This window comes from Sodaliphilus sp. (assembly GCF_045598405.1).
In the GTDB taxonomy this organism is placed as follows: Bacteria; Bacteroidota; Bacteroidia; order Bacteroidales; family Muribaculaceae; genus Sodaliphilus; species Sodaliphilus limicaballi.
This window is the reverse complement of the sequence record NZ_JAZLLZ010000061.1, coordinates 57672-115342: the sequence shown is the minus strand read 5'-3', so window position 1 is coordinate 115342 and position 57671 is coordinate 57672. Positions and strand designations below refer to the sequence as shown.

The window sequence follows — 57671 nt, the reverse complement described above, 5'->3', positions numbered from 1 at the left end:
TGGGCGACACCCTGTATCGTGCACGAGTCATGGGCGAGCTTAACGGCTTGCGCGATTTCATCAAGATCGCCGAGTTACCACGCCTCAAGATGCTTGTTGACGAGAACCCGCAGTATTTCTATGATGTCCTGCCTTATGCAATGGTATTCGGCCTTACCGACAAGTGGGTAAAGCTGTTTGAATCAATAGAGATGGAGAATCCTGAATGGTATGTGGGTTCTGGGCCTATTAATGTCGGCTATATGCCATTGTTGATGAATAATATATCCACTCGCGTTAGCGATAGCATCAATGCGTCAATCAGGAAGTCCATTGCCAGTTCAAGTTCGGGCTATTCTCATAGTTCATCGGGTGGTGGTTACTCGGGCGGCGGCCGTTCGTTCTCGGGTGGCGGCGGTGGCGGCGGCGGTGGCGGCAGCTGGTAAGGCGTTGCACCACAGCCGGCAATACAAGGGACAATGGGGCAACCTCTCGCAGATGACGCAGATTAAAATTTTTTCAGAAATTAAAATAATTAGAATAATTTTATTTTGCAGGCCAATCAGAGCAATCAGCTTTCTGTTTTCCCCTGAGTTCCCGGCGAGAGCACCCCATTGGCTTATAGTTACATACAAGAGACTATCATGTTAAAAAAATGTCAAATACTTAAATAAGAAGAATTATGAAGAAATCATTAGTTATTGCAATGTTTGCCTTGCTGTTTACATCGTTGCCGATGTCGGCGGGCAAGACTATTACAGTTAAGAATGCAAAGGATTTTATCAAGGCATTAGGTTCAGACCGCACCATTGTCATTTCTTCCTCAAAGCCGCTGAACATCACCGATGCCCTTGAAGAGATGATAGCCAAGGGAGAAATTGCGGAAGGTGAGACTTATTATGGTATGAGTGAGGGATTTGCCAGTGGTGAAAATAATGTCACCTTTGCTTCAAATACCGATGGCAATGGCTTGCAAGTGCGCAACTGTCACAACTTGACAATCAAGGGTAAGGGCAAAGCCGCAACATTGCTTGCCTCGCCCCGTTATGTGAACGTGATAGAGTTCTTTGACTGCAGTGACATCACAATGGAAAACGTGATCATGGGTCACACCAATGGCGGTTATTGCGACAAGGGAGTGATAGAATTTTCGGGATGTAACAACGTGCTTATGAACGACTGCGATATGTTTGGCTGTGGCACCGAAGGCATCGTACTCAATCAAAGTACTCGCGTGACCGTTAATCGCTCGGTAATTCACGATTGCACTTATCACACCATGCATGTGAGGGGCTGCCAGCAGGTGCGCTTCAACGACTGCATCTTCCGCAACAACATGGAATTTGATCAAATCAACATCGGTAACACAAAGGATATAGTGTTCACTGGATGTGTATTTGACTCGTTGGACGGCCCGTTGTTTAACATGGATGACTACCACTATTTCTATAGCTGCGCATTCCGCAACTGTGCTCTCGAACCTGTGCGCTACGACTGGTACACCCAGGGTAACGCAATACTTGTGTTCTGCACTTACCAAACAGGTGGTGAGCCTCTTACCACAGCTCACGCAATGAAGCCCACACTTCAGGAGGGTATCTGGACCGATGGGGCAAAGACCTATACTGTGACCAAGGCCGACGATTACCGCTATGTGTTTGCCTCGACCGACGAGGAGGATGTCTTTGCCATCAATGCAGTTTCAGTGCCCAAGAATGAATATATGACAAATGACGAGTGGCCTTACGAAAACCACCTGGGCCATCTCTCGGTAAGTGTTAAACGTATTGAAGGACAGGATTTTGTGCAGATACTTGATGACGGTCATCAACTGATCAAGTCGTTCTACTTCCTGCGCAAGAAGTGATATCTTATTTAAGGACATAGCCCGGCACTTCCCAGCATTTCCGGAATTCCCGGAATATCTGGGGGGGGCGGGCTGTTATTTTAATTTAGATTTTAAGTTTTCAAGTTCTTGTTTTAGTGAAGCTATTTGGGCATGTAGCGCAGCAATTTCACCTTGTTGGTGTTCTATAATCTGTTTTTGTGTGCCGCGTTGGTCAAGTCGGGCAGCGGTCATTCGCTCGCGTATTCCTCCTTGTTCTACAAATTCCCTGTCACGTTTCTCTAAAAAAGAAGTCATGGCTCTATCTACCATGTGACACAAGCAAATAGCAACATTTGCCATCTCTTCGTTGGTCCATCGTCCGTAATATGGACGGTAGTCGCTTTCGTCGCTGTGCTCTTTGCAGAAAGTGCGCAGGCTGTCAAAGCGCGCTTTGTTTCCTGTTGCCCATTCAACGAGGGAGTGCTGTTTGAGATAGTCCATGTAATCTTCAAGCAGTTCCTGGTTGCTACCGCGGGCGATGCCCAGGAGTTTGATTTCAACTTCGAGTGAAGTTTGCCCGTCTGTCAGACCCTCAACGATGTTCTGTTTTATGGAACGTGCTGCTTGCACCATCTGGTCGACAGTGCGGTCGCCGTACCGTGGCAAAAAACGCTCGCAGAAGCTTTTGGTCAATTGCACCAAGACATCGCTCTTGCGGTAGAAATGCAAGTCGGTGTACACGGTAGCCTTTCTCAAAACACTGGGAACGCCGTCATTATATCTGTTGAGTGGTATATCTTTAGGACTCATATCTATATGCTGTATAATCAACAAATTTACTAATTTATACTCAACAATACAAAATAAATGGGTGTTTTTTAGAGAAAAAAGATAACACCGGCTATTCCGGCAGTTCCGGCAGTTCCGGAGTTGCCGGAATTACCGGATATGCCGGTAGTGCCATTTATTAAAATAACACCACTAAACTATTGTGATTTTAATAACGTAAAAAAGAGCAGAAAAGTGAACGGCAATGCTCCGTTTTCTGAACGCGCACTGACATTTCACGGAAAAAGTGAACGGCAATGCTCCGTTTTCCGGTCGCAAGTCTTTGGACATCAGCGACTCATGTTTTTCCTATTGAACGGCAATGCTCCGTTTTCGGTGCGATTCTGGCATCAAGAATACCACTCTCGCAACAGGTGAACGGCAATGCTCCGTTTTTTTCGGGCGATTTTCGGCGTTTTCGGCGATATTGAACGGATATGCTCCGTTTTTCAAGCCGTTTTTAAGCCGATTTTCGACTCAAAAGTGGGTGGATTAAACCGTTCCGAGTGGGTGGACATGCTCCGTTTTCGGCAGTTTTTATAAGAATAACCGTTACAAATTAATTCAAAACTCACACTTAAGATGCCTGGAATGGCGCATTACTGGACTACCATGCAGGAGACGCATCAGCATGACTCGCTCTCACTGAAAGATGGCCTGCAGCTGCTTATACAGGCCGAGTTGGACAACCGCACTACAAGCCGTAACACGCGTCTTGTGAAGAAAGCCCGCTTCCGCTACCAGGCCTCAATCAGCGAGGTTATCTACGACAGCAAGCGCGGAGTGGACAAGCAGAAGGTGCTCAATCTCGCCACATGCGACTATGTACGCAAGGGAGTGTCAGTACTCATAACAGGAGCGGCCGGGACAGGCAAGAGCTGGCTCGGAACCGCCCTGGGGGCATCAGACCTGCATGAACGGTCTCAAGGTGGCATACTACAATGTCTACCGCCTCTTCGAGGAGATCGCCCTTGCACGAATCTCCAGCACCCTGCACCGGTTCTTTGCCAAGCTCGCGCAGACCGACCTGCTCATACTGGATGACTTTGGCATGAAGGTGCTCGATGGCCAGCAGCTGCTTGACTTTATGGAAATCATAGAGGACTGGCATGGTCAGAAAGCCACCATCATGATCTCCCAGTTACCGGTATCCGACTGGTATGACGTGATGAAGGGAAACACCACCGCTGCTGATGCCATCCTCGACCGTTTGGTGCACACAAGTGTACGCTTCGAACTGAAAGGTGCCTCACTGCGTCAAAAAAGCACCCCAAAAGGTACAGAATCCCCCAAAAATGATTAATTTTGCATCGCCATTAGGCTAAAGAGTTAGAAAAGTGAACGGATATCCCCGTTTTGGGTGGGTGGATATCCTCCGTTTTCGACAAAAGATTACAGCGGCTATCAACTCCAACATGAAGTGATAGTCGCTGTAAAAAGGTATGAATAGATTCAAAAAAATTCCAAGATTGCTCTTTATTTTTTCATTTGCCAAAGAACGGGTGTATCCTGACCGTCAACGGTTGTGTCCCATTCTTCATCCTTCTCGTTGAAAGTCAATTTAGAACGTTGTTTCAACCATTCGTTCACAACATTGAGAACCTGGGAATGACTGTCAGCAGAACGTTGTGCAATAACACTTCCATATTTCAACATAAACTCAGATGCTGATGCTTCGTCCAGGTTGATGCATTTGCCTAAATCACCTGTTACCTCAGTAGAGTCGGTATTCCATTCTAAGATTATATTGTCTTCTTCGACTGTCCATGTACCTGAGGCCTTGAAACTGCTGAATGATTCAATGACAGCTGGAACCTTCCTGCCATCTGCTGCCACAAGTCCAAACTCATCGTCATTAATAAGATAGAAAACATTGCCCTTACCCATAAGTTGAACAGTTCCGTCAGGTTTAAATATGTTATCCTTGTTAAAAGAAACAAGCGTCACCCCTGCTTCCACATAAATGCTATCTCCATTATTAATGCCGTTAGCGTAAATCTGTGTCAGCCATGTTGTATCGGCCATTTCAAATGCTTTCTTGTTGCATGAGGAGAGAATAAGTGATAAAAGAAAAAGTGTGATAATGTTTTTTTTCATAAAAATACAAGATTAATGGATTGTGATATAATTATTTAACTCTATTCCAACAGTGAATTCAGTTTGCTTGTAATCGTATTTATCTCTTTTTTTGCGGCCTTCGTTGATGAACCATCCTTCTGGGTTGCAATAATGATATCTCCAGAAAGCCGAGCTGATAGATCATCGTATTTTTTGCGATTCCTGTTAATATTATCAAAGTCTTTCATTAGGTTCTTAAAATCCTTTATAATCTGCTGTTGTTTGATTCTCTTCTTATTCAGAATCTGTGTAGCATCTCCACCTTTAGGTGTATCAAGTGATTTCACATTTCTTGTTATCTGGTTAAGAAGCCTGATATGTGATTGCGAGACTTTTCCATTTTTGTCCAGATCCTTTTCAATGATTTTACTTTGCATATCAGCTAAGCTGTCTTTGTAGTCTTGCTCTCTGCGTTTGGCAAATTGAGTCTCCAGTTGAGCTTCATCATCAATAGAAGATGATTTTTCTTCAGCATTTGTTTCCTTCTTGATTTCAGATTTTTCCGTTGTGATTGGTGATAAATCCTTGTCCTTATCTCTTGTTATGAAGAAATAAACGTTGACACAAATACTTAAGAGCAGTAAAAGAATTAATACAGGACTAAACAAGGATAAACCACCTTGCTTTTTCTTTTGTTTCTCTTGCTTATTAATTTGAATGATGCCCAAAGACAGATTGTCGTATTTTCCTTCGGGTTTATTTTTGCCTATGAGTTCTATTCTGTTTAATAAACCTGGTAGGAGAGTGGCAATTTGTTCTGTCTTACAAAGAGAATCCGTTAATTCCTTTTCAGATATCATGCCCCATACACCGTCAGTACACAAGACGATAAGATCGTCGGGTTTAATGTTCAGGATGTCCATCTCAACATCTACAACATCGGATATACCAAGAGAACGTGTTATGACATTTGAGTTTTCAGCTCTTCTTGCCTCCTCTTCTGTTATTTCGCCTCTCCTTACCATTTCGCCAACAACGGAATGATCAGCAGTCTTAAATAATTGCTTGCCATTACGGAATTGATACAGTCTGCTATCTCCAACATGTGCTACGGTTACTTTATTAGTTGAAAATAATGCAGCCACACACGTTGTTCCCATTCCCATCAATTCTCTGTGCTCTTTGATAGTGCGTCTGAGAAGTTCGTTGGTTGCAATAATTGCATTTTTCAATACCACACTTGGAGTTTGTGCTTGGGCAGCTTTATCAACTTCTTGGATAATTGATTGGACGGCAAGAATTGAGGCATTTGCTCCTGCAGGACCTCCACCCATACCATCACAAACCACAACAAGGAATCCAAAAGGTGTTTCCTTGTAGCCACAGCTATCTTGATTTTCATCACGTCCACCTTGTCTAGAATCTATACAAAGCGAGCAGTGCCATTTGCTGTTATAAGTTATATGACTCATAATTATATTATGTCGTAATCATCTTGTTCATAATTATCACCTATATCTGAGGTTTCATGACAACTCAATTCGTCGTCATTTACATCAGAATCTTCGCAATCATCGTCATTTACATCATAAGGTTCAACTTCGTCATACTCGTATTCCTCTATGTCTGCGGACTCGTCGTAAATTTCAGGCAGTTCGAAATCAGTGTTAAATTCCTCTGGCAGTTCATATCCATTTTCAATCATGCCTTCGAAGCCCTCGCCTACCTGATCATTTGCATCAAGCAACTCCTGAATTTCTGTACTATTGGCGCTCATTTTAAGAAAACGCCTTTCGTCTTCGGCTGATAGCGTACCATCCAACCATGCTGCGAACGTTTCTTCCGAAACTGAAGGATAGAAATATTTATCCATGCTATTGTTCCTCCTTTTTTAGGGTTTTCATGTATTGTTCCTTTGCCAACTTGTGCTTATTATAGAATGTATTCATGTTCATTCCCATAATCTCCGCTGTTTCCTCGTTTGTATGATTTTCGAGGTAGCGCAGACGTATCAGTTGACTATATCTCCTATTAGGCATCAAACGTAAGATTGTTTCAACGTCATTTCTGCTTAGAGAATCTTCATCTATGGATATAGACTCTGGAAGAATATCTATTCTTACACCATCCTCGTCATATTTTTCAGAAATATGCTCTGTCGGCATTTTTCCTTTACGCTCATATCTTTTATAGCAGTAGAACAAACACACAGTTTTAAGCCATGTAAATAGAGTGCTTTGATATTTAAATTGCTCTAATTTACATAGCCCAGTTTCCTTAGATGGAGACATAACATGAACGTATATCTCACTGATAAATTCCATACATGAGGAACAATCAGTATGGTAGTTGTCATACACGGATTTAAACAATGGGTAGCACTTTCGATAAAAAAAATCGCGTGTTACCATGTTGTCACGCCTAAGCAAGGCGTCAACAATTTCATGATCGGTTGTTTTCACCACATCTTTTGCTATTTTTTCTTTTTTATCAAAGATTTCAAATTGAATTTATTCTTCTGATACAGCAATAGTTCTGCTTTTGTACCATCACATTCTACCACTAACACAGCAGAACGTTCTTCACCAGTCTTATTTGCAGATGCTGTGAGCGTTAATATATTTCCATTCTTTGTAACACTTATCCAATCAGGATAGGAATAAGTCCAAGTATCATAATTACAATTTACTGTCACTTCATGATTGTCACCTTTTTTTCCACTTGACTTAAACTCAACTGATGATACTGATAACGAAAGTGTCACAGGTTCCTTCTTTTGCGGTTTTACATCTTCTTCTTTCTTAACCACGACCGTATCTGGTGTTGGTGGTGGTGTTGGTGTGATTCCACGTAATATATTTTTACAGATTATAATTTGTTGGTCACACATGGCTTTTTTCTCACGAGAATCATATGCTTTCTTCGCAGCTTCAAATTTTTTAATTGCTTTTTTTTGCGAATCGGGCTTTATTATCATTTGTAATTTTTGTCCTTGACTAAACAATTTGTCGCCTGCAGTCTGAGCTTGCACCGTCACTGTAACTGCTAAGACTGAAAGGAAAAGAAATAATTTCAGAATTTTATTCATATTGGATAGTTTTTTATTTTATTACATTAGAAATTTTATTTGAACGATTACGAAACTCTTCCGCAATATCTTCCATTCCACTATCGGCAAAATCACTTGCTTTCCCTTCAAGTTCTTCTTTTGCTACAATTAATGCTTTCTTAACGGAATCTCGCTTATTTGTTAAGCCGGTAATGTTAATATCCGATTTCGTCATCTTTTTAGCTGACAAAATAGCATTTGACAAGCAGAGGTAAGCGTCAATGTATTCTTGTTCATATCCTTCGTCATGTTTATTACCATTTTGGTATTTAACATCTGCTTCAGTTTGAAGTTTGGATATATCCTTGGAAAGAGAGTCATTCATGGCTATTTCTGCCTTTATCAATGCTTCTTTTGCCATTTGCTTTTTATGATGAGAATACCCCCAAAAGCCAATAACCGTTATCACTGCGATAATAGACGCTGCAACGATAGTCAGTTTCTTTGACTTTTTCATTTGCATTTTTTGACCATCAAGTTTTTCCATTGCAACACGCATTTGTGATGCGGATTGATAACGGACTCCCTGATTCTTGTCTGTTGCACATTCTATTACATTTCGTATCCCTTTGTCTTTTATCACAGACAGTTTTATCTTTTTCTTTATCTGTTTGTCTAAGACTTCGAGTGAAGGACCTTCAAATGGAACGTGACCAACTATACATTGGTATAGTAGAATGCCTATGGCGTAAATGTCTGTGGTTTGATTTTGGTGTTTGAGATCTCCCAATGCTAATTCAGGCGCAGCATATTCTGCCTTACCCATAAATACGCCAGCCGTTGTTAATCCCCTATCATTCGTGGTCAGTTTGTTAACTTGTTTTGCAATGCCAAAGTCTATCAACTTGATATGTCCCTCTTCAGTAATCATAATGTTTGAAGGATCTATATCTCGATGAACATAGCCAGCATCATGCAAAGCAACAAGGCCAGACAGTACATTTTTTACGATTACTTTTGCAAAGTGAAGAGAGTCTGTTTGATAATCTTTAAGCATTTTGCAAGCAAATGGGATCTCTTTTCCACTATTGTCAGTGCATTTACCTTCCAAAATATCTTGCAATGAAATACCATGAAGAAGTTCACTAACTACATGATAATGTTTTTGAGTACGCTCACCACTACCAGTTTCGGTCTCTACAAATCCCAACATTTCAATGAGATTGTCGTTTCTTAACTGAATGGAAGCTTCTCTGCGCGCTCGTTCTATTGCATGAGGTGGAAGATCATCATATAGGAACTTGATAGCGACAGGACGCGAGACACCAGTAGCAATATCCACACATTTGCCCTTCATTACCTTGCCCATACCACCTTCACCTATTGCGGGATCAGCGGTATCAACTTCAAAGTATATATTTTTCTTTTTTTCTTCTTCTCCCTGTAATTTTATCTTTGCCATATTTTATAGTTTATTAGGATGCTAGTATTTAATAAATAGGAAGTCCATATTCATTCTCATCGTCACTACTTTGGAGTAAAAGGAAAAGCAGCCAAAGACCTCCAATAAGAGGGACGAAAGAAATAAAACACCAAAAGCCGCTGTGCCCTGTGTCATGTAACCTTCTAACAAGAACACATACATTAGGGCATATTAATGCAAGGCACACTATTAAACAGCCAATCATGCCTGCAATCATAGCCCCAATCATAGCCCCCTCTTCTCCACCAGCAAACATACCAATGAGCGAGAATACAATGGTTGTAAATACAAATGTAATCCAGTTAAAGACTATAAACCACCAATATTCGGAGCGAGGAGCTCTGCCCTCCATTGTGGTGTATTTATCCAAACATTTTTTAATTGAATCAGTAAACGTCATATTTAGAATATTATATGCTTTGACTCAGGACATAAAAATGTCCAGAGTCAAATACAGTTTAATTACTTTGTGACAATTCTTCAGGTGAAAAAACTATCTCAATTTCCTTAGTTGATGTATCATAGATGTATCTTAACCCAATGTGATTCTTGCACAATACATTTGAAATCTTTTTCATTTCCGTGGACTTTAGCTCTTTGCCAATAGAAGATTTTATACTATCTACATCTACATTCTCATATCGGTTATCATCAACCTTTATGTAATATGTAAAGAGACTATCGCCTTCCGCATATTCACACTTGCTGAGAATAGTGCCATTGGGCAGAGAAGTATCAGCCTTTTGGTTTATTTGCTCAACTAAATTCTGAAGTAAGGCTGTGTCTTTGTTTTGCTTTTTGCATCCACAAAGGACAAGTAATACAGAACAAATAAGGAATGCAATTACGGACTTATTCATATTTTCTTTTATTAAAGGATATTGAATGTAGTTGTATATATCACATCACCGCCTTCCAGAAGTTCAACCTTATACTCTCCAGCCTTCCAGAACCCTTCTTTGTTCGTGCCAAATTGATTGATCTCAATCATTTGATTCTTCTTGGACTTCTGAATAGTCACATCGCCTTCTGCGGTTACCTTTGTTCCTGGGAGGTAGATAGGATTGCCATCCGGTCTTGTAACCTTTAGTTGCAATTTAAAATCAGCATCCTTTTCTTTCCATGGGTTAAACTCAATACGTGCCTGAATATATCTTGCATTGAAACTGCGAAGAGGTTGGTCATACGCGGACTTTTCTTTTCCATCAGCGTCAAGTAAACGGAAAGAAATGCCAGCTACATGGTCTCTAAGAACCGAAGGAGGTAAATTCTTACGTGCTTCTTGCTCTGCTCTGTCTGCAGCATCTTTCTCTGCTTTTAATGCTGTACTATATGCTTTCTTGAAATCCTCGTCCACTTTGTCAAAGCTTTTTAGGTATTTGTTAAATACGGCAGTAAAGTCTTCGGTTTTTGCTGCGTAAACCTGCATTATTACTTCGACTTTTTTTTCTTCGACAGTCAGTTTGATAGTATTGTGTTTACAGTTCACCTCATTAGCAGCCATAATTGCTGGTCTACGTTTGAATGAAGATTCTTCTGTACCCACCTTAAAACCTTTACGATGGAAGGTGTACAACAAAGGAGATTCCTCATCAATATTTATCCAGTACAGAATACCGCCAACACGGAAACAAACACTATTATCGGTATCTACTTCAGGATTGTACTTGTTCTTGTCAAGATAAGCATAAAGTGCACGCTGTGCCTTTTCCTGAGCAGGAGTTAAATCACCTGCAAAAACCTGGGTTGCAAACGCCAAAAGTAAGCAACAAAGAAGATTTAATTTTTTCATTTTGTTTTATTTTTATATTGTTACTAATTTTTCGTTGTACTTGTTTGAGATAATTGAGTTAAATTCTATATACGAGGGAATTCCGAGGAATTTTCTAAATTGAGTTTTCAGTTCAGATACCAGCTCGTTTAGTACATCACCAGAAATTTCATCTGTCTCCAGATTCTCGAACTTTAGGTGAATATAGACTACATTGTTTGCCAATTGGATGCTTTCTAAAACCATACCATTTATTTCGGCAGGGCATTCTTTTGACATTGCATCTATTTTATTTCGCCAATCAGAGTTTGAAGGTCCGATTCACTGGATGTTCCAATTATTATTGACTCTTAAAGCCGTCGCAATCTTACGCCCAGACACATCAAAAAGTTCACATTTATATTCTGCACCGCCCTTGAAGTAATAATATTCACGATGCCAACCACTATTGTTATTGGTTGCTTTTCCATTTGTAGCATAGTATGCTATTTGAATGCGTTGGTTCTGATTATTGTACTTGTATTTTATTGTACTATACCCTTCTGCAGAACTGATAGAATTATTATTTGCCCCATAATATGTTTCGCTTTCTCTTAGTCTCATACTATTGTAGGTGTATACTACCTTATGGAACTTTGAGTCTTTATCGACATGAGGTTTGTTGTCAATTGTGAAATACGACATAGAGGTCATAAGACCAGATTCGTCATATGTATATTTCATTTCACACCAACCATGCTCGCCATTGCATTTTTTCCCATATCCATCATAGCAGACTAATTTCAGCATATTACCACGAGCATCATACTCAATACGTCCTTCTTTTGCTATGCCATTCGCAACAATAGGCTTGCCGTCTGTTCCAAATGAAATCTGGTGACAAACTTTGTTCACAACATTATCATATTGATTGTAGTATTTGTGAACTTTGTTATTGTCACTTCCACGTGTTCCTGTTTGTGTAAAATGCGTTACGGATGTAACATTTGACTTCTGATCAAATTCTCTTTTAACAACAGCAAAGTTTTGTCCTTTAACGTTTGTGAGAAGTCCATTCGTGTTATAGTATTCTTCTTGTATGTTTTGATTACTTGAATTATACTTACGAATCACTTTGTGATAGCCATTCTCGCAGTTCACTGCATTGCCTTTGTCTCCAAAATATGATTCCTCGACGATATTATCTCGGTCATCATATTTATATCTCGTCTCTTGCATATTTGCAGCAAGATTTCCATTGAGACCTATAGGACGATTAACCACGACATTACCACGTGTATCAAACGAACGATTGATGCCGGCCTTACCTCCAACCGTCATAAGTTTACCATCAGAATTTTTGTACCTTTCTGCCGTTATATTACCTTGTTCGTCATATGTATATTCACACCTTGAATAATAATAATTAAGAACACAAGGTTTTTCTTCTTTGTCCAGAAAGTATCTTGCGATTTCATTACCATTGTCATCATATTCATAACATGCAGCAGCGATACCTTCATCTGTCATGACCAATTTGTCGTTATTGTCATAGTATGATCTTCGAGTATAATTACCTCTTGCATCATATTCGTTTTTTACATAACACAAGTGTTTATCTGCCAAATTAATTCTTTTTTTATTGGCATCCATGTAAGTAAATGTTTCTACTCGTCCTTGTGGATTATAGGTTACGGTAATACCTGCATATCCTAACGATGCTGGAGCATATAATTTATCATCTCTATCATAGTAATACTCGGAAAGTTGGTTTCCGACCGAATCATATGTACACGTTTTATGAACCCATGAAGCATCGTCCATAAGTTCATCATTAGCATTTAAGAATTTAATATCTAGCCAATTACCGTACTCGTCATTTTTAATAAGACATTTAGAGTATATTCGTCCATCTTCATTGTCATTATAAAAAGCCGCCTTTCCTGATGCGTCAATCATGGTTCTTTTGGAAATATAACCATTTTCGTCATATTCATTTACACAGCCGCTAACACCTGAAACATAGGTTAATTTTCCATCAAGCCCCAGATACATTTGCTTTACAAGGAATCCATCATCGTTGTATTCATACAAGACTCCAGCAAATGGATTGTCCTTACGAATCATCATGCGCCCATTTATATCGTTATATTTTTCAGCCAGGCGATTTCCCCATTTATCATACGTAAGTAACACTATTGGACAATTATTTCCATCGCTGCTAGGTTTTCCCTCTGTTGTCTGATATTCAATTTTGACAAGATTATCATCCTCGTCATATGTAAACAACTTGATTCCCAGTCCGAACTGCGTTGCCTTTGGTTTTCCATCTTTTCCTAGATAGTGCTCCTGTACAATGCGTCCGTCTTTGTCATAAATGTACTTGCGTCCGAATATTCCTTGTCCATCAGGTACGCGAATATTTCCAAAGCCTGCATATTCTACTCTGGTGAGTCTTCCTTTGTTATCGTAGTCAAGAATATATTTTGATATTTTACTCTTTCCATCTATTTGCGAATCAAAAGCACTTTGGAAAAGTGTAACTTGTGAATTGAGTGTCATTTCTGTACCCAATTCATCATCTAACTTAAAGGTGCACGTTTTAAAATTTGAATCATAATCTTTAACGTACAAAACCTTTCCGCTACGGTTCATATATTTCGCAGCATCAATTTTCCCACTACCTTCAGTATAGGTGAGGGTCATATCTACAATTTTGTCTTTATCCTCAGAATCATGATGATCTACAAGTTTTCCCTTACTGTTGACATATGATACCCTACGTAGCTTATAGCGACTGTATTCGAATTTGTACGAAGCCTCACGGTGTGAAACCTCTCGGCTACTTAAACTGCCGATACCTTCTGGTATTCCAAAAACTTCAACGTAGTCTTTATAATATTCAACTTTTGTTCTAAAGTAATCCCATGTAAAGAATCCTCCAATTAACAGGAGCATAGTAACCGCTATTCCAGAGTAGATCAAAGGACGAGAAATAGGATCTGGTGCAATTGCTTTCTTGACAGCATTCTTCATTTCCTTGCAATTCTGGTACCTGGCTTCTGGTACTTTTTGCGTGGCTTTGTCTACAACCTGCTGTATTTTATCTGACACGTAAGGATAATAGTCTGCCATACGAGACATTGTGTCTTTGACAATATGACGCTTTATTTCTTGTGCAGTCATCGTTGTGGAGTCGTATGGTGCGCGTCCTGTAAGCATATTGTGAATGAGTACTCCTAATGAGTAAATGTCAGAACGGACATCAATGTCTTTTCCATACACTTGTTCAGGACTCATATAGGTAGGAGTACCCATAACCATATTGTTTTGAGATGCATTAGCTTCAGATACAATTTGGGCAATACCAAAGTCCATGACCTTGACATGTCCATCCTCTTGTATTATGATGTTTGAAGGCTTAATATCTCTATGTACTATTCCCTTTGAATGGGCATACGAAAATGCGTCAAGAATTTCACATATAAGAGGATATGCTTTGTCTTCAACAATTAGGCCATTTTTTTTCTTGATAAAATCCTCCAGAGTCACACCTTTGACATATTCCATAATAAGGAATACACCTTCTGACATTTCAACGTAATTCAAGAACTTAACAATGCCAGGATGGTCGAGTGAGCATAGCAGCTCTGCTTCTTGCTTAAAGCGAGCACGAAGCATTGCATTACGAGCGACCTCAGGTCGCAATGCTTTTATTGCGACCTGTTGATCAATATTGGTATTGGCGGCAAGGTAAACACTACCCATACCACCTGAGCCTAACAATCTTAAGACTCTATAGTTGAGAATATCTGTAGGAATCATATATTTTATTTAACTAAAGGTAGGTTCTATTAATTCATAAATTCGAGTGGAAGCCGTTCCGCAAGAGTAAATCTTTCGGAATCAAGTCTCTCATCTGAGGACTTCAGCTGTCGATTGCGTTCGTTTATCCACTCTTTGACATGTTGTTTTTGACGATTTGATACATATGGGCACAGTTACCCCTTGCAGGTGATAAACTGTGGATGAAAGTTGACGATCTGTACATATCTGAATATGTTATAGACGAGGTTGGTCAGAGCATTGGCTGCTTTAGCTCGCACCATTCCGATGCTGCGTACAAGCGAGCCGTTCATTGCTCCCTCTACGAATCCGAAGATGTGCTCAATGCGGCATCTGTCCTTAGACTTGATTCGGTTGTTCTGCTTCTGCTCGTCTGTCAGAGGATTGTTGCGATGACCTTTCTCACAAATGATAGGATTCATCCCACATTCTCTTACTACATCATTCTTCGATTCGTAACCGGCATCCAGATACAGGTCCTGTCCCTTGTCCTTCTCCTCTATGAGAGGTTTGATGACATTGGAGTCGTGAACACTCGCATCAGTAGTGTGATACTTTTCTATGAGCTTGGTCTTCTTGTCTGCCTTGACGTGATTCTTGTAACCGTAGTGATTTTCACCACGTTTCTTTGTCCATCGGGCATCAATATCCTTGTGAGACTTCTTGGCCAGCTTGCTTTTTTTCTCTTTTGGAGAGTCACCATTCTCAGGATTCCACAAATCTTTGCCATTGCCGGCCTTGATCTGCTTGTTCTCCTCCTTGGTGTTTCTCTGCTTTGGAGCTTCAACCAAAGTGGCATCAATGATTTTCCCCTCATTGAATGAGAGTCCCTTGCTGTCAAGGAAAGTGCGAAACTTATCAAACAGACGGTCGAATGTGCCATCCTCTGCGAGTTTGTTCTTGCATGCCCACACGGTCTTTTCGTCAGGAACCTCTGCCACTGTATGAATGCCAAGGAACTGGCGGAAGCTGGTACGGTCTATAATCTGGTATTGTATCTGGTGATCGCCAAAACCATAGTAACGCTGAAGGAATATGGCCTTGAACATAAGAACAACATCAATCTGCGGACGTCCGGCCGGAGTTTTGCAGTCCTTCTTGACCAGCACCTCTTCAAGTGCTGGACGGAACATCTCAAAGTCGACCAAGGCAGCGAGCTGCTCAAGGGGATTACCCATCTGGGAGAGAGCTTCTATCGTGAACTCCTCCTCGAACAGGTTCTCACCCATCGGCTTGCGGTATATAGTAGTTTTCTGCATGATTCTGTATGATTTCTACTACAAAGGTACGATTTTTTAAATTATCAAACTAAATACCTAATTATTAACAAGTTAATTTATAGAACATTCCAAAAAATTATTGCAAAAGCAATTGCAAACCATATAAAAGTTGCAACAATTGCCAAACCTAATACCATATAACCAAGTTGACGATGCGTTTTTTTATATCTATATGCTGTTTTGCCATTTTTAAGTGTAATCTTTTCTCTTGCAATTTGCAAACCAGTCCTCATACTTTTCCATGTCCCAAAAATAGCGAATATAAATGCCGGTATTAATGTATTGAGTGCATCTTCTGGGTTGTATTCTGTTTCACTATGTTTGTTTATAGATACATCGGATTCCATCTTTTGCGCAGATGAAACTTCTGCTTCATCTACATTCTGAATGGCACGTACTCGATTATTTAGTTCAGATACAACCTTCTTCCAATCAAGTTTTCCATCAAGAACACCTGCGAGATAAATTTCAGGAATAGGATCTCCTACAGGAATGTTTACGGAAGATTTGCGAAGAACCTTTCCGTTGACAACAGTACCATTAGCGCTACAGTCTGTGAATACGTAGCATTTTTGGCCAGTCATTACTTTCAATTCCACGTCTGCATGATGGCGACTTATCTTGCGTTCAGAATCCTCAACAATTATGTCACATTTCTCACGGCCTATAGAAATCATTACAGCTGCATCGTGAGAACTTGTATGACTGATATGAGTGCCGCTATTCAGAGCCCCCATGAATTCGTAGCAGTTCTGATAACGTTTTATCATATTCTTGTCCGTTGCTCTATCAAGTATGCGTTGGATGGCATCAGAAGCATTCTTGTTGTATTTTGATAATCGTGGAAACTCTGTGTTAAGAATAGCATCTTTTGTTTCAAAGGCGCTACTAAGGGTATTGAATGCATGATGTCCAGTCAACATATAGTAAAGAACGCATCCTAAAGAGTAAATGTCGGTATTGTAGTTGACAGAATATCCATCAGCTTGTTCTGGACTCATATATCCATCAGTACCGATAACAGAGCCTGGGATAGTGCCTCCACCTCCATTTTCCATATCTTTTGCAACGCCAAAATCCAATAGACAGATATTGCCATTGGGACGTATCATAATATTGGAAGGCTTAATGTCTCGATGTATGATGTGTGCATTGTGAACACATTGCAGGGCATCTAATATCTTTATCATCATTTCAACAGCTTCTGGTTCTGGTATTGGACCATTGCGCATTACGTACTGTTCAATATTCAAGCCATCGACCATCTCCATGATTATGTAGTAGTTTTGCGTACTTTCGTCATAGAAAGCAAGATGAAGCTTTACTATTGAAGGATGGTCGCATTTCATAAGAAATTCGACCTCCTTCTCTATTCGGGTACGAATACCCCAGTCAGTAGCAAATTCAGGTAGTATTTCCTTAATGGCAACGATGTTTCCTTGTGCATCGTGACCACAGAAAATCTGACCCATACCTCCTCTTGCCAAAGGATTATCGTCTACGACATAATTTGCTATTCTTCTCATGATTTATTACTCCTTCTCATTTTTTGTTCCCTCTGAAGCTTTCCTCATAATAATGGTTTGAGGATCAACGTCTGTAGATGGTTTCCCATTATTTCCTACTACATCGTTACCGTTGATTTTATTAGCTCCAGGAAGAGGCAATGTGTTATTTTTTTTGTTTGGAGTCTTTTTGGGCGTGATCTTTTCGGGAGTTTCTTCCTTTACAATGATCGTTTCTTTAACTTCTTTATTCTCTTGTTTTGGTGTTACATCTTTTTTCTTTTCCTGTGAAGGGATAACTACCTGTGGCTTAGGTTCTGGCTTTTGATTTGCAAAATACAAATAAACACCCCCACCAATCACAGCTATCATCAACAAACAAATGGCTGCAATTAGAGTTGTATTTCTTTTTTTCCTTCCCTTTGTGTTCACATATGCAGTCGCACCTGAGGTTGACTTATAAACAACACCCATTTCAGCAGTTCCCCTTGGGAACTCAATCAGTTGGACGGTAATATTATCAAGACCACCAGCTGCATTGGCCAAACTAACCAACTGTTGAGCACGCTCGTTTAGAGATACGTTACTGTTTGAAAGGGTTGTTAATATGGCATTGTTATTGATCATTCCACTTAGGCCGTCAGAGCACAGTAAAAAGACACTTCCTGGTTCTGGTGCAATAGGCATCTGACATACTACTGGAGGTGTCATATTTTCAATGCCCAAAGCATTAGTTATCTGGTTCTTGTCTTGATGGTGTTCTGCCGCTTCTTGCGATATTCTGCCTTCATCTACAAGCGTTTGAACATACGACTGATCTTTTGTTATCTGACGTATCATTCCATTGGAAATATAGTATATTCTGCTATCACCAACAGAACCGTAATAAACTTTACCTTCTTTTATGATAACCATAACACAGGTAGATCCCATACCACTAAGACTTTCGTCTTGTGATGCTCGACGGAGAATCGCCTGGTTTGCAGCAATTACAGATCGTGTTATGGCCTCCTCTGGAGAAGGGAATGTATTATCTGATAATATATCCTGTATGACAGTAACTGCCAATTGAGAAGCCACATCACCAGCGTTTTGTCCTCCCATTCCATCACATACCACGACAACCCTACCATTAGGGCTGTCAAAGGTTGTCATGCTGTCTTCATTTACAGAGCGTACTTTTCCAGTATCAGTACAATTTGCTAAAATATAGTTTTCCATGTTTATCCAAGTTTAGGGATTGCAATAAAAATAAACACAGTACCTCCCAATCGGATTATATCATAATTCTGAAGTTCGCCTTCGTCTGTCAGTTCCTTGTTGACGAATGTTCCATTGCTAGACTGCTCATCACGGAACTTAAACTTGTTGTCTACATTACGATACAATATGGACATATGTCTTCCTGACATTTGATTATCCTCTGGTACAGAAATATCACAAGAACGGTCTCGACCGATATAGTTCTTACCTTCATATATGTTGTAAGACTTACCCAGAGGATTTCTGTTATATGTCACAAGGAAGCCTACTAACTTTCTTCCGTTTGCAGAAACACCGCCTTTTGGTGGACGAATAACTGTACCACCACCAACAGGACCATGTGCATGCCCTGCATGGTTTTGTTGTGGCTTTATCATCGTTTCACCAACGGCATCAGCACCTCCAAAGACAGGTGCTCCACCTGCAGGACCTCCTATTGGTTGTCCCTCCATGTATGAAGGTGCAGAAACTCGCGTGCCACCTGTAGAACCACCTATTGGCTCATGATTAAATGGAGGCATACCTCCGATATTACCAGCTTGTGAAACATACTGGGTTTCATTATCCCCTTTTGGACAAAGAGGGCACTCATCACCATATATACTTGAATCATAAATGTGTCCATTAGGACAAACTTTCTTTGGCATAATTTTAATGTTTTAATAGTTCTGTCCTTCAGCAGGAAAGAACTAATGTTAATATTCTATTTACTTGATATACAATTTACGCGAGGAGATCTTCTTCACCGGACATATCTTCAAATGAGTCCTGAGTATCATTCTCTGCATAGTAGTTAGAATCCTCAGTGTCATCGTCTTCTTCGTATGCGAAATCTTCATACGGTTCAGAATCTTCGGTGTCGTTCTCTGCCAGATATTGTTCGTCTACGTTTGCGCTATATGAATCGTCGTAGCCGTCATAGCGATCGTTCTCTGCGAGGTAGTTATCAGAATTTCCGTAGAAATCCATGTCTGCATTTGGATTGTAGTCACGGTTATTTTCTGCGTAGTCTCCATTGTAAGACTCTCCCGTTTTTTCATCCTCAAAGTTGTTGTGAATGATTTCGCGGTCATCGTCGTTGCGTGCTATGTCTTCGTCTCCGTCTCCTACTATTATGTACTGGTTGTTATTGTGAATCTCCTTGGTGTGAGCTGTTTCATGCCCCATGTGAACGTGATCAGAAACATCATACTTAACGACCTCATTATCATCAAACTGACCGTTGTCATTTGCGTCAATTGCAAGATAGTCTGCATGATTATCACCATCAACATCAAAAAGTGCAAAGTTATGTCCCTGTATTGTACCGCTTTCTACCGAACCAACGACATTGCCGTCTCCATCGTAAACAACAGTCTTCTCGTCCCATGTGACCTGAGTCTCATCGGTCTGTTCTGAGTTCTGATCACGAGAAGTCTCCTCCTGTTTTTCAACGTATACTACACGTTCGGTAATTTCGTTATGAACCTCTGGCTGGTAGTCATTACCTACATTGCCACCTTCTACCACTTCCTCTGCTGTCAATGGACTGTCATCTATTACGTCAGGGGTGTCATGTCCCGTTGCGGCATAGGCAGCACCTCCAGAAACTGCAGCGCCTCCTACAAATAATGCTGCACCAGCAGCTACACGCTTAGCATTGTTGCTCTTCTGAACTGCCATGTTCTCATAATCGTCAACATTCATGACTGAGTTTGTTTCATTGTTATTCATAACCATTGTATTTAAAAGGGTTTATAATTATTTTGTTAATTTCAAGTCTCTTTATAGGTATAGACTCCTGAGAAATATGTTTCTTACAGTTGCATCAATTTATTTTGTGATTTTGATGATATATGTCTCTGTACCTGTTGAAGTAACTAAAGCGTAATATCCTGGTGATAGGTAGTTGAACGAAATTGAACTTACTCCATCTACCAAATCCGTGGATGACGGTCTTATGGAATTACTGTCTTTAATTTCTGGAGTATAACCATGCGTAGTACCTCCACTCTCCATACTCAATGATTCTAAAGCCACCAAATACCAATCGTTCTGAAGTTTTGCACCCTGCGATTTGAATGTTATGACAATGCCCTCTGGGAAAGGGAACACCTTTTTGTCAACGAACAAGGTTTTGGTTCCTTCATTCTTGGTTTTTGCCTTGCCAATAAGAAACTCATTAACATAGACTCTACCTACCTTATAAATATCCCCTTTTTTCTTGTTGTATTTAGTTCGGTATTCTATGATGTTATTACTTTGAATTTTTTCAGTATTTCCATTAGGAAGGAGTAGTGTTACATACTTATCTTTAGATTTCTTGCCATAATGTTGAGACAATATAATACCTTCCTTATAAATGTCATTGTTAAGAACAAGTGTATTAGTATAATCTGCAATTTCGTTTACCTTAAAAGAACCTTGATGAGAAACTCTTCTGGTTTCTACAACATCTTCCAGAGGTATGATATGGGTACCATTTGTAGTTCTTATCGATAGCTGTTTCCCTATTATTTGTGAAACAATAGTTCCTTGATAGGTCTTACCCTTAGACGTGGTAACCTCGTCGTCAATGTACAGATTGTCATTAGAAGTAGGTAAAGACCGAATTATCTCGGTTAAATCATTCCAAAGGAACTTATAGGTGGAAGTTTCCACGCTAAAATACTTATTGAAACCTTCTTTTGGAGATTCAAGTTTTACAACATTAAAGAATGTGTAGTTTTTTGTCTTTATATCATAGGTCATCATGAACCTTCCGTTTGCATTCCCCATTAATGCCTTCTTTTCAAGCGACCAACGCTTCCAATCACGTGATAGATTCTCATACTTCACCTTTTTGGAAGTTGAAGAATGAAGTTGGTTGTCTTCAATTATAAACATTGCAGAATCTGCTACAATTGTAATGTCAACTCCAGGACGTTGTACAATTATATTGCCATAGATAGTGGAACCATCCTTTAATTTGAGAACGGTATTCTGTTCTGCATTTGCTGTCAATACAACAGCAAGCGAAGCTATTAAATAGAAAAGAGTACGTAATGTTTTCATTGTGATTTACTTTATTTGAACTATGATTAACGACTCGACTGACAGTTATTTTCTTACTCCTGTTGGAATAAATTTCGCGACTCGTTGAATTTTCTAAAGGCAGAACTAGCCAGTCAACGGTCTGAGCAAAAGCATCTGCCAAGGCAAAAGTTAATGACAATATTATAATTATTCTTCCCGTGTGTATATATTTTTAATTGATAACGGGCATTTCACCATTATTGGTGTTTTTATCAGAGTCCTTTTTTTGTTTCATTTTCATTAGGTCTCTTGCAGCTGCTTTTTTGTATGTCCCCTTCTTCTGGTTGCTATTCTTTGATTTAACAGCGTTACTTTTTTGCTTTGGTGAATCAGAAGTCTTGATATTGGTTTCAGTAGGTGCGACTCTGTTTGTGGAGTCTTTATTCCAAGTGTCAGTATTTACATTTGTACTTGGTTTAGGTATCTCTGTCAATGGTGATTCTGACTTCTTATAAGATTCATACACATACCAAGATGTGCCACCTATTGTTATGGCAGCCAAAACAATACACAGAATGATACAGCTCCTTCGGATAGACTTGTATGGGTCTTCTACCAAATTCCAATCAAAAATCCATGCGCCACCCAGTTGGATCTTATCTTTTCTGGTTACAGGAATAGAAGTACCCTTTAACATTTTTGTTCCATTGATCAAAGTTCCATTACTGCTGGTATCACTCAATGTCATTTTTCCAAAGAAATCAAAGGTGATTACTGCGTGATGACGACTTACGTTGTCATGTTCATCTGGAATTATTATGTCGCTATCATTGGCTCTTCCTATTATTATTTTTTTCATATTCTAAGGTGTTTTTGATAAAGCGATTTTAATTTTTCTTTCCATTTTTTCGTTTGAAAATCTTACAGTGTGAAGATATTCGCTCAAGAGTGTTGTGGAATATACCATACTGAAAATCGGAATTTTCCTTCATGTCAGCCATAATAATGGTCAAATTATCATGCTCACATCCTCGTTCTATACCTTTATTGTTTACAACCTTTGTAATATTATTTACAACTTCTTGGGTGGTCCCCTTTGATACGAATAGTTTTAGCATGTCAGGTTCTGCATCAGTATTCCATATTCCATCACAGCACAAGATGAATCTGTCACCTTTGTTATAGGGGATAGTATTAACTTCAACATCTACGGTAGGTCTAATTCCCAATGCTCTTGTTATGATATTGGAGAAACTTGATTGGCGTGCTTGTTCTTCTGTCATCATTCCCTGTTGTACCATTTCAAACACCTTAGAATGATCAAAAGTACGGAATACCTTCTTGCCTTTGCGAATAAGGTAGATTCTACTATCACCGACATGTGCGACATAAGCTGCTTTTTTTGTTATGACAACAACAGTTGCTGTTGTTCCCATACCACGTAATTGTGGCACTTCTACAGCATGTTTGTAGATTGCTTCATTTGCACACACTACAGATTCCTTGACATCTTCAATGCAAATTTTGTCCGCTGGAATAACTGATAAGAACTTTATTATCTCACGTACTGCAATGTTTGAGGCTGTTTGTCCACCTGCCATACCTCCCATACCATCACACACAGTAAGAATAACTATGTCTATATTCCCAACTCCACCATAAGTATCTTGGTTCTCTTTTCTGCCGCCCACTCCTGACTGTCCGCAAGCACAGCATAGATCATTGTCAACGATTAATTGTAATTCATCAACAACTGGTTTTTGTATGTTTAAATTTACATCCATGTCTATGAGTGATTAATACTTTCTTAAAAGTGCTTAAATTTTATTGTAGGCTTCATTCTCTGCTCTTGTTATGGTATCGGCAGGTAATCCACTGAACATAAACTTAATCGCAACATCTCGTGTCTCGCTTGTATGAATATTAACCCTACGTCCTCGATATACTTTTCCCATATCACCCTCACCGAGTGGCGTAGATTTTGTATCGAACTCAAAGTAGATGCCATGTTGCTTTTCTTGTTCTCCTTGTAGTCTTATTATTGCCATTGTATCTAATTTTGTCGTTAGTATATTACAGTGCGTGAAGAATCGTTGTTTCTTGAAGAAGGGCTATAGAAGTCAGCTTCCGGATTGTCTTGGGCATTACTTGACGTTGTAAATGCTGTAGAAGAATGACCTTCCATTGAATCCTCGAACTCAGCATCTTCATATAAATCATATTTTTCGGTTTCAAATAACTTAATGAGGAATCTATAGTGTTGCCCTATTGTAATTACATCATTTTCATGCATTTGCAAAGTATCATATCTTGCATCTGCATCATTAACGATAGTGCCGTACATTGAATTGAAATCTATAATTGTTGCTTCTATCCCATTTTCGTTTTTACGCGTATGTATGATAGCATGTTCTGCCGAAACCGTATTCTCAGAAAGTACAATGTCACAATTTTCATTTTTTCCAATGATATTTTTTCCCAAATATATCGGAATGATCTCACCAAGCAATCCTTTAGAGATAGAAAACAAGACACCAACAATTACACGTTCTTTTATTTTCAAAGTTCGGCACTTCTCTGAAATGGTATGCTTTTGTGAATTGCTAACAGGGGTAGAAGGAATTGACTCTGCTTGTTGGTTGATAAGTTCACCACTACCTATAAACGTATGATTATCATTGGCGGAAGTGCGACTATACAGGCTCTCATAGAATGAGTCAGCAGCACCCTCTTTATTGAGATTGTCAAAGTCAACGCCTGGTACTATGGTCTTGTTTTGTGACATATTTATTTTGAGAATAATGAAAGTTTTATATAAGACGGAAAACCATAATGGTATCACCCATCCTTACTTGATCTCCATTTTTTAGGTTGTAAGCTTTGCCTTTGGCTATTGGACAGTTGTTCACAAAAACAGGATTGTCATTTTTAACAGAAGTTATTTGGTAAACCATTTGTCCATTAATTTTTGTAGTACGCATTCCTGCGTGTATTCTACTCATTGACATGTCGGGCGTGAGTTTTACTTTTGCATTACTATCACTACTATTTCTGCCAATCTCAAAGTTGCCAAAAGGTAGTTGAATTGTGCCGTACTGTCGTCCTTGAAATGAGACAAGAAACATTCCTTTTTTTTGTGGTTGCAAAGCGGGAATAACAGAAGTTTTGCCTGCATTTGCCAATTCGCTCACAACCTTAGTGTGTCCATTATCAGCAAGCGAAGAAACTACTTTTGTTTTATTTGAAGTATCATCGCCAAGAGGAATCTCTATGTGTCCGTCTTGTGTGTTGTTTATGTTCGGTTCTGCAGAGTTTTTCTCATTTAATATCGTGCTGAAAGGAGCACTAAATGAACACTTAGGACAGCGAAATGTAACAGGTGGACGTCTTTCTAAATTAAAGCGACGACCACAACCTGGGCATGTGATTATCATATCTTTAATCTTATTTTACATATACAACAACCATACTATCATCAAAACGTCCCCACAACTGCGGATGTTGCTGACCATTTGTGTCACTAATAACGTGGGGATTTACATAATTGAAGAGTTCACGGGCAGTAACTTTTCTATCCTTATTGGTATCTGCTGCTCCGCGGAATCCCTCTAATATGCGATTCATGAAGAAAGAATTTGTCATATCGCTTCTTTCCCATGATACTTCATTTGGACGACTCGAAGTATAAAGCATAACACTCGTATTCTGCGTGTTACGTTTCTTTTGGTTGTTAGTGTTTTTTAAGGTCAAACCACCAGAATAGCACGCCATTGCAAGAATTATTTTTCTACGTGCTTTTGCGGATTTCATAATATTTTGTATCTCATCATAAGTTATGATTGAATTCATGTCTTTGGTCTCATAGCAGGTTAATCCTCCCTGTATTCCATGACCGCTAAAAACAAATATTATCTCGTCATTGGCTGTAGATTTTGCAAATTCTCGCTTTAATACTTTTAATATATGTTCGCGTGTAGCATTTTCATTTAATAGCATAAATACGGAACTGCCATTATAACTATGAAAAAAACGAGACACAGAACGAGCATCTCCGACAGAACAGGGGAGAGGTGGAGCAACCTGAGGATATTTATACTCACCCAGCCCTACAGAAACTACATAAGTTTTCTGGGCATTAACACTGATAATACTGCTACATAGCAACAACAATACTAGCGTCGCTTTACAAAATAGATTTAAATTCTTCATATAATCCTTTTATTTTGCTGTTTATAAGATTATAGACTCCTATTTTTCAGTAAACTTACACTTACAACTCTTATTTGGACAGTGTCCTTCTGCAAGAATATTGCTATAAATGTGATTTCCAAAATGATAACCACATTTAGGACAGCAGTAGTTTTTCTTGAAATAGCGTTCGTTTTGGTCTTTACGCTCAATAAGGTTTTTGTTTTTCATTCCGACTATTACCCAGGCTAAACCTATGGCAATAATTGAACCGACAGCCTGGATAATACCTCTCGTCATTTTATCCATGGAGTTATCAGGTATTGTTAAAACTATGACGTTAACTAAAACTGTTGATACTGTCATAGCTGCAAGCCTTAACATCATAATGCTTGAAGTCTGTGCTTCCAAATCCATTCTGTTGGTGTTGTATATTTCGTAAACATTACGCAATTTACTTATATCAACAGAATCTTTACCAGTGTCATCACCTCCAGAGTGACTCAACAAATCCTTGATTTTGAAGGTATGTACAGCTCCAAGCCTAATAATATTAGAGAAACCGACTTTTACCTCGCCATTTATTCGTTTGAAAGTTCCATCATTAGCCTTGACATAAGTGCCATTGACAGAGCCGACATCACGTAGTGTCATAATACCAGTGCGCTCATCCATGTGAAAGAGCGCATGTTTTCTACTAATGCTTGCTTCTGTAAGTAGAAATGGTTGATTTCCTTCTTTTCCTATAAGTATGTCCATTTTAAATATTCAAATTAGTATTTTTATTCAAATACGGACATAAATAAAGCGTGGAATCGTACTGCTGTCCATTCCACGTACTGAGGCTCTTGCATTGCCTATTTAAGTTGAACAGACAACGTCAGAAGCCACGCCGTATGAGGTTTCACCCAGCACATGTAACTTATATATACGAAATATGTTGTACCCATTTGGGTACAATTATCCCATAGTAAGAACATGGCGGTTGTGAAAAATCACACCCGGGACATCTACCGTTGCATTGTCCAAGACTTAAATGTATGGTAATTTGCAAGATTCCAGTACGTCTTGAAACAGTGCGCTTGTAAACGCCTTAATATGTCTCGAAGTCTCGTTACCCACCCATCCGTCGCAATCATTGTATTACCAACAAAATACGACACGGCGTGTCTTCATCGAAGTCTGTGTGTCAACTGCAGCGAACACGTTCGCCTCTGCTGTTTTAAACGACGATTACGAGAAATCAGTGCAAATTTAGCAAAAATATCTAAAAAACGATAAGAAATATAAGAAAAAGTTATGATATTCTGCGATTTTTAACTAAATTAAGCACCGTCGGTAACTACTCTGCCTTTTTCCTGACTTCGTCAATGCGCCACCCAAATTAAGATTTGGTGCTTGGCTGGTCGAAAAGTGGCTTGATTGCTTGGTGCTTCTCGGTCAAGAAGAGGGTTTTTGTGAAGAAAGCCCCATTTTCGGGCATCTTTACTCTGATTGTGGTGATGGTCTTTGCTGCGTCAAGTACTTTGTCAACACTCATCCCTATCTTGTTGACGGCAATTAGCCTCTCCAACTCCTTATATACTTTATATGCGACGAAACAGATGCAGATGTGCGCTTCTATCCTTCGCTCCGTGAAGTGAAACATCGGTCGCATATCCAATGTTCCTTTTGAGATACGGAAGGCTCGTTCCACTGTCCACAAGCCGTGGTATTGTTCAATTACAAGGTTGGGATTAAGATCGGTATTGGTGATGTAGCCTTTGAGTCCATCCCACTTGCAGTCCTCGGCAATTTTGTCTTCGTTGATAACGACCTCTATGTCCTTGCTGATTTCAAGAAATTTGTTGTAGCCTCGCTTGTTGACCTGCTGCTTTGTGATGCGCCCGCTCTTGTAGTCCTTCCTTAAGCGAGCGATACCACGGTCACGGTTGTAGGCATCCTTCTTTGCACGTTTGTCGGAATAGCTGACAATAAGCCGTTCGCCATTTTCTCGTTTATACTCGTTGCAAGCCCCGTCCTTCTTGCCTAATGACAGAATCCATTGCTTGATGCCTGCACTCTCACTCTTGATGCGAGCGCCAAGGATGTACTTGTAACCGGCCTCCTGTAGCAACGTCACATTGTTCTTGTTCATTAAACCAGAGTCTGCCACCACAACGAAGTCATCACCGAGCGTGAACCGCTGCTTGAAGTCTTCAATCATCGGTATCATAGTAAAACCCTCGTACTGGCTGCCGTTGAACAGGGAGTACGAAAGTGGATAGCCTCCTTCTGACACCAGCAAGCCGAGCACAACCTGTGACTCAGCAGTTTTTCCATCCTTTGAAAATCCAGGCTCACGCAACACATCGGTCTGAGCAGTTTCAAAATAGTGTGTCGTGACATCGTAAAACAATCAAGCCAATCTTGCCACCGAACAGTTTTTGGGTGTTGCTCTGTTGTGTAACGCAAAATAAGGTGAACGAACGTGAAAATATTGCCAACGTATACCGATGTTTGAAGAACTGGTGCAACCTGTTGATAGTTGATGTAAAAGGCGTTAATACTAAGGTTTAATTTGTTATGTAGACATTATCGGCTTTAGGAAAAAAGCAGAAAAGCGATGACAACTATTTTAATACTAAATAATCAAAAAACTGAAAAAATGAAAAAAATGTTTTTATTGGCAATTATTGGATTGAATTGCCTTGTAGCCAATGCCCAAGTGTGTGACTTGGAACTTCTCTTACATGTGAGTCCCCAAAAAACAAACAGAGCTTTGTCCTTAATTTTTTGTCAAGGAGAAACAAAACATACGTATTGGATTAAAGAATCGCGTATTCCAGACCCTATACAAATGGGCATAATTGCTAGTGTTTTACGTCCAAACGTGCCAAATCTGCCGATTCTTTCCCTTAATCAGCTACGAAATTAAGGGTGAATAAATAAAAATACTCACAATTGTCTCTAAAAACTTGCATATGTCATATTAAACACGTACCTTTGCATAGGGTTTACAACAAACGGATACCCTATACAAGTAATGGCAATACCAAAAGAGATACTAGCAGTACAGAGACCAAGCAGCACCGTTGTGAAGCAGCGTGGAACACGCTTTGTGGTAATCAAGCGCACAAGCAAGCGAGTGAATGACCGAGTGATTCCCGTAGATCTTGGCACGGTAGGTGAAATCATTGATGGACGATATGTAGAACGAAAGACTGAAGCACCAAAGCAGAAAACAATCGACATAAAGGATTATGGCGAGGTGGCCTTATGCAACAAGCATGGAAAAGACCTGTTGGATGAACTTGCAAAGGTCTGGGACCTAAATGATGCAAAGCGCTTGTACACTATCGCACTGTTGCGAGCAGCCTATGGCGATGTCAAAAACAGAGATCTCATGTTACAGTATGCAACCTCTTTCGCATCCGAAATAATCCCTGGAGTCCATCTCTCAGAAGATGCCGTCTCTGCATTCCTTCAAGAGATAGGACAAGCTTACTCGATGATATGCGAGTTCATGAGGAATAGAGTTGAAGCGTTTGCTGGCAAGGACATTGTCGTTGATGGCATGTTGAAGGATTACAATTCGCAGGAAGGCTATATGTCGGAGTTCTCCAGAAAGGCAAGGACTAAAGGTTCAAAAGACATGAGTTTGCTATATGCCTTCAATCCGGAAACGAAGGAACCGATAGCAGCCAAGCCATATCCCGGGAATATGCTTGACCAAACATCTATAAACAACTTCGTCACTGAATACAAGATAGTTAATGGCATGATGATCTTTGATAAGGGGTTCTATAACGAGGAGCTGTTTGAGAAGATTGATAAGATGGAAGGTCTGTCCTATCTCATTCCTTTGAAGCAGAACTCTGCCTTCATAAAGAACTATGGTATGGACAATCCTACTGAACACTTGAAGGGATACACGGACGCTACCATATTATACAAGAAGGTGAGAATGTCCAACGGCAAGTACCTGTACGCATTCCGCAACCCGAAGATGGCATACGAACAGGAAGTCGCTTACGTGCAGCAGGCACAGAAAAAGGAAACCTTTGACAGCGAGAAATACATCGAAAAGAAATCACTTTTTGGACTGATTGTATTCAAATCGAAGAAGAACCTTGACCCACTGACCGTTTATCTGGCATACTCCCAAAGATGGCAGATTGAGACGATGTTCAATCTCTACAAGAATATCATCGACCGCGATACGGTCAACGTACACACCGACTACAGAGTCTATGCCACTGAGCTCATCAACTTCCTTTCCGTCATCATCACAACGAGAGTGAAGAATGAAATCGTAAAGAAGGAACTCAACAAGAAATACTCCTACAAACAGATCTTCAGGATGCTCTCAAAATACAAGAAGGTGAGAACGGATAAAGATGGTCCGTGGGTAGATGTTACCAAGCTCAAGTACATTGAGGAACTAACCATGACCCTTGATGTATAGGGTTTAAAATACGCGATTCTTTATTGGATGGGTAATGCTGTAGATGTATTTACGTTTGACGATAACGGAAATCTCCAATCACACAACTTAAAAGATTACACCGACATAGTTAGAGACGGTAATGGCATTCTTAAAGAAGCAGTGCTTGATGGAGATAGATATACGTTTGATATAACCCCAACCGAGATTGTTGTATGTCAATATAAAAAGCACAATAACGGGTTCTATAAAATGGACGAATATTTCCTTGACAAAAAGGGGCTTGTTAAAAAAGCAATAACCACATATGCAGATGGCGATACTGTTACCAAGACATATAATTATGAGGAAATGGAAGATAAAACATGGTACATTAGGAAAGTAAAAAGAACTAGTAAATATAGTACTCATAAGTATTATGAATGTCTTAAGTTATATCGCTAACTACAAATAAAAGGTTGTTTTTCATATACAGAAACACTTATATTTTCTTTGTAACAAAGGTTTATTACTATTATCGACGCCACCTCGTTTTGGGGTGGTTTTTTTATTGTCAATGGGGTGTGGAGTTGTGGGAGTGGAAGATTTTTATTAAATTTGCATGTGAATCAACTCTAACATTGCTTATATTAACCTAATTGCTTATAAGCCTTAACATTATTGATGATGAAAAAGTTCAAAATCTATCTTGTGGCTCAAATTGCCATTGCTCTTGTGCTTGGTTTTATCGTGGGTATGGGCCGCACCACCATGAGTGTCACCTGCGACGCTTCGTGTGCCGTGGTGATGGAACACCTGGAGCGCAGCAACAAGAACCTGTAAAATAAGTCGAAGGACTCGCCGAGCACCATTCTACCTCTGATTTTGCCGATTGAATTGATTTCTCATTTGGCCAGATAGTTGGCCAATTGCCCCATCCGCTTATCTTGGTGCACATTCCGTTTGGCAAGATCGTCACTCAAGACGGTGAGTTTTCAGGTATAACCTCACCCGTTGTCGACGCGTCACCCGCTCGCATCAACAACCTACATGGAATACAGGCCGATGACAACTTCAAGGGCATTGTGATCATCAAGGGCAAGAAGGAAGTGAAGAAATAGATTGCATCCGGTAGTTGAAAGAGTAGAGAGTGTGGCTTATTGCTCCCAAGCAGCTCGGATGTTTATTCGGATATTTTGCCATTTGGCAATATTTGTGTAAATTTGCAAACCGAAAAAAATAAAAAGAGAATATGGATTATTTATTGCTTATAGCGGGACTTGGGTTGCTGCTTGTGTCGGCCGATTTGCTGGTTGACTCTAGCGTTGCTATTGCTCAACGTGCCCGTATATCAAACTTTATAATAGGTCTCACGATTATTGGCATCGGGACTTCGGCGCCAGAATTGTTTGTGTCGGTGAGTTCAGCTTTGCAAGGCGTGGGTGATGTTGCCGTGGGAAACGTTGTTGGCTCTAACATCTGCAATACGTTCCTCATTCTGGGTGTAGCGGCTGCAATCTCGCCATTCATGATTGAACGTGAGAATCGTCGCCGTGACATTCCTGTGGGCATTGCTGTGGCATTGCTGTTCATGTTGCTGGCTAATGATGCGCTGATTCCGGGCATTGAGGAAAACACTATCTCGCGTCTCGACGGCATCTTTCTGCTCATCATGTTCCTTGTGTATATGTGCTACGTGGTAGTGCTCAAGGGGAAGAATCCGCAGCAGGCTGTAGCCGATGCCGATGAGGAAACCAAGAGCAAGTTCAGCGGCAAGCATCCTGTGCTGCTGTGGACCATCGCGCTGGCGTCGCTTGCGGGGCTGATCTTTGGTGGCAACCTGTTTCTTGATTCAGCCCAGAATCTGGCCAGGGAGTGGGGCATGAGCGAGGCTGTGATCTCGATCACGATAGTTGCAGTGGGCACATCGCTGCCCGAGCTCATCACTGTGGTGGTGGCATCGCTCAAGAAAAATTCGGAGTTGGCACTGGGCAATGTGCTGGGATCTAATATCTTCAATATGCTCATGATCACAGGTGTGGCATCGACAATCAGCCCCATCACGGTGAAAGGCGTGAGCATAGTGGACTTTGCAGTGGCGTTGCTGGGTGCAGTGCTCACATTTGTGGTGATTTTCACTTTTGGGAAGCGCAAGTTTGACCGCATTGAAGGTATTATCTTCATTGCTATCTACATCGCTTATACGACTTATCTATTAACGAAATAAAATTAAATTCAATATATGGCAACAGTTGACGACAAAAAAATCATCTTCTCGATGGTGGGCGTGAGCAAGATCATCGAGCAAAACCAGAAACAAGTACTCAAGAACATCTACCTCTCGTTTTTCTATGGGGCCAAGATCGGAATCATCGGTCTGAACGGTTCGGGTAAATCGACCTTGATGAAAATCATTGCCGGCCTTGAGACCAAGTATCAGGGCGAGGTTGTGTTTGCCCCCGGTTACTCGGTGGGTTATCTGCCCCAGGACCCTCAGCTTGATCCCACAAAGACCGTGAAGGAAATCGTGAGCGAGGGAGTGCAGCACATTGTTGACGCTCTCAAGGAGTATGAGGAGATCAATCAGAAGTTCGGTTTGCCCGAGTACTATGAGGACGCCGACAAGATGAACGAACTCTTTGCTCGCCAGGGAGAACTGCAGGACATCATCGATGCTACCGATGCATGGAACCTCGACACCCGTCTGGAACGTGCTATGGACGCGCTACGTTGCCCCGAGGGCGATCAGCTGGCCGAGCACCTGAGTGGTGGTGAGCGCCGTCGTGTGGCCCTGTGCCGTCTGTTGTTGCAGAAACCCGACGTGCTGCTGCTCGATGAGCCTACCAACCACCTTGACGCTGAATCAATTGACTGGCTTGAGCAACACCTGCAGCAGTATGAGGGCACAGTAATCGCTGTGACCCACGACCGTTATTTCCTCGACCATGTGGCTGGCTGGATTCTCGAACTTGACCGCGGCGAGGGTATTCCATGGAAGGGTAACTACAGCAGCTGGCTGGAACAAAAGACAGCCCGCATGGCCCAAGAGGAGAAGACCGAGAGCAAGCGTCAGAAGACCCTGCAGCGCGAGCTTGAGTGGATACGCATGGCACCTAAAGCCCGCCAGGCAAAAGGAAAGGCCCGTCTCAACAGTTATGACAAGCTGCTCAATGAGGACGTGAAGGTGAAGGAGGAGAAACTCGAAATCTTCATCCCCAACGGTCCGCGTTTGGGCAACAAGGTTATCGAGGCCAACCATGTGGCAAAGGCATTCGGCAAGAAACTGCTCTACGATGACCTCAACTTCATGCTTCCGCCCAACGGCATCGTGGGCGTGATAGGTCCCAACGGAGCTGGCAAGACCACACTGTTCCGCCTCATCATGGGGCTTGAGCAGCCCGATGCCGGCACATTTGAGGTGGGAGAGACCGTTAAGGCTGTTTACGTTGACCAGCAGCACACGAGCATCGATCCCGAAAAGACTGTATATGAGGTAATCTCGGGCGGTGTGGAACTATTGCGCATGGGAGGCCGTGACGTGAATGCTCGTGCCTACTTGTCACGCTTCAACTTCACTGGCGTGGACCAGCAGAAGAAGTGCGGCGTGCTCTCGGGCGGTGAACGCAACCGCTTGCAGTTGGCTCTTGCTCTCAAAGAGGAGGGCAACGTGCTGCTGCTCGATGAGCCCACCAATGATATCGACGTGAACACCCTTCGTGCGCTAGAGGAAGGTCTTGAGAGTTTCGCAGGCTGTGCTGTGGTCATCAGTCACGACCGCTGGTTCCTGGATCGCATCTGCACTCACATCCTTGCATTTGAGGGCGACAGTAATGTCTTCTTCTTCGAGGGCTCATACTCAGAGTACGAGCAGAACAAAATCAAGCGCCTGGGTAACGAAGAACCCAAGCGTGTGCACTACCGTAGCTTGGAGTGATGACGTCAGACGGTGCCTGAATCAACTGGATGGCACTGCCGCTGGGGTTTCAGCGCAAAAATTAACCCTAGAAGATTCTGGGAGTATCCAGGATTTTCTAGGGTTAATTTTTTTGCGGTAGTGTATTTTTTTAATGCACGATGTTGTAGAACTCGACTGAGGCTTTTATGGCTCCGAGATAGTCAAGAGCCATTTGTACTGTCTCTTTGCGCAACTGGCCATATGCCCTGCGGGTTTCGGTGCCATGAATCTGGTCAATTACCTCAATAAAGTCATCTTCTTTTTGGGCAAGAGGCATGTTAAACTTAATGAATTCAGCAAGGTCGAGATACATGGGGTGCATACTCTTGACGGCTCTCAAAGCACAATTATATCTCACTTCGTAGGGAACCGCTTCGTCCTGGTCATACTTTGAACTGATTAATCTCCACTGCTCTTGGTAATACCGTGTGCTATCACCTATTGCACCGAATTTCCTAGCATAGTTATTGCGATAGACTTTTAATGGTGTTGCTGCATGGTCCCAATAGTCTTTGATGATACGCTGCTGCTCGGGGGTGTAACGATGCATGTTGGCTTTGGTCTTGGCTATCACGCTCTCGTCGATTCCAGCAGCCTTCAGGAAGTCTTGGGTCTCCTTGGCGTTGAGTTGATGCTTGGTGATGAACTCCACGTCGTCAACGGTGAGGCCGCCGGTAGTGTGTGCCATAGCCTGGTTGGCCATCTCGCGTATTTCCTTCTCGCTCATGCCCTCGTGTATCTTGCTCATGTCAATACCGTAACTTGCCACTCTCTTTGATGCTTGGGCCATAGCCCATTTCTTGCGCTGTGCGGGTGTCATGCTGTTGAGCTTTGCCTCGAGGTCGTGCATGTCTTTTGCACCGAGCTGGCGCGCAGCCTTGTTGGCATCGTTGCGAGCATGAAGTTCAACATTACCCATTGTCTTGTTCAGGCTTTCCTCGCATTGCTCTATGCTATTTGCAAGGTTTTTTCTCCACTTATCGACATAGTCGTTTTCTCCTGCAGCATACTGGGCAATTTGCTCAACTGTGGGCATGTCGGATGGACGAAGGCCCAGGATAGCGGCAGGTGTCCACTGGGCACTGGCTGTTGTTGCTGCCGATGCGGCAACGAGCAGTGAAAATATTATCTTTCTCATATTAGTTGTCAATAGGTTAGACTGAAAGAAATTAAAATAATTAAAAATATTATATTAGAAACAACAGATTTCTCTGATTATATAAATCTATAAAATCAATGAAATCTGTTGTTTAATTCTTTTTGCGAGCGTTATTTCTTGATAAACTCTACGCGGCGGTTCTTTGCCTTGCCTTCGGCTGTCTTGTTGTCGGCAACAGGCTCGGAGGCTCCACGTCCTTCGGCCTTGAGGTTGAAGTCGTCAACGCCGAGCTTTGCAAGGGCTGCTACTACCGACTTGGCACGCTTCTCAGAGAGGGTCTGGTTGCTTGTTGCTGACCCTACGTTGTCGGTGTGACCAACAACGAGGAAACGAGCTGTCGCATTTTTCTTCATGTAGTCGGCTACCTTCTGGATTTCGTCCATTGACTCGGGCTTCAGATCGGCCTTGCCAGTCTCGAAGAGGATATTATTGGTAACAAACTTGCCGGTCTCGGCGATAGCCTTGGCAATTGCGCCCTCGCTTGCATCGGTAGCGTTGCGGCCATATAGCTCGCCACCACCACGAGCAATGCGCACATTCTTCATGTAGGCAGGTTGATCGCCACGGTAGAAGAATGTCATCCATCCGGCACCCGCCTTAGCAGCAGGCACATTCATGTAACGGATACCGTCAACATAAACCTTGATGACGCGCTTGTTGAATGAGATTGCATAGTGATGCCAACGCTTGTCGTTGAGTTGCGTTTTCTGGTCTTGGGAACTATCACCTTCCTTGTCTGTATTGCTCTCAGAACTTGCACGCACATAGTCAAGTCTTAATGCATAATTATAACCCCAAGTCAAGGTAAATATCTCATGGTCTCTTGCTTCATCGGGATGCATGAAGTCAATCTCAAAACCACCCTCGGTGTACATGAGGTCAAACTCCACAGTGAACTCATCGCCGAAGTAGTTCTTGGGATTCTTGCTGATGAGGGGCTTAATCCAAGAGTCTTCCTTGGCAAACTCGATAACCTGCTCGCCATTGACGGTAGCAATCTCGGCATTACCGCGCTCAAGGTCCCACTTGCTGGGGAACTCGCCCACTTGCTCACCGCTCACCTTGTCCTCAAAGACAACTATGCTGCCGGGAACGAAGTCGCTCTTTACATTAGACACATCGGCAGTGGCTGGGGCTTGTGATTGTGTCGAAGGAGCACCTGCGGGATTGGCAACGGGATCGTAGTCCTCACTGCTGCCGTTCACAGCACCCTTGGCAGCGTTAGTTGCTCCGTCAACAGCGCCATTAACCGCCTTGTCGATGGCGTTGTCAATCTTTTGCTCGACTTTTTCCTTGACTTTGTTTTTGATTTTATTAAACAGACCTTGGGCCTGGGCTGAGCCAGCGCCGGTGCCAAGAATCATGGCAACTGCGGCAATTGTTGAAAATGTACGTTTCATAACAAAATATGTTTTTAGTTTTAAGTTTTCTATCAACATGCAAATATAACTATAAATCTTGAAATTATAGCAAACTTTGTTCAAGAAAACACGAAATAGTGGGGATAGCGATGTGGAAATGTGTGGAAAGGTGGGTGGTGGGGTGTCGAGGCGTGCCTCGGAGTACTCGATGCCACTGTTGCCGGAATAGGAGAATGTGGAATAAATTAACCCTAGAAAGCTAGACGGGGCTAGGCTTTCTAGGGTTGTGTTATGAACCTTGGCAGTTTATTACTGCTTGCCAGTGACTGTGACGTCGCGGTAGGTGCGGCCGATGAGACCTTGGAGCACCTTGCCGGGACCAACTTCAACAGCCTCGGTCATGCCGTCGGCAACCATGGCAGCCATGATCTGGCTCCAGCGTACGGGAGCGGTGAGCTGCTTGATGAGGTTTTCCTTGATTTCGGCAGGATCGGTGTGGGGCATAGCATCTACATCCTGGTAGATGGGGCACTTGGGTGCGCTGAAGTCGGCCTCGTGGATGGCCTTGGCGAGTTCCTCGCGAGCGGGCTCCATGAGGGGAGAGTGGAATGCACCGCCCACCTTGAGGGGCAGAGCGCGCTTTGCACCAGCCTCTTTGAACTTAACGCAAGCAGCCTCGATAGCCTCGAATGTGCCAGAGATAACTACCTGTCCGGGGCTGTTGTAGTTTGCGGGAATGCAAACGCCCTCGATGGTAGCGCAGATTTCTTCAACCTTCTCGTCGGGCATGCCGATGATTGCAGCCATGGTAGAGGGAGCAGCCTCGCAAGCCTTCTGCATGGCGAGCGCACGTGTCTCAACGAGCTTCAAGCCCTGCTCGAAGGGGAGAACGCCAGCAGCAACGAGTGCGCTGAACTCACCGAGTGAGTGGCCAGCAACCATGTCGGGGCAGAACTCCTCGCCCATGGTGAGCGCCAGGATTACAGAGTGCAGGAACACAGCGGGTTGGGTAACCTTGGTCTGTTTGAGGTCATCCTCGGTGCCGTTGAACATGAGGTCGGTGATGCGGAAACCGAGTACTTCGTTAGCTTTCTCAAAGAGTGCTTTGGCCTGTGCGTTGTTTTCGTAGAGGTCTTTGCCCATACCTACGAACTGTGCACCCTGGCCAGGGAATACAAATGCTTTCATTTAGTGTTATTTAGTGATGTTAAAATTTTCAATTAAAGAAAAAATTCCGTAATTAGACCGCAAAGGTAGTGTTTTTTTGCGAAAAAGCAAAATTTTTTTCACGAAACGGCCACGTTGTGGCCTACGAAACGCTACGCTACGAAAACTATTTAATAATTGCGAAAACTATTTAATATAGTCCCCAGTAGGAGGTGTCGAACGTTGCTTCGGCGGCTTCCTCTATGTCGTCGGGCAGGTTACAGAAGAAGTCTATGCCCGTGCGGCGTTCCAGTTCGTCGATGCTGATGGCACAACTCTTGATGGTTGTAGAAGACTGTGCATCGTCGCTGTGGGTTGTCCATAGACCGAGTGCCTGGTACTGTCCGTTCTTGACTGCGAGCAGTGCGCAGTAGAAGTACTTGGGAACGGGCAAGCGGTTGTTGCATTTCTCGGTGTAAACGCCAGCGCTCTTGGACCCGTTGAGTTCTACATCGGCGATAGTTGCAGCCTTGACCACATAGAGAGTGTCGCGGTAGTAGCTGCTGTTCCAGTCGCGCACCTGGCTCTCAATGCGCTCCCACAGGCCGGCATTGTGGCTCTGCCACTGGGGTTGCATATTGCTCAGGAAGAATGTCTGCTCGTTCTGCTCGGTAGAGCACAGACGGTCGGCACTGGGGCAGAGGTGTCCGCGCGAGAAGCCGCTGCTGCGGTAGTCGGCAAGAGTAGAGCGTGTAGCCTCGGGCAGGTCGGGGTCTTCCTGGAACGAGTCGTGGCGTTTCACGTTGCTTGCGCTGTTGCCCGGGTGCATCTGGTAGCATGTCCAGCGGTTGGCAATCAAGGTGTTGCTCCACTCTACAGAGTAGGTCACGCCATAGTCCTCGGTGCTCTTGATGCTGTAGCTGTTGTTGTCGGTCTCGTTGATGCGGGGCCACTCTAGGTTGTACATGTACTTGCTTCCGTCATATTTGTCGGACGAGTAGTTGCGGTTCTTGTTGTTGGGGTCATACTTGGGATTAACCGGAGCTTCGATGCTTTCGATCTGCGAGTACAGGTAGTCAACGCTCACGCCTGTGCCCTTGAGATAGATTTTCATACCGATGCCTTGTTCGTCGCCAAACTCACCGCCTATGTAGGCGATACTGTCCATGTCGGCAGCATTGTGAGTAACAGTGACGTTGTTTTTGAGAGTGATAATGACAGTTTGGGGTTTGCTTTGCTGTGCCAATGCTGTCAATGCTGTTGCGATGCCCAGGAGGGCGAGTAATATCTTCTTCATATCTATCGGTCCTCCTTTCTTTATTTGTTATTGGGTTTCACGTGCAGAGTGACGCTGGTGTTTCTGCTGTTTCCCATAATGATGTTAATTAATGCGTTGACGTCGCTCACATCAACCGTTCCATCTCCGTTCACGTCGTCGCGAGTGCCAAAGGATCCCGCTTTCGATGGATTCATAATCACGTTGATGATGCAGTTGACATCGCTCACGTCGGTGCTTCCGTCCAGGTTGACATCGCCCAAGAGAGCAATGCCCTCACCGTTGATGTTAAGGGATGCCACGCCGGTAAAGAATGCGTGCGTAGTCTTGACTTGGCTTGCGGGAACTTCTACGAGCATGGGAGTGCCGTTTGCGTAGGCCAGTGCGGTCACAGTAATGCCGTCCATGAATGTGTTGTTATACATGCCTGTCATGCCCTGTACAGTGGCGGGATCGCCGGCATAAAGGGTGACGTCAGTAAACAAGGTGGTGTTGTCACCGTTGGCAACGGGTTTGAACAGATAGGGTTTGTTGTGCTCAATCAACCTGCTTGCCTGGGTCATGGTGAGCTTGCCGTCGGTCAGTTTAGCGGGTTGCATCAGCGTGCCGTTGAACCGGTCAAGGTCAAACGGCAGCACGATGGTATTCCACTCGCCGGCAGTGAGGTTGCGGGTGAGGCGCACACCGGTGTTGGTGATGTTGGTTTCGGGAGCGACGAACGGAGCGCTCTCGTTCACGACATAAAAGATGGGGTTAACATTGTTGACATAGACGGGCACCAAGGTGTTGTCGGTGGCTGTGGGCACTGCAAGGCACACAAGGTCAACAGTTGCTCCCTCGTAGGGTGCTTGGTACTTTTCGCCTTTGCCCATGCCATACAGGTTGTTGATTGTAAACTTGTGGTTGCCATACACCGCCTTGCCGTCCTTGATGGTAAGGTTCATGAGGCGAACCAGGTTGGCAGCGCTTCGGGCATAGGCCGGGGGAGTGATGGTGGTGGCACTGACATTGGTCTCGGTGACGGGATCGGCAATCACCAGTTGTGCGGTGTTGGTCAGCGAACCGTCGGCAACCAGCTTGGGCATACCGTTCTTTAAAGAGAATTTTCCTGTTATCCAACCTGCGATGTGCTGGTTGGGAGCAAACGGGCGGTTTGTGTCAATATTTTCAAGCATTACCGCACCAGAGTTGTCGCGCAGATAAACCTCTGCGCCGTCCTCGCTGGCATAAGTCACACGGCAGTTGTTGCCGTCGGGCAGGTAGAGGCGCACCATAGAGCCGTCGGTCAACTGGCGTAAAGCACCAAGTCCGGTAGCGGTCTCGATGGGAGTGCTTGCAGTATAAGTCACCTTTACGGTATAGATGGTGTTAGAACCAGTAGCCGTAAATTTGAGTGAGCTGGCGTTGCCTGTCCAAGTGAGCCCGTCCACATTGCCTGCGCTGGCTTTTAAGTTAAGGGTTTCGTACTTGCCTGTGAAAGTGACACTGGTGATTTCGCTTCCGGAGGGTACTGACAGCGTGAAGGCAGTGTTACTGAACAAATACAGGTTATAGGCATTCTGGTAGTAAGTAACCTGTGGAATGGGATTTGCCGATGGAGTGAAAGTCACTCCGTCTATTGTGATGGGCGATGTGATGTTGGTCTTCACGCTAGATGTGGGAATCGCCAGCCCCATCTGGGTGAGTTTCTGTGTGGAACTGAAATCGAACGTTGCCGTCACCGAGTCGGCCCAGGCAAAGCCCGTGCATGCTATGGCGGCTATGATCAGTATCAGTCGTTGAAAATACTGTTTATGCATAGAAATTAGTAGTTAATAAAATAAGTAACAAATTTCAAATTGGTTTGAATTTGTAAAATTAGTATATTTATAATTAATGTGCAACAGTAATGGGGGGAAATTTTTCTCTCATGCATAAAATAAATGCGAGCAGGGTTGTGTGTTTGCAATAAAGGCGGTATATTTGTAGCTTGAAATAAAATGAAGAGTCATGAAAAAGATAATCGAAGGAACCACGCTGTCGCAGACCAACATACACGTGGAAGGATCATACTGTGTGACAGAGCGTCAGGATATGGTTAAGGTGCTCAACGAGTTGCGCAGGCGTTATCCGTCGAATCCTGTGCTGATGAACCGCACGAACGAATCGATGGTAGCCGAGTGGGTGCTTCACAACCTGTTCTACAAACTGCGCATTATGCGTGCTCACACTCGCGACGTGGATATCAACTATCCTTTGCGCTGGGTGGAGAAGGTGGCTTATAAAATCACGGGTTGGTTCCTGTGACTAGGTGCAATGATCCGAGAACGGAAAAAGAAAATGGTAATGGCTGCCATTACCTCGAAAAATGCGGCTGTTCTGCCTAAAATGAAACTCGCTACACTCGTTAGAATGAAATACCATTTGGGTGCAAGACCGGCTAGTTTGCAGTCGATTTTGTTTTTTTTGCTCGGCAGAGTGAGGGATTATTTGGCTGGTGTGGATAAAAAAGCAATGCCGTGTGCTTGCGGTGTGGGGGGAATTTTGTATATTTGCACAATTAAAACTATTAAACGGATAATATTATGCTTAATTTTATACTTTGCGGTTTCCTTGGGACTACTGAAATAATTCTCATTGTGGTGGTTGTGCTGCTGCTGTTCGGCGGCAAGAAGATCCCTGAACTGATGAAGGGTCTTGGCAAGGGCGTTAAGAGCTTCAAGCAGGGGATGAATGAAATCCAAGACGATATCAACAAGAGCGATAGCGAACTGGATGAACTTAATCGCAAGCGCGAGGAAAAGAAGCAGTAATTGCCGGATATTGACAAATATTTCCGTTGGTTGGGAAATGGATACCGAAGGGAATCTTCCTGAAATGTCGTTCTGGGAGCACCTAGATGCGTTGCGCTCGGTGCTTATTAAGATTGTGGTGCTGCTGGCAGTCACCATGATCGGTTTTTTTGTGGCAATGCCGTCGATGTTTGACAGCGTTATCCTTGCCCCTTGCGACGGGAACTTTGTGCTGTATCGTGTATTGTCGAAAATAGCATCAATCGTGCCTGGTTGTCCGGAACTGACAACCGACGGGTATCATGTCGGCTTGATAAACATAGAATTGACATCGCAATTCATGGTTCACATGACCACGTCGTTCTGGCTGGCACTGGTGTTTTCGTTCCCGGCAGTCATATATCTGCTGTGGACGTTTGTGGAGCCGGCGTTGTATCCCAACGAGAAGCGCGGTGCTCGTCGCGCGTTCCTTGCGGGCAACCTGATGTTTTTCTTGGGTGTGGCGATGGGGTATTTCATCGTGTTCCCTGTGTCGCTGCGTTTCCTTGCCGATTACCATGTGAGCGAGTTGGTGCCCAACCAGGTTTCGCTCGATAGCTACATGGACACGTTTTTGAGTCTGATATTCCTGATGGGCCTGGTGTTTGAGTTCCCGCTTGTGGCGTGGATGCTGGGCAAGATGGGTGTGCTTCACCGTGATTTTTTCTCCAAGTTCCGCCGTCATGCCGTCGTTGCACTGCTGATTGTTGCGGCGTTTATCACGCCTGGCGACATCTTCTCGACTATCGTGGTGTTTGTGCCGATATACTGCCTGTATGAGATGAGCGCTTTGCTCGTGAAACCTGCTCCTGCCGATGAGGGGTAATTGCCCGATACCATAATAAACCGTTGCTTTAACTTTTTATGTGAAGTATTGCTTTAAGCGTGGCGTTGCAAATGTTTGTGATGCTGGGTGATTGTTGTGTGCTTTCGTGCGCTGATGCGCACGACACAGGGGCGGACTGCGGGGGCGGACTGCGGGGGTGCTGTGGTGCTTTTCTTTGTGTTTTCGTGCGGGCTTTCGTGCAGGCGCGGGAAGTTTTTGTGCAAGATGCTTTGTGTTGTCGCAGATTATTATTATATTTGCATTTTAGAATTTAATGACGATGGCAGAGAAGGTCAAAAGCAATATAACTGGCATAGTGGGGGGCACCGTGGGTGTGCTCTTGTTGCTCATTGTGCTGTTGCCGTTTTCCCTGTATATCCCTTGGGTACAGAATATTGCGAAGGATTATGCTTGCGAGTGGGCATCGGAGGAGACTGGGCTTGATATCTCGATAGATCGTGTGCTTATCAAGTTTCCTCTCGACGTGAGTGTTGACGGGCTGCTTGTTCTGGACGAGCAGCGCGACACGATGTTGAGTGCTAGCAACTTCACTGCCGGAGTAGCAGTACTGCCGTTGTTCCGTCTCGATGTGGAGGTAGATGAAGCGTCGCTTGCCGACGCGCGTTACCGAATGGTGAGCGAGGATTCGTCGATGGTTTTCAAGGCGCAGGTAGAGCAATGCCTGGTGAAGGGCATAGGCGTGGATCTTGACCACAATGCAGTGAACCTTGCTGATGGCACAGTGAAAGGCGGAAATGTAAATCTTGATTATTATCCCGACAAAGTTGTAACCGAGTGTGACACAGCAGAATCATCTCCCTGGAAGATACAGGCTTGCCACCTCAAGCTAGAAAACGTGGATTATGCAATGACCATGCTCCCCACGATAGACACGTTGAAGGTGCACCTGCAGGCTGCCGAGCTTGCCGACGGCCTTGTGGATACGGGTAGCCGCAAGGTCGATGCCCGATGCTTGTCTATTGATACAATCGCAGTGAGATACATATATCCGAGCGAAAGGTTCGCGCGGGAGTATGCATTGGCGCATCCCGTGCCAGCCGACACGCTGTGCAACCCAGCCGACACCGTGCCATGGACCATAAGGGCTGACAGCTTGAGGCTTGCGGGCGGTGAGCTTGCATATGCCCAGAGAGATGCGAAGCTGTTCGCGGGACGAGGCCTTGACATGCGGTATATAGACGTGGCTGGACTGAACGTGGCTATTGACAGCCTGTATAACCGCGGGTCGGACGTCAACTTTGCCTTGCGAAGGCTCGACCTCACCGAGAACGGCAGCGGCCTAGCCGTGACCCGTGGCGAGGCAAGTGTGGCGATAAACAGCCAGCTGATAAGTGTGGAGAAAGCAAAACTTGCCACCCTGCTCAGCGACATAAGCCTTGATGCACACATAGACTTGTCGATTGCCGACAATCCCAACAAAGGCTATATCCATGTGGCTACTGACTCGCGAATCGCCCTGCAAGACGTGAGCAAACTCATGCCCGAGTATGCTCCTGTGCTCAAAGGCATTCCGCAATATTCTCCCCTGGCGTTGAAGGGCGAGTTGAGCGGAAATGCATCGCGGGTAGATGTTACGACCCTCACGGCCGACCTTCCTAAATATGCCCATGCCACTGTGAGCGGAACTGTATATAACCCCACAAGCTTCAATGCGATGAGCGGTGACGTGAAGCTAGACGCACGCTTTGACAACATAAACTTCGTTAAGCCCACCTTGCTCGACAAGACGATGCAAAACGAAGTGAATTTCCCGCCCATGTCGCTCACGGCCAATGCCAAACTAGACCACGGCCGCATTGCTGCCGACGCTGTGATGACACTGTCCACAGGCAAACTTGTGGGCACGGGTTCGTTCAACACCAACACCGATGAGTATGACCTTGACGCATCGTTCAACAGCTTCCCCGTGAGGGCGATATTGCCACTGTATGACATAGACAACCTCACTGCCGACATGCGGTTCAGAGGCAAAGGATTCGACTTCCTGAACCCCTCGACACATGTGAATGCCGAGATAGACCTTGCTAGCGTGGTGTGCAACAAGTACTTGTATGAGAACCTCGATGCCCGCGTGGCGATGGCCGACGGCGTGATGGCAGGCCGCATAACAAGCGCCAACGACAACTGTCGCGTAGATGTGGATGTGGAAGGAAGCATCAACGGCCGTCATTACCAGATAGACGCCCGCGGCGACATTGCTGACCTCGACCTCAATGCGCTAGGGTTCTATAAAGGCGAGTGCTCGGGCCGTGGCCGCCTGGTGGGCACCTGCGACATAGACCTGGACCTCAAGGAGTATAACGTGGACGTCGATGTCGAAGATCTAGACTGGGTTCTCGACGGCGATATCCTGAGGGCGGCAAAAGCCTCGGCTACATTTAACTCCAACGCGACGTCAACCCACGCTACATTTGAGAACGAAGACAACCATGTTGCCTTTGACGCACCGCATGGCATAGACTCGCTTATCCATTACTTCTCGAAGAGCGCCGACATAGCCATGCACCAATACAAGCACCTGTCGATCAACATAGACACATTGCAAGAGGCACTGCCCACATTCAACCTGGGTTTGAAGATGGGCATGGACGGACTGGTGCAGCGGTATGTGCAAAAGTATGGCGTGGACTTCAGGCACGTGGGACTTGACATGCGCAACGACTCCACAATCTTCATAGACGGGTATGTGCACTCGTTGAGCATGGAAGGTACCAACATAGACACGCTCACCCTGAAAGCAACGCAGTGGAACAAATACCTGGCATTCAAGGCCCACATGGGCAACCGTCCCGGCACATGGGATGAGTTTGCACAGGTATCGGTAGTGGGCGGAGTGAAAGGCTCTACCCTCGACTTCCTGCTCACGCAGCAAAATATCCACAACGAGACAGGCTATAGAGTGGGGTGCAATGCCACGCTCACCGACACGGCAGTGAACATGAGGATGTTCCCTCGTGAGCCCATTATAGGTTACCGCAACTGGGTGATGAACGAGGGCAACTTCATCAACTTCAACTACGGCACCAAGATGCTAGACGCCGACCTGAAACTAGAAAGCGACTCGAGCGTGGTGGCACTCAAAACCCAGCGAGTGCCAGGCGCCACTACCGAAGACATATTGCTCAACATTGCCAACCTGCGCATAGAAGAGTGGACAAGGTTCTTGCCCAACCTTGACCCGATGAGCGGAGTGCTTAATGCCAACATGGACGTGGCATGGAACGGTCATAACGTGGAGGGTAAAGGCATGTTGAACCTCAACAACTTCGTGTATAACGGCATGAAAGAGGGCGACTTCACGGTCAACACCACTTATGGCGTAGATCCCGAGACCGGAGGCACGCACATCGATGCCGACATGATAGTCGATGGGTCGCACGTGGCAATGGCTCTGGGTTCATTCAGCGACGCTACGCAGGGCAACGCCATGTCGATGGCAATGAAGCTCAACCGTTTCCCGCTGTCGAAGGCATCGCCGTTTATCCCCGGCAGGATGCTGTGGCTGCGTGGCTACCTCAACGGAGAAGTGAGCGTGAACGGCACGATGGACAACCCCATTGTCAACGGTAGGATGGTGGGTGACTCGGCTTATGTGGTCATGCCTCGTTACGGTTGCTCGTTAAGGTTGAGCGACGACGAATTGTCGGTAGTTGACAACAAAATGGAGTTGGACAACTATCGCATAATGAGCATGAACAATAATCCCGTGAACGTGAACGGCGTGGTAGATTTCAGGGACATGGATAACATGATAATAGACCTTACCCTCAAGGGCAAGAATATCCAAGTCATAGGCGCCGAGCAGCGCACGTTCTCGGAGGTGTTTGGCAAAGCATTTGCCGACATAGACGCGAGCATAACCAGCCGCAACAACTACATGAACATGCGTGCCGACCTCACAGTGCTCTCGGGCAGCAACATCACCTATGTGCTGCAAGACGAGATAAACAGCCCAGGCACCACCTATGATGAGAACATGGTCACCTTCGTGAATCTCAACGACAGCACTGGCGGAACACCTAACCTTGTTACTGCCAAGGGGTCGTATGCAACAAATATCCTTGCCAACATCGTGATACAGCAAGGCACAAAGATCAATGCCTTCCTCTCGCCTGATGGCAAGGACCGTGCAAGCATCGACGGCAGCGCCCGCTTGAAATATTCGCTAGACTTTGCGGGCAAGGACGTGCTCACCGGCACTTACACGATAGAGAGCGGCCAGGTGCGTTACACTCCGCCACTCATCTCGCAGAAGAACTTCACCATAGCCTCGGGCAGCACAGTGGTGTGGAACGGCGACATGCTTAACCCGCAGCTCAACATCTCCGGAACCGAGCACGTGAAGACCAGCGTGTCGCAGGGCGATGGCAGCTCGCGACTCGTAGATTTCCTGATCACAGCCAATGTGGGCGGCACTCTGGGAGTGATAAAGCTCGACTTCGACATGAGCACCGAGAGCGATATGGGCGTGATGAATGAGTTGCAGTCAATGAGCGACGTGCAACGGTCGCAGGCGGCAATCAACATGCTGCTCTACAACACATATGCCGGCACCAACAGCGCGGGCAATGTGAACGGCCTCACGGCAAGCGCGGCATTGTTCTCGTTCCTGCAATCCCAGCTGAACTCGTGGGCAGCCAAGACTCTCAAGGGAGTGGACCTGTCATTCGGCATCAACCAGTATGAGGGCCGCACCGGCAAAGGCACCGAGACAAGTTATTCTTACCGCTTGTCGAAGAACCTGTTCAACGACCGATTCAAGATTGTGGTGGGCGGCGAATACAGTACCGATGCAACCGCCGAGGAAAACTTCGGCCAGAACCTGATAAGCGACATCTCATTTGAATATTCACTCAACGAGACAGGCAACAAATATGTGCGCCTGTTCCGCCACACCGGATTTGAGAGCATCCTGGAGGGCCAGGTGGTGGAGACCGGCGTGGGCTTTGTGATGAAACGCAAGGTGAGCTCATTGAAGTCGCTTTTCGGCGTGAAACCGATGCGTGTAACAATCATGGACACAATCCCCGCAGCAAGAAAAGAAGAAGAAAATGCCGAGGTTGTGACCGACTCAACAACAACAGCGCAATGAACAAGTACTTACTAATATTATGCCTTGCACTTGCTGCACTACTGGGCACGTCGTGCTCAACTACAAGCAAGCTGGGGGCAAACGATGTGCTATATACAGGCGTGAAGAAGCTGGACTATCATCAGGAAAACGCCAAGCTAGATGCTGATGTGCAAGACCAGATATTCGAGGCAATAAACGTGAAGCCCAATAACCCGCTATACTCACCCTATTACCGCACTCCGTTTCCTGTGGGCCTTTGGGTTTATAACCACTGGGATTCCAAGTCGAAGGGAGTGAAAGGGTGGTTGTATAAACTGCTAGTAGCTCGTCCCGTGCTCATCTCGAGGGTGCGTCCGCAGGCACGAGTGGATATGATAAACACCTTGCTTCAAAACAATGGTTATTTCACATCGACTGCCAACTACAAACTGAATTATGACAAGAAAAATCCCAAGAAGGCAAGCATCACCTACGAAGTGAATGTGGGCAAACCTTACACCATAGGCGAAGTCAAGTATATGGACATCAACACGCCAGTGTGCCACATCATAGACTCGCTTGCCCGTAAAGACCATTATCTGAAAACAGGAAGCCGCTATTGCCTTGACTCGCTCAACGCTGTGCGCATCAATATCACTAACTACTTGCGCAACAGAGGGTACTACTATTTCCGTCCCGAGTATATCCAGTACCTTGCCGACAGTGTGCACCAGCGAGGCGTGATAGACCTGCAACTTGTCAACTCGCCCGACGTGCCCAACATGGCCCACGTGAAATATGTGGCGCGCGACATAGTAGCCACCGTGAGCAGCGACGAGGGCGGGGGAGTGCCCGACAGCATTGACATGGAGCGGTGCACCCTGGTGAAGTTCAACCCCGTACACATAAGGGACGCAGTGATACCGTCCAACCTGCGCATGCGTCCAGGCCGAGCATTCGGCGTTAACAGCATGGACCGCACGCAGTTGGCATTGTCTCGGCTAGGAATTTTCAGTAACATAGACATACAAGTACATCCGGTGATAGACTCCATTACCCCCGCTGGCAATGGTGTGCTGGACGTGGAGGTCAACTGCGTGCTAGATAAACCGTGGGAGGTGAAACTAGAGTTGCAGGGCACGTCAAAGAGCAATAGCTTCATCGGCCCCGGACTAGAGGCCGGATTGACGCACAAGAACGTGTTCGGCGGCGGAGAGAAACTTACCGGAAGCCTCAATGCCTCTTATGAGTGGCAGACGGGTGGCGGAAGCACTGGTGCGAAAAGTGACATGAACTCTTATGCGTTCGGCCTAGACCTCTCGCTAGCCTTGCCCCGCTTGCTGGCACCGAGCTTCGTGGACCGCAGCCGCCGTTATATAAACTGGACAAAGGTGGGCGTCAATGCCGATATCATGAACCGCCCGAGTTTCTTCAAGATGGCCCAGATGGGCGCATCGTTCACTTGGGAATGGCATGCCAACAAGAAGTCACTCAATGAGTTCACGCCATTCAAGTTGACGTATTCAAAATTGTTGAGCCGCACCGAGGCCTTTGACTCGGCAATGATAGCCAATCCCGCTATTGCGTTGAGTTTCCAGGATATGTTCGTCCCCATGATGCAGTATTCTTATACTTACGACAATGATTTCGGGCGAGACCATATCACATGGAACGTGCAGTTGACCGAGGCCGGAAATGTGTTTGCCGGCATCTGGGCGATGTGTGGCAGCAAGGGCACAAAGAGAATGTTCGGCACACCGTTCTCACAGTTTGCCAAGGCGCAGACCAATGTGGTGTGGACGCGCAGGCTGGGCGAGCAGTCGTCGATAGTGGGCAGGGCGTTCCTGGGAGCAGCCTACGCCTACGGCAACAGCGACGAGGTTCCTTACCGCGAGCAGTTCTACATAGGCGGTGCCAACTCGGTGCGCGCCTTCACCGTGCGTCATGTGGGTCCAGGCGGATATCATCCCGAGCACGTGGATGCATATAGTTATTATGACCAGACCGGTACGTTCAAGTTTGAGACCAACTGGGAATACCGTTTCCCCATTTTCAGCTATTTCAAGGGTGCGGCATTTATCGATGCAGGCAATGTGTGGCTGCTCAAGGACGACGAGAAGCGCCCTGACGGCAAGCTGGAGATGAAGAACTTCTTCAAGCAGCTTGCTGTGGGCACCGGCGTGGGTTTGCGTTTTGACATGGAGATGCTCGTTGTGCGCGCCGACCTGGGCGTGGGCTTGCACTTGCCCTACGCCACAAGCCGCAGCGGGTGGTATAATATACCCAAATTCAAGGATGGCCTTGCATTCCACCTTGCAATAGGCTATCCATTCTAATTGCGTGACTTGATATGAAGACAGGACTTGTACTAGAAGGCGGAGCGTTGCGCGGCATGTTCACATGCGGTATTCTCGACGTGTTCATGAGAGAAGGCATAGAACTTGACGGCATGATAGGAGTGAGTGCGGGAGCAGCATTCGGCTGCAACTACAAGTCGCGCCAGCAGGGTCGTGCGTTGCGCTATAATACGCGATATTGCAATGACTGGCGTTATTGCAGCATGCGCTCGCTCATCAAGACGGGCGACCTCTTCGGCGGTGAGTTTTGCTATCATTACCTTCCAGCCAACCTTGACCACTTCGACATGGACGTGTATGACGCTAACCCCATGCCCATGTGGGTGGTGTGCATGGACGTTGACACTGGCGAGGCTGTGTACCACCGTTGCGACACGGCCGGTGACGAGTGCTTCGAGTGGATCAGGGCGTCGGCATCGATGCCCATGGTGTCGCGTGTGGTGAGCGTGGGCGGTCACAACATGCTCGACGGCGGCATGGTAGATTCGATACCGCTTGTCAAGATGGAGCAAATGGGGTTTGAGCGCAACGTGGTGATACTCACCCAGCCACGAGGATTTGTGAAGAAGCCTAACAAGATGATGCCGCTGGTGCGTGTGGTGATGCGCAAGTATCCGCGAGTGATTGAAGCCATGAAGAAGCGTCATATAGGCTACAATGAAACTTTAGAGCACTTGTCCCGCCAGGAAGAGGCCGGCAAGGTGTTTGCCATATTCCCCGACGAAAAACTACCCATAGGCCATGTGGAGAAAGATCCCGAGGTGTTGCGCAAAGTATATAATATAGGTGTAGCCAAGGCCGAGCAGCTGCTCCCCGCACTGCGGGAGTGGATGGGTCGCTGCACAAATCAACCATAATATAAATCAAAAAATACAAAACTAATCTACACATAATTATGAGAAAAGTGATATTTGTTACGATGGCATTATGCGCGTCACTGCTTAATGCTCAGGACATCGAGGTGGTCAATATAGAAAACGATGCTGTTCAAGCCTATCTGGCTGATGACACATATCTGTATGATACAGATTATGCGACAAGCGTGATAAGTAAGTACTATGACAAGACGCTGTATGGCAACCTGCTAGACAAACCCCGTGGAAAGCGCGTCAACTGGGTATCAACCACCATCACAAGCAAGTTGAGCGAAATACGCATCGTTGTGAGCGAGAATGCCGACTACAGCAATGCTGTGACCCATAACACCAAGTCGCTCGGGGTAAGGTCTTACACGATCTCAAACATGCTTCCTGACCGCCATTATTATTATAAGGTAGAAGAAGTGCTGCTCACGGGCGAAGTGAACGAGGTGGCTCACGGCGACTTCCGCACCGAGGGTCAGTTGCGAATGATCAACGTGGACGGAGCGCGCAATGTGCGAGACCTAGGCGGTTGGCCCACGCAGTTCAACGTGCCTATCAGGTATGAGCGCTTGTATCGCAGCGCCCACCTCGACGAAGTGACTGCAACAGGCATCCATGACTTTGCCGAGAACCTTAACATAGGTGCCGAGCTAGACCTGCGCGGCGATTCACCCAACGTGGCATCACCTCTGGGCGATAATGTTGACTTCATGGTCATCAGCGGGGGTATGTATTACTCAGGAATAAAGATGAAAGAGAAGAATGCTATCTGCTTGAATTGGGTAATAGACCGCCTGCGCGAGGGCAAGAATGTGGACTTGCATTGCCTCGTGGGTGGTGACCGTGCCGGCTTGCTCGCTTTTCTCATCGAGGGAGTGTTGGGTGTAGAAGAGATAAACCTTATCCGCGACTATGAGTTGTCAACCTTCAGCGACCGCATGCGCCCCCGTTCTTATGAGAAGACTACCAATGACACCTTTGCTCAGCTGGTTCCTTACATTTACACTCATGGTCCCAGCTATGATTTGGCTAAGTGCTTCTATAACTACTGGCTTGATTGTGGAGTGTCAAAAGAAAATCTCGACTATCTGCGCTATGTGATGCTGGGTATAGAGGATGTGAACACTGGCATCGTGGATGTGGAAGCGCCTTCGGGCAAGGTTGCCGCAGTCTATGATATCAACGGCGTGCGTCACAGCAGTCCCGTCAAGGGCATCAACATCATCGTGAATGCCGACGGCAGCGTGAAGAAAATAGTGAAGTGAAGTTACCATGCCAGGGGGTCGTGGTGACTCGACTCATGGCGTGTGTTTCTAGGATATCTGAAGCTCCTAGGCTGGTAAAATGCGGGAGTTCATACAAGAGAATGCTGGTTTCATACAAGACCAGCATTTTTTGTGTACACATTTTGGAAACTGCCATTACCTTTGCAACGTGATTCAAATCAAATCACAGAAGTTTTATTGAATGTTTTATTTTAAAATTTTAGAAGATTATGAAAAAGTTAGTATTTATGTTTGCGATCATGCTTGGCCTCTCATTCGTTTCATGCAAGGACAATCAGAACACCACCGAGGCACAGGAGAACACCGCAGTAGAGGCAACCGTTGATGACAGCACAAAGGTGAAGGACGACACAACCGCTCACCCCCCCGTTGAACAAGCACCCGCCGAGGAAACCCAGGAAACCGAGGCTGCTAAATGATAGCATAAGCCCTCACAAAACCTGAATCTATCGATGGGGTAGAAGAACCCAAGTAATAAAATTCAAATACACATGCAACAGTCCCGCTGATGGCTTTGTGCCAAGGGCGGGACTGCTTTTTGTCGTTGCTATAACTGGTGTGTCAGAATAGGCTGAGCGGCTGCTGTTCTACGCGTGAGCGCGCGCGTCGCAGGCGGTCGTCGTTGATGTCGATGCCAATGGACTTGCATCCCATGTCGTGAGCCACCTTGCATGCAGTGCCAGTGCCGCAGTAGGGGTCGAGGACGATGCCACCTTGCGGACAAGTCGCCGCGATGGGCAGGCGGTAGAGCTGCTGCGGCGCAATGACATATCGGTCGGTCTCGCTGCGCTCTGGGGCTATGTTCCACACGTCACCGGGCATGCTGGTGGCACGCGGTGTCTCCTGGATGTAGAACCCGTTGTCCTTGAGTTCCTGGTTGCGGGCGGCATCGCCAGCTGTGGGAGCGGTGGCTTCGCGCAGGTAGAGTTTGAAAGAACCTATCTCGCCGGCATTCACCTTGCGCAGTGTGGCACGCAGGGCGGTTAGGGCGTTGTTTTTCTCGACTGAAGTGAGGTGCTGGCTCGCCGCGATGTTGCGCTGATATCGTTCGCCAGTCTTGGATGTTGTTTTCTCATCGATAAAATATCGTCGCAGTGCCTCGTCGTTGTAGTAATAGTTGCTTTGCTTGACGAAGTGCATCATGTATTCATGCTCGTTGCGTGCATGATTCTGCATTCCGTCGATAGTGCCTTGCTGCTTGTTCCACACGATGTCGTTGCGCAGGATCCACCCTTGCAGGTCCATCATCTTGATAGCGAGCCGCCACGGCAATGCTTGCATGGATGCGTCCTGATAGGCGTCGGCCATGTTGATCCATAGAGACCCCTCGTCTTTGAGCACGCGGTGAGCTTCGGCAGTCATGCGCAGCAGGTTGTCGATAAACTCGCTGGGATCCTTGGTGGCTAGAGAGTCAACCTTGTACTCGCGCAGGTGCCAGTAGGGCAGAGAAGTGACGATGCAGTCGATGCTCTTGTCTTCGATTTGCGCCATCACCTTGCACGCATCGCCGCAGTGATACTGTGGCATGTTGCTATAACCAAGTTTCTTGACCAGGTTGCGGAGTGCGGGGTCGCAATCGGGAGCTTTGAGAATGGCAGGGTCGATGACAGGAGCTGCCGTGACAACGGCTGGCACATCAACAGCGGGTTCGGGCTCGATGTCGATTTCTTCTTGCGACAATGCGGCAGTGTCCACGCCGTCGAGGGTTTCACGCAGCAAGACAGCAGCCCGTGCGCTCATCTTGTCGTGCCCTATTACACTCATGGCATCCTCGGCAAGCCATAGTGCCACGAGTTCGTCGGGGTCGGTCTTCAAGAGTTTAGCGAGTTTCACTACTTGAGCGCGCTTGGGGCGTCGCTCGCCATGCTCATAACGGCTATACATGGGAATGTCCACGCCTATGGCTTGGGCTAGTTTGCGTTGCAAAATTCCTCGCTCTCGGCGCAGTAGCCTGATTTTTTCAGAGAACAACATGATAGATGGTGTTTGATGATTTGTTATTTCGTGACAAATTTAGTAAATCTTTTCAAAACAACCAAACGTGAGAAATAATTTTTGTGAAGGAAAATACAAGGAATACAAGCGCAGGTAGCGGCTAAGTTGTCAAATAGGGTGTGAAACTGTGAAACTGTTGTTCTTATTTATAAAAAAGGTATGATGCAATGTGTGTCTGTCAGAAAAAATTAGTAACTTTGCACGTGGAATCTCCGTTATAGGGGATGACAAGACATATTACAAGGTGCCTCACTTCTTGTGAAATCGCCAAAACTCTACAACGAATATACGAGGCACGGTGCAACCCATATCAGGTGGGCTGTTTTTCCGTGCGTATATTCAGGTGTTTGGCGATACCTACAAGAGTGCAGGATAACAGCCCGCTTTTTTATGTCCCTAAGTGAACACGCGACATGGTAGATTTATTTTCCTTCACATTGGTAACATTCTGCTGTAGCCGTTCATAAACCGATAGTAAACTAAATTATATACACTTTAACTAACAGAAAGAATTATGAAGAAATTACTACACAAACTAATCTTGTTGCTGTGCATGCTCACAGTCAGCCTCAACGCCTCGGCAAACGACCTTATTGACTTTCCCACTGTTTCTACAGACACAGGAACAGGAGAAGGTAAAGTCTATAAAAACGAGATAGAAACGGATGTAGAGAATCGTAGTGTTATCGCATATTGTGAATCTTGGTCTTTACTAGACAATTATGCCAGAGTAAGTTTTTACTATAAGTTTGGAACTATTGCGAATGTCAATGAAGTGAATGAATTGAATGTGAATGGTATCGTTAAAAATGAATATGAAATTGGATTGCATTACTTAAAATTTTATATAATATGTGATCTCGAAAGAGAACAGTTTTTCAAACCATTAAGCAAAGGTCTCGATAAAGATGGAAAAGCAACATGTGATTTCAAGGTAAAACTTGAGGACGAGACGGTTCTTGACTTTAGTTACACAAGTTATACATACAACGTTAAAAAAATTGCCTCTGAAAAAGATATCATAATAAGTCCTTTGTGTCCTATTGTGACCGAATCTGATAGATCAAATATACTTAAGTTAAAGGAAAGCGACATAAAGGCCATAGCGTTCTACAGGAACGGTAAAATTGTTGGCGACTGGATAAAACTTAATGGTGTCTATAACAGCACCACCATCGACGACATGCTTGCTGAGCTTGATAAGATGGGAAAGGTGGACCCCAGACTCATGCAGAAGCCCTCAAGCACGAGCAGTACTTCGGCGGGAACCCAGAGTAACAACAAGCCCTCATCTACATCATCTACATCAACTTCATCAACTTCATCATCTACATCATCAAGTACGACCACGAGACCCTCATCTACATCAAGTTCTTCGTCAACATCATCGTCTAATTCTGGTTCTACCTATAGTTCTGGTAGTTATAGCAACAGTAACTACGACTACACGCCCAAGAAGAAGGAGCCTGCTGGATGGAATTCGCCCACCGATGCTAAGACCGTGGGAGTCTCGCTGGGCTATGTTTCCAAGCAGTGGGTGATGAAGCAGGGCGGCACGGTTGAAAAATTCGGTTACTGGGATGGCAGCAAGTCTGTCCCCGGATTCCAGATTGGTATCCGCTTTGAGCCGCAGTTCAAGTATGGCTTTGCGCTCAACACCGGCTTGTACTATGAATACTACTTCTCAAGTGCCAGCAATGTCGCTGTGGAGGACGAGTATGGCAAGCCCCTGACCTGCAAGGGTCGCCTAGAGGAGCACAACCTCTACCTCCCCATTCACCTTGAGTACCGTCTGCACTTCAACGACAAGTTCAACCTGTTTTTCTTCGGCGGTGCGGGTCTGGACTACGGCTTAGGCGGCAAACTTACCTACTACGATATTCCGGGATATGAGGACACCAGTTTTGACGACATCTACGAAAATACGCTGGGCTGGAAACGCTTCAACGCCTCGATAGAATACGGTCTGGGGCTGCGTTACCGCGCTTTCCAAGTGCACGCAAGCATGGCACGCGGGCTCGTCAACATGTCGGATGATGATAGCTACACCATCAAGCAGAACAAGAACCTCTCGGTGGGCGCCTCCATCATGTTCTGACCCCTTTTGCTATTTCTCTCGCAGATTGCGCGAATTATTTAACTGAGGGAAAAAAACTTGAGCTTCGCATGTTGAAACCATTTTAGTTTTTCAATTTGTTTCGACTGGCGTCCTGCTGGACGCGGTTGATGATACATTTCTTCGAGGGTGTGTCAAAATACGTTTTGGTGGGGTAACGCCCATGCAGGGTGCATTGGTGTTGCCGTCTGTTTCCCAGGGCGTTCCTTGGGCAAGTTACAGCATTGCGCTTGCATTGCGCCGCCATTTCGTGTGTTGACACACTCTCCTATTTGGAAAAGTACAATAGGATAGAAGAGTATAAGAATCACGAGATTTGAATAAAAAATGAGGCGCTGGTGTGTAATGAATCGATAAATATATATAACTTTGCAGTGTGAATGGCTCAAGTTGTGGCCTTGTAATGTATAAGTTTTGATTATGAAGAAATTAGTTTTTACGCTGTTTTCGGCGTTAATGCTCACTTCTTGCGGTCTCATGGGAGACATCGCAATGGACTCGACCGATATGGATGGAGTGCGCACTGTGCTCACGACTAACAAACACATGATGGGCAATATGGACATTGCTCTGGGTTGCCGCATCAATAAGACCGACACAGTGGCAGGGCTATTGCTCACGTCGGACGAGAAGTCAATCCATGGTCTGTTTGCAAAAGGAGAGTGCCTGCGTGTGGAACTCGCCGACGGCGAGGTGATCACGTTGAAGAATATCTATGATAAGGAATACAACAAAGAGACAACGGTGAGCGAGAGTGAACGCATAGTTGACGAGCAAGTGGGGTATGACTACGTGTATAGCCCCTATACTGATAATGTGTATATCACTCCCCACTATTTCACTGCGGTGATCCCGGAGCGACACACTTACACTTCTACGTTGTCATACGCTCTGTATCCTGTGACTTACAAGCAGTTGTTGTCGATGATGAACAAACCTGCCGTGAAGGTGGGTGTTGAGAGTGAAGACGGCTATACCACGATGGACAAGC

General features: G+C 44.8%; 52 protein-coding genes and 1 pseudogene (2 of these 53 cut by a window edge). 21 read left to right on the top strand and 32 right to left on the bottom strand.

The window, feature by feature from the left end; translation table 11 throughout:
• Positions 1–425, top strand: the 3' portion of a protein-coding gene (locus ACKI3C_RS05435) for a DUF2207 domain-containing protein (protein ID WP_407402836.1). 1516 nt of this gene lie to the left of the window's left edge; 425 of the gene's 1941 nt are visible here — the last part of the coding sequence; the start codon falls outside the window, past its left edge; it ends in the stop codon at positions 423–425.
• A 236-nt stretch (positions 426–661) separates the two neighbouring features.
• Positions 662–1846, top strand: a complete 1185-nt coding sequence (locus tag ACKI3C_RS05430; protein WP_407402834.1) for a right-handed parallel beta-helix repeat-containing protein — start codon at positions 662–664, stop codon at positions 1844–1846.
• 75 nt (positions 1847–1921) lie between these two features.
• Here ACKI3C_RS05430 and ACKI3C_RS05425 read toward each other — a convergent pair whose 3' ends face one another.
• On the bottom strand, positions 1922–2617 hold the full coding sequence (locus ACKI3C_RS05425; RefSeq protein ID WP_407402832.1) for a four helix bundle suffix domain-containing protein: 696 nt from the start codon (positions 2615–2617) through the stop codon (positions 1922–1924).
• A gap of 600 nt (positions 2618–3217) precedes the next feature.
• On the opposite strand from ACKI3C_RS05425, the pseudogene ACKI3C_RS05420 reads away from it, so the two are divergent.
• Positions 3218–3484, top strand: a pseudogene (locus ACKI3C_RS05420) (ATP-binding protein); the annotation flags it as partial.
• Positions 3485–3548: 64 nt separating this feature from the next.
• A complete protein-coding gene (locus tag ACKI3C_RS05415) occupies positions 3549–3938 on the top strand; it encodes an ATP-binding protein (protein ID WP_407402830.1) in 390 nt (129 codons plus the stop codon).
• 173 nt (positions 3939–4111) lie between these two features.
• Here ACKI3C_RS05415 and ACKI3C_RS05410 read toward each other — a convergent pair whose 3' ends face one another.
• The 25 genes from ACKI3C_RS05410 to ACKI3C_RS05290 form a co-directional block, all read right to left on the bottom strand.
• On the bottom strand, positions 4112–4732 hold the full coding sequence (locus ACKI3C_RS05410) for a hypothetical protein (protein WP_407402828.1): 621 nt from the start codon (positions 4730–4732) through the stop codon (positions 4112–4114).
• A gap of 41 nt (positions 4733–4773) precedes the next feature.
• Positions 4774–6165, bottom strand: a complete 1392-nt coding sequence (locus tag ACKI3C_RS05405) for a PP2C family protein-serine/threonine phosphatase (protein WP_407402826.1) — start codon at positions 6163–6165, stop codon at positions 4774–4776.
• Positions 6166–6167: 2 nt separating this feature from the next.
• On the bottom strand, positions 6168–6566 hold the full coding sequence (locus ACKI3C_RS05400) for a hypothetical protein (RefSeq protein ID WP_407402824.1): 399 nt from the start codon (positions 6564–6566) through the stop codon (positions 6168–6170).
• Position 6567: 1 nt separating this feature from the next.
• Entirely contained in the window at positions 6568–7155 is a 588-nt protein-coding gene (locus ACKI3C_RS05395; protein ID WP_407402822.1) for an RNA polymerase sigma factor, read from the bottom strand.
• Positions 7156–7166: 11 nt separating this feature from the next.
• Positions 7167–7781 (bottom strand): BACON domain-containing protein, encoded by a 615-nt coding sequence (locus tag ACKI3C_RS05390; protein WP_407402820.1) that lies wholly within the window; start codon positions 7779–7781, stop codon positions 7167–7169.
• A 13-nt stretch (positions 7782–7794) separates the two neighbouring features.
• Positions 7795–9204 carry a serine/threonine-protein kinase gene (locus ACKI3C_RS05385; RefSeq protein WP_407402818.1) on the bottom strand — a complete coding sequence of 470 codons (1410 nt, stop codon included), beginning with the start codon at positions 9202–9204 and terminating at the stop codon, positions 7795–7797.
• A 28-nt stretch (positions 9205–9232) separates the two neighbouring features.
• Positions 9233–9625, bottom strand: a complete 393-nt coding sequence (locus ACKI3C_RS05380) for a DUF805 domain-containing protein (protein ID WP_407402816.1) — start codon at positions 9623–9625, stop codon at positions 9233–9235.
• Positions 9626–9683: 58 nt separating this feature from the next.
• On the bottom strand, positions 9684–10085 hold the full coding sequence (locus ACKI3C_RS05375; protein WP_407402814.1) for a hypothetical protein: 402 nt from the start codon (positions 10083–10085) through the stop codon (positions 9684–9686).
• Positions 10086–10096: 11 nt separating this feature from the next.
• Entirely contained in the window at positions 10097–11017 is a 921-nt protein-coding gene (locus ACKI3C_RS05370) for a hypothetical protein (protein ID WP_407402812.1), read from the bottom strand.
• A gap of 12 nt (positions 11018–11029) precedes the next feature.
• Positions 11030–11275, bottom strand: coding sequence for a hypothetical protein (locus ACKI3C_RS05365; protein WP_407402810.1), 246 nt, complete (start codon positions 11273–11275; stop codon positions 11030–11032).
• A gap of 42 nt (positions 11276–11317) precedes the next feature.
• Positions 11318–14800 (bottom strand): protein kinase domain-containing protein, encoded by a 3483-nt coding sequence (locus ACKI3C_RS05360; protein ID WP_407402808.1) that lies wholly within the window; start codon positions 14798–14800, stop codon positions 11318–11320.
• Between the two features lie 176 nt (positions 14801–14976).
• Positions 14977–16080, bottom strand: coding sequence for an IS5 family transposase (locus ACKI3C_RS05355; protein WP_407402806.1), 1104 nt, complete (start codon positions 16078–16080; stop codon positions 14977–14979).
• 77 nt (positions 16081–16157) lie between these two features.
• Positions 16158–17627: a protein kinase domain-containing protein gene (locus tag ACKI3C_RS05350; protein ID WP_407402804.1), complete on the bottom strand. Its 1470-nt coding sequence runs from the start codon at positions 17625–17627 to the stop codon at positions 16158–16160.
• A 6-nt stretch (positions 17628–17633) separates the two neighbouring features.
• A complete protein-coding gene (locus ACKI3C_RS05345) occupies positions 17634–18827 on the bottom strand; it encodes a Stp1/IreP family PP2C-type Ser/Thr phosphatase (RefSeq protein WP_407402802.1) in 1194 nt (397 codons plus the stop codon).
• A 2-nt stretch (positions 18828–18829) separates the two neighbouring features.
• Entirely contained in the window at positions 18830–19516 is a 687-nt protein-coding gene (locus tag ACKI3C_RS05340) for an FHA domain-containing protein (RefSeq protein WP_407402800.1), read from the bottom strand.
• Positions 19517–19592: 76 nt separating this feature from the next.
• Positions 19593–20582 (bottom strand): hypothetical protein, encoded by a 990-nt coding sequence (locus tag ACKI3C_RS05335; protein WP_407402798.1) that lies wholly within the window; start codon positions 20580–20582, stop codon positions 19593–19595.
• A gap of 99 nt (positions 20583–20681) precedes the next feature.
• Entirely contained in the window at positions 20682–21902 is a 1221-nt protein-coding gene (locus ACKI3C_RS05330; RefSeq protein WP_407402796.1) for a hypothetical protein, read from the bottom strand.
• 193 nt (positions 21903–22095) lie between these two features.
• Positions 22096–22722 carry an FHA domain-containing protein gene (locus tag ACKI3C_RS05325; protein WP_407402794.1) on the bottom strand — a complete coding sequence of 209 codons (627 nt, stop codon included), beginning with the start codon at positions 22720–22722 and terminating at the stop codon, positions 22096–22098.
• 28 nt (positions 22723–22750) lie between these two features.
• Entirely contained in the window at positions 22751–23647 is an 897-nt protein-coding gene (locus ACKI3C_RS05320) for a PP2C family protein-serine/threonine phosphatase (RefSeq protein WP_407402792.1), read from the bottom strand.
• A 33-nt stretch (positions 23648–23680) separates the two neighbouring features.
• Positions 23681–23911, bottom strand: a complete 231-nt coding sequence (locus ACKI3C_RS05315) for a hypothetical protein (RefSeq protein ID WP_407402790.1) — start codon at positions 23909–23911, stop codon at positions 23681–23683.
• Between the two features lie 17 nt (positions 23912–23928).
• Positions 23929–24648: an FHA domain-containing protein gene (locus tag ACKI3C_RS05310; RefSeq protein WP_407402788.1), complete on the bottom strand. Its 720-nt coding sequence runs from the start codon at positions 24646–24648 to the stop codon at positions 23929–23931.
• A gap of 25 nt (positions 24649–24673) precedes the next feature.
• Entirely contained in the window at positions 24674–25297 is a 624-nt protein-coding gene (locus tag ACKI3C_RS05305) for an FHA domain-containing protein (RefSeq protein WP_407402786.1), read from the bottom strand.
• Positions 25298–25307: 10 nt separating this feature from the next.
• A complete protein-coding gene (locus ACKI3C_RS05300) occupies positions 25308–26072 on the bottom strand; it encodes a caspase domain-containing protein (protein ID WP_407402784.1) in 765 nt (254 codons plus the stop codon).
• A gap of 39 nt (positions 26073–26111) precedes the next feature.
• Positions 26112–26810 carry an FHA domain-containing protein gene (locus tag ACKI3C_RS05295; protein WP_407402782.1) on the bottom strand — a complete coding sequence of 233 codons (699 nt, stop codon included), beginning with the start codon at positions 26808–26810 and terminating at the stop codon, positions 26112–26114.
• A 625-nt stretch (positions 26811–27435) separates the two neighbouring features.
• The gene (locus ACKI3C_RS05290; protein ID WP_407402780.1) at positions 27436–28449 is read right to left on the bottom strand and encodes a transposase; all 1014 of its coding nucleotides are present in this window, start codon (positions 28447–28449) and stop codon (positions 27436–27438) included.
• A gap of 207 nt (positions 28450–28656) precedes the next feature.
• On the opposite strand from ACKI3C_RS05290, the gene ACKI3C_RS05285 reads away from it, so the two are divergent.
• The 7 genes from ACKI3C_RS05285 to ettA all read left to right on the top strand — a co-directional run bounded on the left by ACKI3C_RS05285 (position 28657) and on the right by ettA (position 34390).
• Entirely contained in the window at positions 28657–28968 is a 312-nt protein-coding gene (locus ACKI3C_RS05285; protein WP_407402778.1) for a hypothetical protein, read from the top strand.
• Positions 28969–29556: 588 nt separating this feature from the next.
• Positions 29557–30498 (top strand): transposase, encoded by a 942-nt coding sequence (locus ACKI3C_RS05280; protein WP_407402776.1) that lies wholly within the window; start codon positions 29557–29559, stop codon positions 30496–30498.
• Between the two features lie 27 nt (positions 30499–30525).
• A complete protein-coding gene (locus ACKI3C_RS05275; protein WP_407402774.1) occupies positions 30526–30921 on the top strand; it encodes a hypothetical protein in 396 nt (131 codons plus the stop codon).
• Positions 30922–31143: 222 nt separating this feature from the next.
• Positions 31144–31299 (top strand): hypothetical protein, encoded by a 156-nt coding sequence (locus ACKI3C_RS05270; protein WP_407402772.1) that lies wholly within the window; start codon positions 31144–31146, stop codon positions 31297–31299.
• Between the two features lie 86 nt (positions 31300–31385).
• On the top strand, positions 31386–31577 hold the full coding sequence (locus ACKI3C_RS05265) for a hypothetical protein (protein WP_407402770.1): 192 nt from the start codon (positions 31386–31388) through the stop codon (positions 31575–31577).
• Between the two features lie 131 nt (positions 31578–31708).
• Complete coding sequence (locus ACKI3C_RS05260; protein ID WP_407402768.1) at positions 31709–32683, top strand: calcium/sodium antiporter; 975 nt, start codon at positions 31709–31711, stop codon at positions 32681–32683.
• A gap of 15 nt (positions 32684–32698) precedes the next feature.
• Entirely contained in the window at positions 32699–34390 is a 1692-nt protein-coding gene (gene ettA / locus ACKI3C_RS05255; protein WP_407402766.1) for an energy-dependent translational throttle protein EttA, read from the top strand.
• Between the two features lie 130 nt (positions 34391–34520).
• On the opposite strand, the gene ACKI3C_RS05250 is transcribed toward ettA, so the two are convergent.
• From ACKI3C_RS05250 to ACKI3C_RS05230, 5 genes are all read right to left on the bottom strand, one after another.
• The gene (locus ACKI3C_RS05250) at positions 34521–35549 is read right to left on the bottom strand and encodes a hypothetical protein (RefSeq protein WP_407402764.1); all 1029 of its coding nucleotides are present in this window, start codon (positions 35547–35549) and stop codon (positions 34521–34523) included.
• A 131-nt stretch (positions 35550–35680) separates the two neighbouring features.
• Positions 35681–36970 (bottom strand): OmpA family protein, encoded by a 1290-nt coding sequence (locus tag ACKI3C_RS05245; protein WP_407402762.1) that lies wholly within the window; start codon positions 36968–36970, stop codon positions 35681–35683.
• A gap of 270 nt (positions 36971–37240) precedes the next feature.
• Positions 37241–38119, bottom strand: a complete 879-nt coding sequence (gene fabD, locus ACKI3C_RS05240) for an ACP S-malonyltransferase (protein WP_407402760.1) — start codon at positions 38117–38119, stop codon at positions 37241–37243.
• A gap of 169 nt (positions 38120–38288) precedes the next feature.
• Positions 38289–39374 (bottom strand): DNA/RNA non-specific endonuclease, encoded by a 1086-nt coding sequence (locus tag ACKI3C_RS05235; protein ID WP_407402758.1) that lies wholly within the window; start codon positions 39372–39374, stop codon positions 38289–38291.
• A 20-nt stretch (positions 39375–39394) separates the two neighbouring features.
• Positions 39395–41152, bottom strand: a complete 1758-nt coding sequence (locus tag ACKI3C_RS05230; RefSeq protein ID WP_407402756.1) for a dockerin type I repeat-containing protein — start codon at positions 41150–41152, stop codon at positions 39395–39397.
• Between the two features lie 190 nt (positions 41153–41342).
• Here ACKI3C_RS05230 and ACKI3C_RS05225 point away from each other — a divergent pair, with 190 nt between their 5' ends.
• From ACKI3C_RS05225 to ACKI3C_RS05190, 8 genes are all read left to right on the top strand, one after another.
• On the top strand, positions 41343–41639 hold the full coding sequence (locus tag ACKI3C_RS05225) for a hypothetical protein (protein WP_407402754.1): 297 nt from the start codon (positions 41343–41345) through the stop codon (positions 41637–41639).
• Positions 41640–41917: 278 nt separating this feature from the next.
• The gene (locus ACKI3C_RS05220; RefSeq protein WP_407402752.1) at positions 41918–42145 is read left to right on the top strand and encodes a twin-arginine translocase TatA/TatE family subunit; all 228 of its coding nucleotides are present in this window, start codon (positions 41918–41920) and stop codon (positions 42143–42145) included.
• A 37-nt stretch (positions 42146–42182) separates the two neighbouring features.
• A complete protein-coding gene (gene tatC / locus ACKI3C_RS05215) occupies positions 42183–42989 on the top strand; it encodes a twin-arginine translocase subunit TatC (protein ID WP_407402750.1) in 807 nt (268 codons plus the stop codon).
• Between the two features lie 280 nt (positions 42990–43269).
• Complete coding sequence (locus ACKI3C_RS05210) at positions 43270–48102, top strand: translocation/assembly module TamB domain-containing protein (RefSeq protein WP_407402748.1); 4833 nt, start codon at positions 43270–43272, stop codon at positions 48100–48102.
• Positions 48099–50399 carry a BamA/TamA family outer membrane protein gene (locus ACKI3C_RS05205; protein ID WP_407402746.1) on the top strand — a complete coding sequence of 767 codons (2301 nt, stop codon included), beginning with the start codon at positions 48099–48101 and terminating at the stop codon, positions 50397–50399. Before ACKI3C_RS05210 ends, ACKI3C_RS05205 begins: the two co-directional genes overlap by 4 nt.
• Positions 50400–50413: 14 nt before the next feature.
• A complete protein-coding gene (locus tag ACKI3C_RS05200; RefSeq protein ID WP_407402744.1) occupies positions 50414–51277 on the top strand; it encodes a patatin family protein in 864 nt (287 codons plus the stop codon).
• Between the two features lie 38 nt (positions 51278–51315).
• Complete coding sequence (locus ACKI3C_RS05195) at positions 51316–52548, top strand: tyrosine-protein phosphatase (protein WP_407402742.1); 1233 nt, start codon at positions 51316–51318, stop codon at positions 52546–52548.
• 230 nt (positions 52549–52778) lie between these two features.
• On the top strand, positions 52779–52988 hold the full coding sequence (locus ACKI3C_RS05190) for a hypothetical protein (protein WP_407402740.1): 210 nt from the start codon (positions 52779–52781) through the stop codon (positions 52986–52988).
• 142 nt (positions 52989–53130) lie between these two features.
• Here the strand turns inward: ACKI3C_RS05190 and ACKI3C_RS05185 are convergent, their stop codons facing one another.
• Positions 53131–54543 carry a DNA methyltransferase gene (locus tag ACKI3C_RS05185; RefSeq protein WP_407402738.1) on the bottom strand — a complete coding sequence of 471 codons (1413 nt, stop codon included), beginning with the start codon at positions 54541–54543 and terminating at the stop codon, positions 53131–53133.
• Between the two features lie 1066 nt (positions 54544–55609).
• Between ACKI3C_RS05185 and ACKI3C_RS05180 the strand changes: the two genes are divergently transcribed.
• Together ACKI3C_RS05180 and ACKI3C_RS05175 are read left to right on the top strand one after the other, a co-directional pair.
• Positions 55610–56662, top strand: coding sequence for an outer membrane beta-barrel protein (locus ACKI3C_RS05180; RefSeq protein WP_407402736.1), 1053 nt, complete (start codon positions 55610–55612; stop codon positions 56660–56662).
• 438 nt (positions 56663–57100) lie between these two features.
• Positions 57101–57671, top strand: partial view of a hypothetical protein gene (locus ACKI3C_RS05175; protein ID WP_407402734.1) — the 5' portion only. The gene runs 59 nt beyond the window's last position; only the first 571 of its 630 coding nucleotides appear in the window; it begins with the start codon at positions 57101–57103; its stop codon lies beyond the right edge, outside the window.

What these genes read in the sequence shown, in the direction of transcription:
- ACKI3C_RS05405 (WP_407402826.1), bottom strand. Translation starts at nt 6,165, where the DNA reads ATGAGTCATATAACTTATAACAGCAAATGGCACTGCTCGCTTTGTATA.
- ACKI3C_RS05190 (WP_407402740.1), top strand. Translation starts at nt 52,779, where the DNA reads ATGAAAAAGTTAGTATTTATGTTTGCGATCATGCTTGGCCTCTCATTC.
- ACKI3C_RS05235 (WP_407402758.1), bottom strand. Translation starts at nt 39,374, where the DNA reads ATGAAGAAGATATTACTCGCCCTCCTGGGCATCGCAACAGCATTGACA.
- ACKI3C_RS05300 (WP_407402784.1), bottom strand. Translation starts at nt 26,072, where the DNA reads ATGAAGAATTTAAATCTATTTTGTAAAGCGACGCTAGTATTGTTGTTG.
- ACKI3C_RS05210 (WP_407402748.1), top strand. Translation starts at nt 43,270, where the DNA reads ATGGCAGAGAAGGTCAAAAGCAATATAACTGGCATAGTGGGGGGCACC.
- ACKI3C_RS05230 (WP_407402756.1), bottom strand. Translation starts at nt 41,152, where the DNA reads ATGCATAAACAGTATTTTCAACGACTGATACTGATCATAGCCGCCATA.
- ACKI3C_RS05340 (WP_407402800.1), bottom strand. Translation starts at nt 19,516, where the DNA reads ATGCCAAAGAAAGTTTGTCCTAATGGACACATTTATGATTCAAGTATA.
- ACKI3C_RS05285 (WP_407402778.1), top strand. Translation starts at nt 28,657, where the DNA reads ATGACAACTATTTTAATACTAAATAATCAAAAAACTGAAAAAATGAAA.
- tatC (WP_407402750.1), top strand. Translation starts at nt 42,183, where the DNA reads ATGGATACCGAAGGGAATCTTCCTGAAATGTCGTTCTGGGAGCACCTA.
- ACKI3C_RS05380 (WP_407402816.1), bottom strand. Translation starts at nt 9,625, where the DNA reads ATGACGTTTACTGATTCAATTAAAAAATGTTTGGATAAATACACCACA.
- ACKI3C_RS05270 (WP_407402772.1), top strand. Translation starts at nt 31,144, where the DNA reads ATGAAAAAGTTCAAAATCTATCTTGTGGCTCAAATTGCCATTGCTCTT.
- ACKI3C_RS05410 (WP_407402828.1), bottom strand. Translation starts at nt 4,732, where the DNA reads ATGAAAAAAAACATTATCACACTTTTTCTTTTATCACTTATTCTCTCC.
- ACKI3C_RS05310 (WP_407402788.1), bottom strand. Translation starts at nt 24,648, where the DNA reads ATGTCACAAAACAAGACCATAGTACCAGGCGTTGACTTTGACAATCTC.
- ACKI3C_RS05360 (WP_407402808.1), bottom strand. Translation starts at nt 14,800, where the DNA reads ATGATTCCTACAGATATTCTCAACTATAGAGTCTTAAGATTGTTAGGC.
- ACKI3C_RS05365 (WP_407402810.1), bottom strand. Translation starts at nt 11,275, where the DNA reads ATGTCAAAAGAATGCCCTGCCGAAATAAATGGTATGGTTTTAGAAAGC.
- ACKI3C_RS05335 (WP_407402798.1), bottom strand. Translation starts at nt 20,582, where the DNA reads ATGAATAACAATGAAACAAACTCAGTCATGAATGTTGACGATTATGAG.
- ACKI3C_RS05400 (WP_407402824.1), bottom strand. Translation starts at nt 6,566, where the DNA reads ATGGATAAATATTTCTATCCTTCAGTTTCGGAAGAAACGTTCGCAGCA.
- ACKI3C_RS05320 (WP_407402792.1), bottom strand. Translation starts at nt 23,647, where the DNA reads ATGGATGTAAATTTAAACATACAAAAACCAGTTGTTGATGAATTACAA.
- ACKI3C_RS05185 (WP_407402738.1), bottom strand. Translation starts at nt 54,543, where the DNA reads ATGTTGTTCTCTGAAAAAATCAGGCTACTGCGCCGAGAGCGAGGAATT.
- ACKI3C_RS05205 (WP_407402746.1), top strand. Translation starts at nt 48,099, where the DNA reads ATGAACAAGTACTTACTAATATTATGCCTTGCACTTGCTGCACTACTG.
- ACKI3C_RS05305 (WP_407402786.1), bottom strand. Translation starts at nt 25,297, where the DNA reads ATGATAATCACATGCCCAGGTTGTGGTCGTCGCTTTAATTTAGAAAGA.
- ACKI3C_RS05385 (WP_407402818.1), bottom strand. Translation starts at nt 9,204, where the DNA reads ATGGCAAAGATAAAATTACAGGGAGAAGAAGAAAAAAAGAAAAATATA.
- ACKI3C_RS05375 (WP_407402814.1), bottom strand. Translation starts at nt 10,085, where the DNA reads ATGAATAAGTCCGTAATTGCATTCCTTATTTGTTCTGTATTACTTGTC.
- ACKI3C_RS05250 (WP_407402764.1), bottom strand. Translation starts at nt 35,549, where the DNA reads ATGAGAAAGATAATATTTTCACTGCTCGTTGCCGCATCGGCAGCAACA.
- ACKI3C_RS05200 (WP_407402744.1), top strand. Translation starts at nt 50,414, where the DNA reads ATGAAGACAGGACTTGTACTAGAAGGCGGAGCGTTGCGCGGCATGTTC.
- ACKI3C_RS05295 (WP_407402782.1), bottom strand. Translation starts at nt 26,810, where the DNA reads ATGGACATACTTATAGGAAAAGAAGGAAATCAACCATTTCTACTTACA.
- ACKI3C_RS05275 (WP_407402774.1), top strand. Translation starts at nt 30,526, where the DNA reads ATGGGTAATGCTGTAGATGTATTTACGTTTGACGATAACGGAAATCTC.
- ACKI3C_RS05370 (WP_407402812.1), bottom strand. Translation starts at nt 11,017, where the DNA reads ATGAAAAAATTAAATCTTCTTTGTTGCTTACTTTTGGCGTTTGCAACC.
- ACKI3C_RS05390 (WP_407402820.1), bottom strand. Translation starts at nt 7,781, where the DNA reads ATGAATAAAATTCTGAAATTATTTCTTTTCCTTTCAGTCTTAGCAGTT.
- ACKI3C_RS05280 (WP_407402776.1), top strand. Translation starts at nt 29,557, where the DNA reads ATGAGGAATAGAGTTGAAGCGTTTGCTGGCAAGGACATTGTCGTTGAT.
- ACKI3C_RS05430 (WP_407402834.1), top strand. Translation starts at nt 662, where the DNA reads ATGAAGAAATCATTAGTTATTGCAATGTTTGCCTTGCTGTTTACATCG.
- ACKI3C_RS05325 (WP_407402794.1), bottom strand. Translation starts at nt 22,722, where the DNA reads ATGAAAAAAATAATAATAGGAAGAGCCAATGATAGCGACATAATAATT.
- ACKI3C_RS05260 (WP_407402768.1), top strand. Translation starts at nt 31,709, where the DNA reads ATGGATTATTTATTGCTTATAGCGGGACTTGGGTTGCTGCTTGTGTCG.
- ACKI3C_RS05245 (WP_407402762.1), bottom strand. Translation starts at nt 36,970, where the DNA reads ATGAAACGTACATTTTCAACAATTGCCGCAGTTGCCATGATTCTTGGC.
- ACKI3C_RS05195 (WP_407402742.1), top strand. Translation starts at nt 51,316, where the DNA reads ATGAGAAAAGTGATATTTGTTACGATGGCATTATGCGCGTCACTGCTT.
- ACKI3C_RS05225 (WP_407402754.1), top strand. Translation starts at nt 41,343, where the DNA reads ATGAAAAAGATAATCGAAGGAACCACGCTGTCGCAGACCAACATACAC.
- ACKI3C_RS05315 (WP_407402790.1), bottom strand. Translation starts at nt 23,911, where the DNA reads ATGGCAATAATAAGACTACAAGGAGAACAAGAAAAGCAACATGGCATC.
- ettA (WP_407402766.1), top strand. Translation starts at nt 32,699, where the DNA reads ATGGCAACAGTTGACGACAAAAAAATCATCTTCTCGATGGTGGGCGTG.
- ACKI3C_RS05345 (WP_407402802.1), bottom strand. Translation starts at nt 18,827, where the DNA reads ATGGAAAACTATATTTTAGCAAATTGTACTGATACTGGAAAAGTACGC.
- ACKI3C_RS05425 (WP_407402832.1), bottom strand. Translation starts at nt 2,617, where the DNA reads ATGAGTCCTAAAGATATACCACTCAACAGATATAATGACGGCGTTCCC.
- ACKI3C_RS05355 (WP_407402806.1), bottom strand. Translation starts at nt 16,080, where the DNA reads ATGCAGAAAACTACTATATACCGCAAGCCGATGGGTGAGAACCTGTTC.
- ACKI3C_RS05415 (WP_407402830.1), top strand. Translation starts at nt 3,549, where the DNA reads ATGAACGGTCTCAAGGTGGCATACTACAATGTCTACCGCCTCTTCGAG.
- ACKI3C_RS05350 (WP_407402804.1), bottom strand. Translation starts at nt 17,627, where the DNA reads ATGAGAAGAATAGCAAATTATGTCGTAGACGATAATCCTTTGGCAAGA.
- fabD (WP_407402760.1), bottom strand. Translation starts at nt 38,119, where the DNA reads ATGAAAGCATTTGTATTCCCTGGCCAGGGTGCACAGTTCGTAGGTATG.
- ACKI3C_RS05220 (WP_407402752.1), top strand. Translation starts at nt 41,918, where the DNA reads ATGCTTAATTTTATACTTTGCGGTTTCCTTGGGACTACTGAAATAATT.
- ACKI3C_RS05330 (WP_407402796.1), bottom strand. Translation starts at nt 21,902, where the DNA reads ATGAAAACATTACGTACTCTTTTCTATTTAATAGCTTCGCTTGCTGTT.